79 protein-coding genes (2 of these 79 running past the window's edge) are annotated in these 57,671 nt (G+C 22.8%); 49 read left to right on the top strand and 30 right to left on the bottom strand.

Annotation, left to right across the window (positions count from 1 at the left end; translation table 4 throughout):
• The 11 genes from AACK81_RS01025 to AACK81_RS00975 form a co-directional block, all read right to left on the bottom strand.
• Positions 1-146, bottom strand: partial view of a hypothetical protein gene (locus AACK81_RS01025; protein ID WP_338961813.1) — the 5' portion only. It extends 40 nt beyond the left edge of the window; 146 of the gene's 186 nt are visible here — the first part of the coding sequence; the start codon lies at positions 144-146; the stop codon falls past the left edge of the window.
• A gap of 131 nt (positions 147-277) precedes the next feature.
• On the bottom strand, positions 278-514 hold the full coding sequence (locus AACK81_RS01020) for a hypothetical protein (protein ID WP_174480108.1): 237 nt from the start codon (positions 512-514) through the stop codon (positions 278-280).
• Positions 514-651, bottom strand: coding sequence for a hypothetical protein (locus tag AACK81_RS01015; RefSeq protein WP_338961811.1), 138 nt, complete (start codon positions 649-651; stop codon positions 514-516). Before AACK81_RS01015 ends, AACK81_RS01020 begins: the two co-directional genes overlap by 1 nt.
• On the bottom strand, positions 644-787 hold the full coding sequence (locus AACK81_RS01010) for a hypothetical protein (protein WP_338961243.1): 144 nt from the start codon (positions 785-787) through the stop codon (positions 644-646). The genes AACK81_RS01015 and AACK81_RS01010 overlap by 8 nt, the downstream gene beginning before the upstream one ends.
• Before the next feature lies 1 nt (position 788).
• Positions 789-947 (bottom strand): hypothetical protein, encoded by a 159-nt coding sequence (locus AACK81_RS01005; protein WP_338961242.1) that lies wholly within the window; start codon positions 945-947, stop codon positions 789-791.
• A 3-nt stretch (positions 948-950) separates the two neighbouring features.
• Entirely contained in the window at positions 951-1,244 is a 294-nt protein-coding gene (locus AACK81_RS01000) for a hypothetical protein (RefSeq protein ID WP_338961240.1), read from the bottom strand.
• Positions 1,234-1,602 carry a hypothetical protein gene (locus tag AACK81_RS00995; protein WP_338961810.1) on the bottom strand — a complete coding sequence of 123 codons (369 nt, stop codon included), beginning with the start codon at positions 1,600-1,602 and terminating at the stop codon, positions 1,234-1,236. The genes AACK81_RS01000 and AACK81_RS00995 overlap by 11 nt, the downstream gene beginning before the upstream one ends.
• A gap of 72 nt (positions 1,603-1,674) precedes the next feature.
• Entirely contained in the window at positions 1,675-1,830 is a 156-nt protein-coding gene (locus AACK81_RS00990; protein ID WP_338957292.1) for a hypothetical protein, read from the bottom strand.
• On the bottom strand, positions 1,823-1,993 hold the full coding sequence (locus AACK81_RS00985) for a hypothetical protein (protein ID WP_338961236.1): 171 nt from the start codon (positions 1,991-1,993) through the stop codon (positions 1,823-1,825). The genes AACK81_RS00990 and AACK81_RS00985 overlap by 8 nt, the downstream gene beginning before the upstream one ends.
• A gap of 316 nt (positions 1,994-2,309) precedes the next feature.
• Positions 2,310-2,483, bottom strand: coding sequence for a hypothetical protein (locus AACK81_RS00980; RefSeq protein WP_338961809.1), 174 nt, complete (start codon positions 2,481-2,483; stop codon positions 2,310-2,312).
• An 845-nt stretch (positions 2,484-3,328) separates the two neighbouring features.
• Positions 3,329-4,165 carry a hypothetical protein gene (locus tag AACK81_RS00975; RefSeq protein ID WP_338961807.1) on the bottom strand — a complete coding sequence of 279 codons (837 nt, stop codon included), beginning with the start codon at positions 4,163-4,165 and terminating at the stop codon, positions 3,329-3,331.
• Positions 4,166-4,811: 646 nt separating this feature from the next.
• On the opposite strand from AACK81_RS00975, the gene AACK81_RS00970 reads away from it, so the two are divergent.
• The 23 genes from AACK81_RS00970 (at position 4,812) to AACK81_RS00860 (ending at position 20,397) form a co-directional block, all read left to right on the top strand.
• A complete protein-coding gene (locus AACK81_RS00970) occupies positions 4,812-5,825 on the top strand; it encodes a fructose-bisphosphatase class II (protein ID WP_338961805.1) in 1,014 nt (337 codons plus the stop codon).
• A gap of 21 nt (positions 5,826-5,846) precedes the next feature.
• Positions 5,847-6,416 (top strand): GNAT family protein, encoded by a 570-nt coding sequence (locus tag AACK81_RS00965; RefSeq protein WP_338961803.1) that lies wholly within the window; start codon positions 5,847-5,849, stop codon positions 6,414-6,416.
• Positions 6,417-6,529: 113 nt separating this feature from the next.
• Positions 6,530-6,703 (top strand): DNA cytosine methyltransferase, encoded by a 174-nt coding sequence (locus AACK81_RS00960; RefSeq protein ID WP_338961801.1) that lies wholly within the window; start codon positions 6,530-6,532, stop codon positions 6,701-6,703.
• Positions 6,694-7,119, top strand: coding sequence for a DNA (cytosine-5-)-methyltransferase (dcm, locus tag AACK81_RS00955; RefSeq protein ID WP_338963005.1), 426 nt, complete (start codon positions 6,694-6,696; stop codon positions 7,117-7,119). The genes AACK81_RS00960 and dcm overlap by 10 nt, the downstream gene beginning before the upstream one ends.
• Positions 7,120-7,205: 86 nt before the next feature.
• Entirely contained in the window at positions 7,206-8,156 is a 951-nt protein-coding gene (locus tag AACK81_RS00950; protein WP_338960236.1) for an IS30 family transposase, read from the top strand.
• Between the two features lie 57 nt (positions 8,157-8,213).
• Positions 8,214-8,936: a DNA cytosine methyltransferase gene (locus tag AACK81_RS00945; protein ID WP_338961799.1), complete on the top strand. Its 723-nt coding sequence runs from the start codon at positions 8,214-8,216 to the stop codon at positions 8,934-8,936.
• A 27-nt stretch (positions 8,937-8,963) separates the two neighbouring features.
• Positions 8,964-9,341 carry an ATP-binding protein gene (locus tag AACK81_RS00940; protein WP_338961797.1) on the top strand — a complete coding sequence of 126 codons (378 nt, stop codon included), beginning with the start codon at positions 8,964-8,966 and terminating at the stop codon, positions 9,339-9,341.
• Between the two features lie 15 nt (positions 9,342-9,356).
• Positions 9,357-10,613 (top strand): hypothetical protein, encoded by a 1,257-nt coding sequence (locus tag AACK81_RS00935; protein ID WP_338961796.1) that lies wholly within the window; start codon positions 9,357-9,359, stop codon positions 10,611-10,613.
• Positions 10,614-10,647: 34 nt separating this feature from the next.
• Positions 10,648-11,496, top strand: coding sequence for a hypothetical protein (locus tag AACK81_RS00930; RefSeq protein WP_338961795.1), 849 nt, complete (start codon positions 10,648-10,650; stop codon positions 11,494-11,496).
• Between the two features lie 3 nt (positions 11,497-11,499).
• Positions 11,500-11,988 (top strand): Z1 domain-containing protein, encoded by a 489-nt coding sequence (locus tag AACK81_RS00925; RefSeq protein WP_338963003.1) that lies wholly within the window; start codon positions 11,500-11,502, stop codon positions 11,986-11,988.
• Complete coding sequence (locus AACK81_RS00920; RefSeq protein ID WP_338961793.1) at positions 11,960-12,781, top strand: Z1 domain-containing protein; 822 nt, start codon at positions 11,960-11,962, stop codon at positions 12,779-12,781. Before AACK81_RS00925 ends, AACK81_RS00920 begins: the two co-directional genes overlap by 29 nt.
• A 6-nt stretch (positions 12,782-12,787) precedes the next feature.
• The gene (locus AACK81_RS00915) at positions 12,788-13,027 is read left to right on the top strand and encodes a hypothetical protein (protein ID WP_338961792.1); all 240 of its coding nucleotides are present in this window, start codon (positions 12,788-12,790) and stop codon (positions 13,025-13,027) included.
• On the top strand, positions 13,005-13,736 hold the full coding sequence (locus AACK81_RS00910; RefSeq protein ID WP_338961790.1) for a PD-(D/E)XK motif protein: 732 nt from the start codon (positions 13,005-13,007) through the stop codon (positions 13,734-13,736). The genes AACK81_RS00915 and AACK81_RS00910 overlap by 23 nt, the downstream gene beginning before the upstream one ends.
• 51 nt (positions 13,737-13,787) lie before the next feature.
• Positions 13,788-14,135, top strand: a complete 348-nt coding sequence (locus AACK81_RS00905) for a hypothetical protein (protein WP_338961788.1) — start codon at positions 13,788-13,790, stop codon at positions 14,133-14,135.
• Positions 14,136-14,410: 275 nt separating this feature from the next.
• Positions 14,411-14,587 carry a hypothetical protein gene (locus tag AACK81_RS00900; protein ID WP_338961787.1) on the top strand — a complete coding sequence of 59 codons (177 nt, stop codon included), beginning with the start codon at positions 14,411-14,413 and terminating at the stop codon, positions 14,585-14,587.
• A 177-nt stretch (positions 14,588-14,764) separates the two neighbouring features.
• Positions 14,765-14,959, top strand: a complete 195-nt coding sequence (locus tag AACK81_RS00895; protein WP_338961785.1) for a hypothetical protein — start codon at positions 14,765-14,767, stop codon at positions 14,957-14,959.
• 119 nt (positions 14,960-15,078) lie between these two features.
• Positions 15,079-15,234 carry a hypothetical protein gene (locus AACK81_RS00890; protein ID WP_338961784.1) on the top strand — a complete coding sequence of 52 codons (156 nt, stop codon included), beginning with the start codon at positions 15,079-15,081 and terminating at the stop codon, positions 15,232-15,234.
• Positions 15,203-15,373: a hypothetical protein gene (locus tag AACK81_RS00885; RefSeq protein ID WP_338961782.1), complete on the top strand. Its 171-nt coding sequence runs from the start codon at positions 15,203-15,205 to the stop codon at positions 15,371-15,373. Before AACK81_RS00890 ends, AACK81_RS00885 begins: the two co-directional genes overlap by 32 nt.
• 18 nt (positions 15,374-15,391) lie before the next feature.
• On the top strand, positions 15,392-15,847 hold the full coding sequence (locus tag AACK81_RS00880) for a hypothetical protein (RefSeq protein ID WP_338961781.1): 456 nt from the start codon (positions 15,392-15,394) through the stop codon (positions 15,845-15,847).
• A 503-nt stretch (positions 15,848-16,350) separates the two neighbouring features.
• Positions 16,351-17,139 (top strand): exonuclease domain-containing protein, encoded by a 789-nt coding sequence (locus AACK81_RS00875; protein ID WP_338961779.1) that lies wholly within the window; start codon positions 16,351-16,353, stop codon positions 17,137-17,139.
• Positions 17,140-17,299: 160 nt separating this feature from the next.
• Positions 17,300-17,428 carry a hypothetical protein gene (locus AACK81_RS00870; RefSeq protein WP_255495891.1) on the top strand — a complete coding sequence of 43 codons (129 nt, stop codon included), beginning with the start codon at positions 17,300-17,302 and terminating at the stop codon, positions 17,426-17,428.
• Positions 17,429-17,712: 284 nt separating this feature from the next.
• On the top strand, positions 17,713-19,596 hold the full coding sequence (gene mnmG, locus AACK81_RS00865) for a tRNA uridine-5-carboxymethylaminomethyl(34) synthesis enzyme MnmG (protein WP_338961777.1): 1,884 nt from the start codon (positions 17,713-17,715) through the stop codon (positions 19,594-19,596).
• Positions 19,597-19,797: 201 nt separating this feature from the next.
• Positions 19,798-20,397, top strand: a complete 600-nt coding sequence (locus tag AACK81_RS00860; RefSeq protein ID WP_338961775.1) for a hypothetical protein — start codon at positions 19,798-19,800, stop codon at positions 20,395-20,397.
• A gap of 12 nt (positions 20,398-20,409) precedes the next feature.
• Here AACK81_RS00860 and AACK81_RS00855 read toward each other — a convergent pair whose 3' ends face one another.
• Both AACK81_RS00855 and AACK81_RS00850 read right to left on the bottom strand, forming a co-directional pair.
• Entirely contained in the window at positions 20,410-21,324 is a 915-nt protein-coding gene (locus tag AACK81_RS00855; protein ID WP_338961774.1) for an ABC transporter ATP-binding protein, read from the bottom strand.
• A gap of 19 nt (positions 21,325-21,343) precedes the next feature.
• Complete coding sequence (locus AACK81_RS00850; RefSeq protein ID WP_338961772.1) at positions 21,344-22,438, bottom strand: hypothetical protein; 1,095 nt, start codon at positions 22,436-22,438, stop codon at positions 21,344-21,346.
• A gap of 1,089 nt (positions 22,439-23,527) precedes the next feature.
• Between AACK81_RS00850 and AACK81_RS00845 the strand changes: the two genes are divergently transcribed.
• The 12 genes from AACK81_RS00845 to AACK81_RS00790 all read left to right on the top strand — a co-directional run bounded on the left by AACK81_RS00845 (position 23,528) and on the right by AACK81_RS00790 (position 30,644).
• The gene (locus tag AACK81_RS00845; RefSeq protein WP_338961771.1) at positions 23,528-25,132 is read left to right on the top strand and encodes a lipoprotein; all 1,605 of its coding nucleotides are present in this window, start codon (positions 23,528-23,530) and stop codon (positions 25,130-25,132) included.
• A 392-nt stretch (positions 25,133-25,524) separates the two neighbouring features.
• Positions 25,525-25,875 (top strand): hypothetical protein, encoded by a 351-nt coding sequence (locus tag AACK81_RS00840; RefSeq protein WP_338961770.1) that lies wholly within the window; start codon positions 25,525-25,527, stop codon positions 25,873-25,875.
• Positions 25,876-26,230: 355 nt separating this feature from the next.
• Positions 26,231-26,440 (top strand): hypothetical protein, encoded by a 210-nt coding sequence (locus AACK81_RS00835; RefSeq protein WP_338961769.1) that lies wholly within the window; start codon positions 26,231-26,233, stop codon positions 26,438-26,440.
• Between the two features lie 15 nt (positions 26,441-26,455).
• A complete protein-coding gene (locus AACK81_RS00830) occupies positions 26,456-26,632 on the top strand; it encodes a hypothetical protein (protein ID WP_338961767.1) in 177 nt (58 codons plus the stop codon).
• Between the two features lie 18 nt (positions 26,633-26,650).
• Entirely contained in the window at positions 26,651-26,773 is a 123-nt protein-coding gene (locus AACK81_RS00825; RefSeq protein WP_338961765.1) for a hypothetical protein, read from the top strand.
• Positions 26,766-27,422: a PD-(D/E)XK nuclease family protein gene (locus AACK81_RS00820; RefSeq protein ID WP_338961764.1), complete on the top strand. Its 657-nt coding sequence runs from the start codon at positions 26,766-26,768 to the stop codon at positions 27,420-27,422. The genes AACK81_RS00825 and AACK81_RS00820 overlap by 8 nt, the downstream gene beginning before the upstream one ends.
• Positions 27,409-27,585 (top strand): hypothetical protein, encoded by a 177-nt coding sequence (locus AACK81_RS00815; protein WP_338961762.1) that lies wholly within the window; start codon positions 27,409-27,411, stop codon positions 27,583-27,585. Before AACK81_RS00820 ends, AACK81_RS00815 begins: the two co-directional genes overlap by 14 nt.
• Positions 27,586-27,789: 204 nt before the next feature.
• Positions 27,790-28,755: a recombinase RecT gene (locus AACK81_RS00810; protein ID WP_338961761.1), complete on the top strand. Its 966-nt coding sequence runs from the start codon at positions 27,790-27,792 to the stop codon at positions 28,753-28,755.
• 17 nt (positions 28,756-28,772) lie between these two features.
• Positions 28,773-29,048 carry a hypothetical protein gene (locus AACK81_RS00805; RefSeq protein ID WP_338961759.1) on the top strand — a complete coding sequence of 92 codons (276 nt, stop codon included), beginning with the start codon at positions 28,773-28,775 and terminating at the stop codon, positions 29,046-29,048.
• The gene (locus AACK81_RS00800; protein WP_338961757.1) at positions 29,041-29,187 is read left to right on the top strand and encodes a hypothetical protein; all 147 of its coding nucleotides are present in this window, start codon (positions 29,041-29,043) and stop codon (positions 29,185-29,187) included. The genes AACK81_RS00805 and AACK81_RS00800 overlap by 8 nt, the downstream gene beginning before the upstream one ends.
• Positions 29,188-29,558: 371 nt before the next feature.
• Entirely contained in the window at positions 29,559-29,813 is a 255-nt protein-coding gene (locus tag AACK81_RS00795) for a hypothetical protein (protein WP_338961756.1), read from the top strand.
• A gap of 3 nt (positions 29,814-29,816) precedes the next feature.
• Positions 29,817-30,644, top strand: a complete 828-nt coding sequence (locus AACK81_RS00790; RefSeq protein WP_338961755.1) for a hypothetical protein — start codon at positions 29,817-29,819, stop codon at positions 30,642-30,644.
• Between the two features lie 36 nt (positions 30,645-30,680).
• On the opposite strand, the gene AACK81_RS00785 is transcribed toward AACK81_RS00790, so the two are convergent.
• From AACK81_RS00785 to AACK81_RS00745, 9 genes are all read right to left on the bottom strand, one after another.
• Positions 30,681-30,887: a hypothetical protein gene (locus AACK81_RS00785; protein ID WP_338961753.1), complete on the bottom strand. Its 207-nt coding sequence runs from the start codon at positions 30,885-30,887 to the stop codon at positions 30,681-30,683.
• A 143-nt stretch (positions 30,888-31,030) separates the two neighbouring features.
• Entirely contained in the window at positions 31,031-32,626 is a 1,596-nt protein-coding gene (locus AACK81_RS00780; RefSeq protein WP_338961751.1) for a hypothetical protein, read from the bottom strand.
• Complete coding sequence (locus tag AACK81_RS00775; protein ID WP_338961750.1) at positions 32,610-33,389, bottom strand: hypothetical protein; 780 nt, start codon at positions 33,387-33,389, stop codon at positions 32,610-32,612. The genes AACK81_RS00780 and AACK81_RS00775 overlap by 17 nt, the downstream gene beginning before the upstream one ends.
• 16 nt (positions 33,390-33,405) lie before the next feature.
• Complete coding sequence (locus AACK81_RS00770; RefSeq protein ID WP_338961749.1) at positions 33,406-34,596, bottom strand: hypothetical protein; 1,191 nt, start codon at positions 34,594-34,596, stop codon at positions 33,406-33,408.
• Between the two features lie 2 nt (positions 34,597-34,598).
• Positions 34,599-34,814, bottom strand: a complete 216-nt coding sequence (locus tag AACK81_RS00765) for a hypothetical protein (RefSeq protein ID WP_338961748.1) — start codon at positions 34,812-34,814, stop codon at positions 34,599-34,601.
• 4 nt (positions 34,815-34,818) lie between these two features.
• Complete coding sequence (locus tag AACK81_RS00760; protein WP_338961747.1) at positions 34,819-35,313, bottom strand: hypothetical protein; 495 nt, start codon at positions 35,311-35,313, stop codon at positions 34,819-34,821.
• 16 nt (positions 35,314-35,329) lie between these two features.
• Positions 35,330-38,200, bottom strand: coding sequence for a hypothetical protein (locus AACK81_RS00755; RefSeq protein WP_338961746.1), 2,871 nt, complete (start codon positions 38,198-38,200; stop codon positions 35,330-35,332).
• Complete coding sequence (locus tag AACK81_RS00750) at positions 38,163-39,476, bottom strand: hypothetical protein (protein ID WP_338961744.1); 1,314 nt, start codon at positions 39,474-39,476, stop codon at positions 38,163-38,165. Before AACK81_RS00750 ends, AACK81_RS00755 begins: the two co-directional genes overlap by 38 nt.
• A 3-nt stretch (positions 39,477-39,479) precedes the next feature.
• Positions 39,480-40,178, bottom strand: coding sequence for a terminase small subunit (locus tag AACK81_RS00745; RefSeq protein WP_338961743.1), 699 nt, complete (start codon positions 40,176-40,178; stop codon positions 39,480-39,482).
• A gap of 637 nt (positions 40,179-40,815) precedes the next feature.
• Between AACK81_RS00745 and AACK81_RS00740 the strand changes: the two genes are divergently transcribed.
• The 4 genes from AACK81_RS00740 to AACK81_RS00725 all read left to right on the top strand — a co-directional run bounded on the left by AACK81_RS00740 (position 40,816) and on the right by AACK81_RS00725 (position 43,058).
• Entirely contained in the window at positions 40,816-41,517 is a 702-nt protein-coding gene (locus AACK81_RS00740; protein WP_338961741.1) for a UPF0236 family transposase-like protein, read from the top strand.
• Complete coding sequence (locus tag AACK81_RS00735; RefSeq protein WP_338961740.1) at positions 41,472-41,963, top strand: hypothetical protein; 492 nt, start codon at positions 41,472-41,474, stop codon at positions 41,961-41,963. Before AACK81_RS00740 ends, AACK81_RS00735 begins: the two co-directional genes overlap by 46 nt.
• 190 nt (positions 41,964-42,153) lie before the next feature.
• Positions 42,154-42,351 (top strand): hypothetical protein, encoded by a 198-nt coding sequence (locus AACK81_RS00730; protein WP_338961738.1) that lies wholly within the window; start codon positions 42,154-42,156, stop codon positions 42,349-42,351.
• A 101-nt stretch (positions 42,352-42,452) separates the two neighbouring features.
• A complete protein-coding gene (locus tag AACK81_RS00725) occupies positions 42,453-43,058 on the top strand; it encodes a hypothetical protein (protein ID WP_338961737.1) in 606 nt (201 codons plus the stop codon).
• An 873-nt stretch (positions 43,059-43,931) separates the two neighbouring features.
• On the opposite strand, the gene AACK81_RS00720 is transcribed toward AACK81_RS00725, so the two are convergent.
• Positions 43,932-44,093, bottom strand: a complete 162-nt coding sequence (locus AACK81_RS00720; RefSeq protein WP_338961736.1) for a hypothetical protein — start codon at positions 44,091-44,093, stop codon at positions 43,932-43,934.
• Between the two features lie 533 nt (positions 44,094-44,626).
• On the opposite strand from AACK81_RS00720, the gene AACK81_RS00715 reads away from it, so the two are divergent.
• The 6 genes from AACK81_RS00715 to AACK81_RS00690 all read left to right on the top strand — a co-directional run bounded on the left by AACK81_RS00715 (position 44,627) and on the right by AACK81_RS00690 (position 50,980).
• The gene (locus tag AACK81_RS00715; protein WP_338960236.1) at positions 44,627-45,577 is read left to right on the top strand and encodes an IS30 family transposase; all 951 of its coding nucleotides are present in this window, start codon (positions 44,627-44,629) and stop codon (positions 45,575-45,577) included.
• Positions 45,578-45,696: 119 nt separating this feature from the next.
• Positions 45,697-46,815, top strand: a complete 1,119-nt coding sequence (locus tag AACK81_RS00710) for a hypothetical protein (RefSeq protein ID WP_338961734.1) — start codon at positions 45,697-45,699, stop codon at positions 46,813-46,815.
• Positions 46,816-46,817: 2 nt separating this feature from the next.
• Entirely contained in the window at positions 46,818-48,512 is a 1,695-nt protein-coding gene (locus AACK81_RS00705) for an ATP-binding cassette domain-containing protein (RefSeq protein WP_338961733.1), read from the top strand.
• A gap of 3 nt (positions 48,513-48,515) precedes the next feature.
• Positions 48,516-49,628, top strand: a complete 1,113-nt coding sequence (locus AACK81_RS00700) for an ABC transporter permease subunit (RefSeq protein WP_338961732.1) — start codon at positions 48,516-48,518, stop codon at positions 49,626-49,628.
• A 92-nt stretch (positions 49,629-49,720) separates the two neighbouring features.
• Complete coding sequence (locus tag AACK81_RS00695) at positions 49,721-50,635, top strand: ABC transporter permease subunit (protein WP_338961730.1); 915 nt, start codon at positions 49,721-49,723, stop codon at positions 50,633-50,635.
• Between the two features lie 141 nt (positions 50,636-50,776).
• Positions 50,777-50,980, top strand: coding sequence for a hypothetical protein (locus AACK81_RS00690; protein ID WP_338961729.1), 204 nt, complete (start codon positions 50,777-50,779; stop codon positions 50,978-50,980).
• An 82-nt stretch (positions 50,981-51,062) separates the two neighbouring features.
• Here the strand turns inward: AACK81_RS00690 and AACK81_RS00685 are convergent, their stop codons facing one another.
• The 4 genes from AACK81_RS00685 to AACK81_RS00670 all read right to left on the bottom strand — a co-directional run bounded on the left by AACK81_RS00685 (position 51,063) and on the right by AACK81_RS00670 (position 52,445).
• Complete coding sequence (locus AACK81_RS00685; RefSeq protein ID WP_338961728.1) at positions 51,063-51,449, bottom strand: hypothetical protein; 387 nt, start codon at positions 51,447-51,449, stop codon at positions 51,063-51,065.
• Between the two features lie 111 nt (positions 51,450-51,560).
• Positions 51,561-51,683 carry a hypothetical protein gene (locus AACK81_RS00680; RefSeq protein ID WP_338961726.1) on the bottom strand — a complete coding sequence of 41 codons (123 nt, stop codon included), beginning with the start codon at positions 51,681-51,683 and terminating at the stop codon, positions 51,561-51,563.
• A 90-nt stretch (positions 51,684-51,773) separates the two neighbouring features.
• Complete coding sequence (locus AACK81_RS00675) at positions 51,774-52,004, bottom strand: hypothetical protein (RefSeq protein ID WP_338961725.1); 231 nt, start codon at positions 52,002-52,004, stop codon at positions 51,774-51,776.
• 201 nt (positions 52,005-52,205) lie between these two features.
• Positions 52,206-52,445, bottom strand: a complete 240-nt coding sequence (locus AACK81_RS00670; RefSeq protein WP_338961724.1) for a hypothetical protein — start codon at positions 52,443-52,445, stop codon at positions 52,206-52,208.
• Positions 52,446-53,013: 568 nt separating this feature from the next.
• Here AACK81_RS00670 and rsmG point away from each other — a divergent pair.
• The 4 genes from rsmG (at position 53,014) to AACK81_RS00650 (ending at position 56,425) form a co-directional block, all read left to right on the top strand.
• On the top strand, positions 53,014-53,709 hold the full coding sequence (rsmG, locus tag AACK81_RS00665) for a 16S rRNA (guanine(527)-N(7))-methyltransferase RsmG (protein WP_338961722.1): 696 nt from the start codon (positions 53,014-53,016) through the stop codon (positions 53,707-53,709).
• Positions 53,710-53,787: 78 nt separating this feature from the next.
• Positions 53,788-54,552 (top strand): ParA family protein, encoded by a 765-nt coding sequence (locus AACK81_RS00660; protein WP_174480209.1) that lies wholly within the window; start codon positions 53,788-53,790, stop codon positions 54,550-54,552.
• A complete protein-coding gene (locus tag AACK81_RS00655) occupies positions 54,545-55,432 on the top strand; it encodes a ParB/RepB/Spo0J family partition protein (protein WP_338961720.1) in 888 nt (295 codons plus the stop codon). Before AACK81_RS00660 ends, AACK81_RS00655 begins: the two co-directional genes overlap by 8 nt.
• A 360-nt stretch (positions 55,433-55,792) precedes the next feature.
• The gene (locus AACK81_RS00650; protein WP_338961719.1) at positions 55,793-56,425 is read left to right on the top strand and encodes a hypothetical protein; all 633 of its coding nucleotides are present in this window, start codon (positions 55,793-55,795) and stop codon (positions 56,423-56,425) included.
• Between the two features lie 165 nt (positions 56,426-56,590).
• Here AACK81_RS00650 and AACK81_RS00645 read toward each other — a convergent pair whose 3' ends face one another.
• The 3 genes from AACK81_RS00645 to AACK81_RS00635 all read right to left on the bottom strand — a co-directional run.
• A complete protein-coding gene (locus tag AACK81_RS00645) occupies positions 56,591-56,995 on the bottom strand; it encodes a hypothetical protein (protein ID WP_338961717.1) in 405 nt (134 codons plus the stop codon).
• 98 nt (positions 56,996-57,093) lie between these two features.
• Entirely contained in the window at positions 57,094-57,447 is a 354-nt protein-coding gene (locus tag AACK81_RS00640; protein WP_338961715.1) for a major capsid protein, read from the bottom strand.
• Between the two features lie 179 nt (positions 57,448-57,626).
• Positions 57,627-57,671: the 3' portion of an Mbov_0401 family ICE element transposase-like protein gene (locus AACK81_RS00635; protein ID WP_338961714.1), read on the bottom strand. Its footprint extends 1,074 nt past the window's final position; 45 of the gene's 1,119 nt are visible here — the last part of the coding sequence; the start codon falls outside the window, past its right edge; it ends in the stop codon at positions 57,627-57,629.

Raw genomic sequence — 57,671 nt, 5'->3', positions numbered from 1 at the left:
ACATAATGATTTTTATCAAATTCTTTAATAAGTCATTTTTTTGTTTCTGACGGATTTTTAGTAACAAGAATTAATCTTTCTATCATATAAATTAATTCTTGTTTATCTGTTCTATCAAAAATTACTTTTAAAATTTCATCTAACATAATTTATTCTCCTTTGTTTGTTTTTATCAGTTCTCTTATAACTTCCAATAAGGAATCTACTACATAAGAATTTAATTCAAATTCATAATTTCTAATTTTAATTTTTTCCTTATGCATTTGTTTATGCTCCTTTAATTTTCTAATTTTTTAATTGTTACTTTAATTCAACCTTGATAAACATCATTATCACCAACTATTAATGCAACATTACTTTCTGGGTCCGAAACAATTATGTGTTTGGATTTAACATTTGGGTATTGTCTTAAAATAATTGCTCTAATATCATTACTTGTATGAATTGCTTTTGGAAATGGTGATAATATTTCAATTTCATCTTTATTTTCAAACAAAGTAGGTAATATTATCATTAGTCAAATTCACCTTTTTTTATTTTTTCAATTAATAAATTTAAAATATTTTTGTCAAAATCAGAGTTTGTATAATTAATTTTTTTAGTTCATTTAATTATATCTTTCATATATTTAAGTAATTTTTCTTTATTCATTATCAAAGTCTCCTAAATTTCCTCAACTTCTTCTATTTCATTTATTAACTGCTTCTAATCAACAACTATTACAGGTATTGGATAAAAAGTTTTCTTTTACTTTATTGCACATAGAACATTTATCTTCATATTTCATATTATTTCTCCTTATTTTCAATTTGATTAGCAATTTCATTTAATATTTTTAATACTTTATATTCATTTTTTAATTCTTTAATAATAAATATTAAAAATATTATTAGTGTTATACTTGTTATTAATATTGGTACTATTAATAAAAATTTTCATAATATCATTTTTTACTCTTTTCATTTTTTAAATCATTTAACATTTATTGAACAAAATGCACGATTTTTAGGAATGTTTAAAGTGTTAAAGATTTGACCAGTTACAATAATTTCATCATTTTTGTTTAATAAAATACAGCGTCTATAAAGTTTTGGGTTATTAAAAATTAAAGTAACGTAGTTTAATCCATTTCATTGACCACGAACACTATAATATAATTCTTTATTACCTTTTTCGTAATATTTTGCTTCAATAGTGTTACTCAGTTTTACTGTTAATTTGACATAATTTGCTTTATCTTTCATTTTTATAATTCCTTAAATAATATTGAATATGTTTATATGCAGCTTGTTCATGTTTTGTAAATTTTATATTTCCTTTATAATTTTCTATTTTAGTTTTATTTTTTGGTTCGCTTTCTTGAAAATCTCAATTCATAACGTCTTCTACTAATACCATTAATGTACCAATAATTTTAGGTGTTGCTAATGGATTAATTAATAATTGTTTTGAAGTTAAAAAGAAATTTTCTACAATAACTAATATTTTTTTATCAATAAATTTGTTTTTAGTTATTTGAAAATATATTTTATAAAAATCTTTACTTTCTAAAATAGTTATTGTTTTAAATGTTTTATTTAAAACAATAACTATTAGTTTCATTTGAATATATAACGATTCCATTATTACCAATTCCAGCAGGGTCAATTCCAATAATTAAGTCATATTGCATAATTAATCAAATTCACCATTTTGAATTTTTTCTTGTAATTTCATTATTAATTTAAGTTTTCAATTACTAATATTAATTTTAATTTCATCACTAATATCATCTTTAAGTAATTCCATAAATTCATTATCAAGATAATAAATTAATTTTTCTTTATCCATATTTATACCTCCTACTTAACCTAATATTTAAAATACAGTCATAACAAATCGCTTTACTATTTTTATCTCTTAAAAAATATTTTCTTGTTTTTATATCATTAGTATTAAAGAATAAATAATCTAATTTATTTTGTTTACATGTTCAACAAAAATACTTTTTCATTATGAGTTGAAATTTCCTTATAAGAAGTAACTAAATAATTAATTGGTAAATCATCATGTTTATATGGATTATTTATTTTAAAACCTTTTCTGTTTTCTTCTCACGTAATGTTATATTTAAAACAAGGATTAGTAATTTTAGTTTTGTTATCTGTTATTTCACCGATAAATCAACTATTATGCTGTTCATAAAATTTTAATGGTTCAAGTTTTATATCATTAAGATAATATTCTTTTGGAGCAGTTGGTTTATTAACAGTTATTTTTTGGTCTTTAATATATGGTTCTAATAATTTTATTAATTCATTACCACTTAATTATCTTTTAATATTTTCTAAATTAAAAACTCAATATGTGTAACTGTTATCAACAATAAAACAATTATTTTTAATCATTCATTTTGGAAGCGATAATTTATATTCAACATAATCAATAAGAATAGATTGTGGTTTATCTTTAACAATTTGTTCTTTTTTAAATTCTATTTGCATAATAATCCTTTCCTAATATGTTCTGTTGCTTCTAGCATAAAGAACATATATTTTGATTTTTAGATTATTAATAATACTACTATTCGTTTTATTAATTCCAGCAATTCTGGGCTCAAAAATAAATTATGAAATTTTAAAAAAAAATAAAAAATAAAACCAACACTTGCTCACTGGGGAGTGGCAAGGTTGGTTAAATAAAGAATAGAATTAATACAATAGGTCCCTACAACAGGTCTATATATACTAGTTTCCAATTCGCTCCCACCCCAAGAATTACCATTTAATGGTTAGTATATTTTATTAGGTATCACTCCACTTATTATTTATCCATGCAAGTCCACATGCTCTAGCTACTATTTTTAACAACTGTGTTGTAGTTCACTTTTTTAGTTCCCTAACACGTGTTGATAATAGCGTTAAAGAGGTTTATTAAAAATTTTAAAATTTTACAATTACAAAAAAAAGACAAGATTTTTATTCTCGTCTTTTGTCATTTATTTTTAATTTAAGGGTTTAAAAAAGAAAGGAGCTATTTTTAAAACTTTTTAGTTATCGACATCTTCGACACGCTCCCAATAATTTCTGATCATAATGGTGTAAATGATGAAATTTGCTTTTCGGTAAATCATGGAATTTGTTGTTCTGTAAATGATGAAATTTGCTTTTCGGTAAATCATGGAATTTGTTCTTTAGTAAAACATTGTATTTGTTCTTTTGTTAATGCTTTAATTTGTTGTTCTGTGAATGCTGATATTTGTCATTATGTAAATGTTTGGATTTGTTTTTGTGCAAAGTGTGAAATTTGTCATTCTGTAAATGACTCAATTTGTCATTCTATTAATGCTTTAATTTGTTTTTCTGTAAATCATGGAATTTGTTGTTGTGAATGCTGGTATTTGTCATTCTGTAAATCATGGAGTTTGTTGTTTGCTAATTTCTTTAATTTGTCATTTTCTAAATTCTGGTATTTGTGTTGTTGTATTGAATGCTTTGATTTGTTTTTTTCTAAAGTATGGAATTTGTATTTTTGTAAAAAATGGAATTTGCTTTATTGTAAATCAGGTAATCTGTGTTGAGGTAAATGTTTCAATTTGTTGTTTGCTAAAGTATGGAATTTGTATTGTTGCATTGAATGCTCGAATTTCTTTTTTAGTTAATTTTAAAATATTTAAAATATCATTTCCATTAATTGTGATTGGTGTAGGAACAAAATCTTTTGCTTTATCATTGTCTTTTCTTTCAAATATTATTGGTTTTCTTTTTTTTAAACTTTTTTCTTCAATATTTCTTTTGTCTGTTTCAGAAGTCCCTGACTCTTTATTTGAATCTTTACTATTTTTTCTTATAATTTTTCTAGAATTTTTCCTTGTTTTTTTTATCTTTCCTTTATTATCGTTTTTGGTAATCATTGTTTTATTTTTTAATTTAATATTTGTTTTTCCTTTTCCTCCTCTTTTTCCTTTTGCTCTCTTATTTCTATTGAGTAAAATTAATCCTTTTGTTCTTGTTTCTAGTTCTATTTGATTGTATATTAAATTTTTTATTGATGTTATGTCAAATGTATTGTTAGAATCTATTTCATTATCAATTGACATAGTATTAGTACATTGCACTTTATTGTTAAAAAATGGTCCGATTAATATTCATAATTTAAATCAATAATTTGGATTAAAATATTTCATAATTTTTGCTCTCCTTTGAAAGTAAATAATTTTTATTTACTTTCAAAATAAAACAATTTTTAAATTTTATTATTTTAAAATAAAAATATGATTGAATTAGTTCTCTTTTGTTATTAGATTATCAATTTAAGAAAACTTGAAATAGCGTTGTCAAGAAAGATGGACATTCAAAGTGAAATTTTATTAAGTTTTATAAATAATATTTGTAAATGTTAAATTGATAGCTATCAAGTTATTATTTAGTTTGCAATGAGTTTAATGTTGATTAATTTTTTAAAATATATTGCTGTTTATAATCATATTAGTACTTAATATACTAGTTAAAATTAGTATTACTAAATACTTAATTCTTTTTTATTTTCTTACTAGATTTAATCTATTTAATCTATTTAATCTGTCAAAATCTTTATTTTAAATTATAAAACTTTAAAATAATTTTTCATGAAATAACTTTTGGAAATTATTAAAGTTTTTCATATTTTTTAGGGAGTGTTTTTTAAATTCAAAATTTTATGCATAAATTTTTTGTAAAACTAAGTATCAATAACGTTAATATTTAAAAGTAATAAAAAAGAGATTTAATAATTAAGTTTTTTGTTAAAAATTATCATATAATTAACAATGAACATTTATTATGGAGAAAAATATGAATAAGGATATGTATTTAATTAGAGCAGTAGAAATGGCAACAATTGCTGCTTATAAATTTATTGGTCGTAAAGATAAGAACGCTGTTGACTTTGCTGCTGTTGAAGCAATGACAATTATGTTAGATAATGTCCCTATTAAATGTCGTATTATCGTTGGTGAAGGTGAGTTAGATCAAGCCCCAATGTTATTTGTTAATCAAGAACTAGGAAAAGGAAAAACTTTAACTTATGATTTAGCAGTTGATCCAGTAGAAGGTACTTATCCTGCTGCTTATAATATTGCTGGTAGTATTGCTTGTTTAGCAGCAGCAACACCCAATACTATTTTAAAGTTACCAGAAATGTATATGGAAAAATTATTTGTTGGACCCGATTTACAAGATGCTATTAACAATGAAGATGATTTTATTACTAATATTAAAACTATGCAAAAAATGAAAAAACATAATGACTTAATTGGTATTATTTTAGATAAACCAAGACATCAAAAAATAATTGAAGAGTTGCATGATTTAGGTATTATTGTTCGTTTAATTGGTGATGGTGATGTGCTTGCTGCTATTGATGTTATTAACAAGGAAGCAGATTTTCTTTATGGTATTGGTGGTGCTCCTGAAGGGGCATTAATGGCAGCATTAGCATTAAGTGCTGGTGGCAATATTAAAACTAAGTTAATTTCCTATCAAACAATATGATCTACTGATAAAGATACTAAGATTCGTGTTAATATTGAAGATATTGCTATTAAAAAATATAAATTATCATATAATAAATATTATTTTGCTAAAGATTTAGTAAAAGATGAAAATGTCCGTTTTGTTGCTACAGGCTTAACAGTTGGTGGAAGTTTAAAAGTAATTAAATATTATTATGGTACATATTATTTAAATACTTTTTTTGTATCACATGGTGTTGTTAGAAATATGGAAGTTACTTATAGTGTTAGTCAGGTTAATAAACTATTGCCAAGTGTTGAAAAAATTATGAAAATATATAATAAATATGTTTAAAAATATTTAAAGGAGAAAATTATGAATGATATTGATCGTTTACCTGCCATCCCAGTTTTAGAAAGTCAACGTTTAAAACTACGTCCTATTACTTTAAATGATGCACAAGAATTATTTAATTATGCGAAAAATAAAAATATGACAAAATATGTACCGTGAAAAGCTCATAAAAGTATTAATGATAGTATTGGTTTTATTAATTCTTTATTACAAGAATATAAACAATTAAGTTCTTTAATGTGAGCAGTGCAATTAAAAGATGATAAAACTAATACGATGATTGGTACTTGTGGCTTTATTAGATATTTTGCTCACACTAAATGTTTGGAAATAGGTTATGCTTTTAATCCAAAAGAATGGGGTAAAGGTTATGCCAAAGAGGCATTGTTAACTGCTATTAAGTACGGATTTGAAAATACTGATAGTATTAGAATTGAAGGCAGTTGTGTTAAAGAGAACATTGCTTCAGCGAAAACGATGGAAAGTGTTGGTATGAAGTTTGAAGGAATTTCCCGTAGTAATTTTATTAAAGATGGTAAAGTTAGTGATTGTAAAATATTTAGTATTATTCGTAGTCAGTATTTTAAATAATATTTTAATATTATTTAAAGAGTAACTTTATAGAGTTTTTTTGTTAAAATAATTACAATTATTAATTTGTTATATTATTTAAAACAATATAAAATTCTTAGTAGGTGGAAATTATGAAAACTATAAAATTTATAGATTTATTTTCTGGCATTGGTGCATTTCATATTTCTATAAAGGATTTGTTTAAAGATAGTCAATGTGTAGCAGCAGTTGATAATAATAAACATGCAGAAATTCATATAAACATAATTTTTTTAATAATTCAGAAAATGAATCAATTTTTTTAAATGATATTGAAAGTGAACAAGTAATAGAAAAACTTACAAATAAGGATATTAGTTATAATTTTTTATGTGCTGGTTTTCCATGTCAACCCTTTTCAAAAGCGGGCTCTCAAACAGGCCTTAAGCATAAAGAAGGAAAATTATTTAAAAAAATTATAGAAATAATTAAAAAATATAATCAAAATCATTATAATAATGAAATAAAAATAGTTCTTTTAGAAAATGTGGCATATTTAGCTAAACATAATAATAGTGATACATGAACTACTATGAAAAAATCCTTAAAGGATTTGGGATATATTTTTTTTGATGAAAAAGATAAAGAACTAATATTAAATCCATTAAATATAGGAATACCTCAAAATAGACAGAGATTATTTTTAATGGCATTTCATGATTCTGCTGAGTTATACTTGTAAGTGCAAGTAAATAAAATTGCAAAAAATTCTCATATAAAAATTTCATAATGCTAAATTTAGTTTAGAAAAAAGTAAGGAGTTTTTATATGAGTTATAAACATCTTGGCATAGATGAAAGGATTTATATTGAGAATCAATTGAAATTTAAATTTAAAATTAGTGAAATAGCTAAAAATCTTAATCGAAGTATTAGTACTATTATTCGAGAAATTAATAGAAATAAAGATAATAATCATTATTTTTCATTAATTGCACAAAATAAAGCTGAAAATCGAAAACAATCACATATTAGTTTTCATAAGTTTAAAAATAAGAATTTAGTAAAATATGTACAACAAAAATTACTATTAGGTTGATCACCTGAACAAATTTATGGCAGAATTAAAAATTTTCATAAAGAGTGAGTTATTAGTTTTAAAACAATTTATACTTGAATTTATTTTGGAATGCTTGATAAAGTTACTAGTAAAAATTTAAGAAGAAAAGGTAAAAAACGAAAATCTAAAGAAAATCGTGGCAAGTTTAATGGTAAATCAATTAAAGAACGAGATATAAATGTTAATGATCGTATAACACTTGGTCATTGAGAAGGAGATACTATAGTATCATCACGAGGTAAAAGCAAATCATGTTTAATAACTTTAGTTGAAAGAGTATCACGATTTACTTTAGCAATATTAGTTAAAAACAGAACTACTAAAGTTATTAATAAAAATGTTAGTTATTATTTATCAATTCTTCCTAAAAACATTGTTAAAACTATTACTTTTGATCGTGGCAAAGAATTTTCAAATTGACAACAACTTGAAAAAAATTTAGATATAAAAATTTATTTTGCCAATCCATATTCACCTTGACAAAGAGGTACTAATGAAAATACTAATGGTTTAATTAGAGAAAAATTTCCTAAAAAATTTATTTTTTCAAAAACTAATAAAAATGAAGTTCATAAATTTATATTGTCTTTAAACCAAAGACCAAGAAAAATACTAAATTATCTTTCACCAATCGAATATTTGGATAGAAAAATAATTTAGTTGCACTTACCTTTACAATTTAGCTCTTATAAAACTTCTAATGAAAATTTTAAAAAATTGTTAAATAATTTATCATTTGATTTATTAAAATTAAAACATAGCAAGTTTTTTGGGGATAATGCATTAAACTATATAGAAAATGTTAATTTAGATTTAAAAGAAAGAACTATGAATATAATTTCTGAATTAGATACAAAAATATTAGATATTTGGCAAGAATTTTGTAATTTAACTAAGATAAAGTTTAAAACGTTGAGATTTCCTATATGATTAGATTTTTTTGAAATTGAAACTAAAATTTCAAATTCAGAAATTAATTCATTTTCAAAGTGAAAATATGAATTTTATGTTAAAAATCAAAAATTTTATTTTGAACATAAAAACAATATTGATTTATGATGACATAAGAATAAGGATATATTAAAAATAAAGAAAATTTATCAAAAGTTTGAGTGGAATATTGGAGGCAGTGGTCTTGATATTAAAGAATGTATTATTCAATTTAGGCATTCAGGCATTAGAATAAAGAAACCAAATTTTTTTCCTGCGCTTGTTAAAACGAATTGTAAACCAATAATTTGAGATAAAAAAATTAATAATTATAGATTTATAAGTATAAAAGAAGCTTTGCTTTTACAAAGTTTTGATTATAATAATTTTATATTTCCTGAAAATTTTTCAGAAAATGAACCTTTTAAAAGAATAGGAAATTCAATAAATGTAGATATTATAAAAGAAATCATTAATAAGTATAGAATATTAATTGAAAAAGTTATATAAAATTATAAAGGAGTTATTTAAGTAATTATGTTTAAATTTAATGATAAATTACCAGTTGATATAAGACCAACAACTAGTATTTACTCTACCTATTCAAGATTATCTTATACACTCTGGCATGCAATTGCTGAATTTGTTGATAATTCGACAGCAAGTTATTTTGAAAAAGAAAATATTTTAAAACAAGTTGAAAAAGATTATAAGTTAAAAGTCATAATTTTGTATCATAAAGATAATAAAAATAAAGAAAATCATTATTTAAAAATTATTGATAATGCTTATGGTATGGATTTGGAAAATTTTAAAAGAGCATTGCAAATAAATAAACCACCACAAAATAGAAATGGTAGAAATGAATTCGGTATGGGTTTAAAAACAGCTGCATGTTGATTTGGTAAAGAATAAGAATTAGTAAGTACAATGTATAGTAATAAGAGTGAATATTCTGCAATTTTAAATGTGGAAAAATTAGTAAATGAAAATTATGCAGAAATTATTAAAAAACATGTTGATAAAAGCACTCATTATACTATGTTGACTATTAGAAAGTTAAATAAATTTATTGTTACAACAAGACAAGAAAATAAAATAAAGGAACAAATTTCAAGTATATACAGAAGAGATTTAAATTATAAAAATATTGAAATCAAATTTGTAACGTCATACTATGATAAGGATAATGTTTTGATTTATACTGATGGTAAAAATAATTTTAAAAACTTTGAAGATATAGAATCATTAACATATGAATTACCAAAAGTTTTAGTAATTAAGAATAATGTGACGGATTTAGAAGAACGGTTTTATAAAGAATTTAATGAGGAAATTAATTTTAATAACATAAAATATAATCTTTCTGGTTTTATTGCTATTAGTGATAAATTTAGTAGACAAGAATCTGGTTTCTCTTTAATTAGAAGAGGAAGAGTTATTATTGGCGGTCGAGATACTAGTTATAGACCAAAAGATATTTTTGGTGATACTGGCAGTTTTACTTATAGAAGGTTATTTGATGAAATTAATTTAGATAATTGGCCGGTTAGTGAAACAAAAGATGCATTTGATTGAAATGATGGTTTAGAAGATGCCTTTATAAATAAAATAAAAAAAATATCAAGTCACTATAGAAAAACCGCTAAAGAGTATCGTGTGAAAGAAAAATCCTTTAATAATGTTAGTATGCAAAATTTAAATGTTCAAAAAGTAACCAGAACAGATAAACAAATTTTTAATATGTTAAATATTTCTAATAATAAAGTAGAATTTGAAAATTTTAAGAATATTAATTCTTTAAATGAAAATGATATCTTAACTAAGGTTGATATAAAAACAAACTATGAAGATAAAAATAGAATTTTAGATAATTTAATTACTTTAAAGAGTGAAAATGGTAAGAGTATTAATATTAATTTTAAACATGATATATCTATTAATCAAACAGAAAATTGAATAGATATTGTTCAAAATGAAAAAAATAATATTTATAATATTAAAATATATTTAGAACATCCATTTTTTAAACCTTATGTTGGAGAAGAAGATTTTTTATTATTGTTAAAACGGTTTATTATTGCATTAGCTGCTTCAATAATACAGTCAAAGTATATAAATCATTATAAACAAATAGACCCAGTTCAAATTTTTGAAATAATGAATTTATACTTAAAAAATGTATAAATCAATAACTTAATTAATTAAAGGAAATAGGATAATGGAAAATAATTTAGGAACATTTGATTTTATTAATGAAGATATTAAAGAAATTAATATTTCTGGTGAATATGTAAAAAAATTTAAAGAAATATATTATTCCAAAATAAAAGATATGGATGGCATAAATTCTATTTTAAATAATTCAATCAATATACTTTCAAAATGCATTGATAATTTAGGAATTCCAAATTCAAAAACAGGAGTAGTAGTAGGAAAGGTTCAATCTGGAAAAACTTCTAATTTTTTAGGACTATTATCACTTGCATTTGATAATAATTATAATTTGGGAGTTGTTATTGGGGGTAAAGATAAAGATTTATTACTTCAAAATGAAGATAGAATAAAAGAAGTTTTTGAGAGTGATGTAAGTAATAAAAATAAATGTAGAGTTATAACCTCTATAACTTATCCTTCAAATCAGTTGGAAGAATGAATGAAAAATAATACAAATAAAAAATTAATAATAACATGTTTAAAAAATAAAACTCATTTAGAAAAATTATATAAAATTTTTAATAAAAGTAGTTATTTACAAAATCAAAAGATAATGATTATAGATGATGAAGGTGATCAATATAGTTTAAATTCTAATTATAATACTAAAAAAATTGAACCTACAACTTTGTATAAGCAAATAATTAAATTAAAAGAACTATTAATATATCATTCTTATATTTCCATAACAGCAACTCCATATGCTAATTTATTAATTAGTAAATTTAATGACTTATCTCCTTCTTTTATAGTTACAATAAATCCAGGGAAAGGTTATACCGGTTTAGATTTATTTCATGGTGAAGAAAGTAGTAGTAAGTATATAAGAAAGTTACATGAACATGAAACTTAAAAGTTAGATGAAAAAGATGTTGATTCTACAGAAACAGAATCATTTGAAAAGGCATTATCAACTTTTTTTGTAGCTTCTGCTTTAAAACAGATATTATTTGATGATGAAGAAGATATTTCTGAAATGCTCGTTCATTCAGAAAGACAAAATAATCAGCAAAATAGAATTTTTGAAAATATTAATAAAAAATTAAAAATATATAAAGAAAATTTAAAATTAAAGTCAGAAAATAAAAATTTTTTAAATTTTCGCTATAAATCTTATTTAGAATTTATTAATTTAGGTTTTAAAGAATATTTTGATAGAGAATTAGATATTAATAATGTAAAGGATAATGAAATATTAGAGGTTATAAATTCAAGAGTTAATCAAACAGAAACTCAAATTAAAAATTCAACAAACAAAACTAATCGTAATACCTCTTCAAAACCATTAAATCCTAATATTATATATAGGAGCTGATTTGGTAGAAAGAGGAATAACGTTTCCTAATCTTTTAGTAACTTTTATAACTAGAAGAGCAAAAAATACTACAAATGCAGATACAGCTTTGCAAAGCGCAAGATGGTTTGGATATAGAGAAAAATTTTTACAATATATAAGGATATTTTGTAAAAATTCAATTGATGAAGATTTTAAAAAAATTTTAATTGCAGAAGAAGCATTATGATTTGAATTAAAAGAATGAGAAAAGAGTGATGATTGTTTAAAAGAATGAAAAATTAGAGCAATTAAATTGGATAAGGATATTAGACCTACGAGAAAAGGAGCAGCAAAAATAGAACAAACTTCTTTGGTTGCATGATGTGCGCAAAATGCCATTATTAAAAATAATGAATCTGAAGAAAAATTATATTTTGAATTATTAAATAAAGCAATTCCACAAAAATATGGATTAAATATAATTCATAAAGAAATTACTTTTAATAGTATAAAAGAATTTGAACTAGATTTTGAAAATATTTCAACTAAAATATTAGATAAATGTAAAATTAAGTATGAAGATTGAGAAGAATTAAAAGATAAGAATAGTTATCCTTTAAAAGTGATATTTATGAGACCAAATGATATAAATAATTTTAAAAGAAAACAATATGAAAATGGATATGTAAGTATTTTTGCTGGTAAAAGTGGAAATTATAAAGGTGATAGATATTTAACTAAATATCCAAATAACGAAAAACATATTTTATTAGAAATACATATGTTTGATATAATGAAGAATAATACTATTCTTGAAAAAAATGCTATTTTTTATGCTTTATACATACCGGAAGAGGAGTAATGCATTATGTTAACACCGAATAAAATTACTGAATTTAAAAAAATTACTGAAAAACTTAATAATAATTTAAAAAAAGTTATTAAGATTAAAGAAAATATATTTTTGGGTACAAATAACGGAAAAATTATGGTTATTTTTAATATTAATGAAAAAAATATTACTACTAAAATTCTAGTTAATAAAAATATAAAAATTTATTTTAATAAAAAAGTTGAAGTAAATTTTGAAGAAAAAAACTATTTTTAATTCACTTATAATAGAGTTACTTTCCGAAGATAAAGAGTTATTAAATACTTTTCAATTATTTATTTTAAATTTAATTAATTATTATTCTGATATAAAAGAAAATATTGTTGATGAAGTAAATAAAATATGACAATTATTTGAACACACTAATATTTTTTATGATGAAAAAAAAGCAAATGGAATATTTGGTGAATTATTAACTATGTATTTTTTTAAAATTAAATTTAATATATCAATTATTGAATTTTGACATTCAAATTTTAATAATTTATTTGATTTTGAATTTAGATATAATTTAATTTTAGAGGTTAAATCAACTACAAATAGTTCTAGAATTCATAGTTTTAATCATGAACAAATATTTTCTACGCAAGAAACTAAAAAAGTTATATCATCAGTAATTTTAAGTAAAAGAGATAAAGGACTATCTTTATATGATTTTTCATTACAATTAAAAGAGATATTTAATGATTATGAATTTGCTTGTAAAGTAGATACTTTATTTTTTAAATTTGGAATAAGTGAGTTTAAAAAAGGCCCTTGTATTGATTTAGAAAAAACTATGTTAAATATAAAAATATACGACTCCCATTTTATACCGCAATTTCAAGAAATTCCAAGTGGTATAAAAAATTTAAAATATGATGTTAATTTAGAAAAAATACAATATTTAACAGAAAATACTGTTTTTAGTATTTTTAATAATTAAAAACTGATATATTTAAATTTAATTAATTATACAAGACAAAATTGACTTAAGATGTGAATATTAGGATTTGATACTAATAAAGATAATAAAAACATTAAGTTAGATGATAGACATGATTTAGAAACGTATAAAATTTTTATGAAAGAGTATTTATTACAAATTTCAAAAATATGTAATAAAGATACTTCAGTTATTTTAGTAGTTGGTGATGCAAATAATAGAAAAGTATGTAATTATTTTGATATTATGTGGGATAGTATTAAAATTGAAATTCCATTAAGATTAGAAGAAACTTATGAAGATTCAATAATTCAAAAGAAAAAAGTTACTAATTCTCTTGGAAGCAAAGCTGGTAAAGCAACAAGAATTGATAAAATATATGTTTTTAAATTAAAATAAATAAAAATTAATTAACAGTAACTTTGTGTTACTGTTTTTTTATAAAAGAAATTATTTTCACACATTATTAATGATTATTAACTATTATTTTCATCATTTAATAGTCATATATGTATGATTCTGACATTCATAAAAAAATATGTTATATTGTTATTAATTTAATAAATGTTCATTACTAATATAGATTTTCTGATTTATTTATATTAGTTTTTTTATTAAATTATTTAGTTAAATAAACATATTTTATTTTATAGATTAGAAAGAGAGAAATAAAAATGCCTAATAACAAAAAAGAAAAAAAATCTAATTTACCTTTACCTGAGTTAGAAATTAATAATAATGAACTAGAAAATAATATGAAAGCAGAATTTCCCAAGAAAGATAAAGATGTTACAAAAAATGTTGGTAAAACAGTTAAAAAAATCAAAAAAGAGAAGAACAAGAAAATCTAAATAATCGTTCTAATAGACAACCATTATCTGAATTAAATCCAAACATTAATAATTTTAATAATGATATGCTATCAGTTGCTAATAATTTAGAAACTAATGCAACACCCCTTTTACGTACTGAATCAGTAACAAGACTTTAAAAAAATATTTTATAGATTAGAAAGAGAGAAATAAAAAATGCCTGATTTTAAAAGATTGAATTCAAATGTGTCTTCATCATCTGAATTAGAAATTAATGATAATGAAAAAGTAAAGAAGTCTAGTGGAATACCATCACCAAAGAAAATTGCAAATAATGTTAAAAAACAATTTAAAAAAAATATGCCTATTATAGGACCTGTTGCAGTTGGTGGAGGATTACTATTAACATAGGAGCACTAGCAGCAACAGCATCAACTGCTGTTGTCGCTTCTATTGCTGATAGAAAACTAGAAACTAATAAAGCAAAAAAAGAAAGTAAACAAAAAAATGAAATATTTAAAGAAGAACAAATGGAATGTTTCAAATCAAAATTAGCAAGTCAAAAAGCACAATACGATTATGAAAGAAAAACATTTGAAGTGGGACTGGTTGAAAAAGAAGTAGAAAACAAAAAAATTAAAAATTGAATTAAAAATGTTAGATGATCATTTAGAAAAACTAAATAATAAATGTAATAGAGAACCATTGTCTGAATTAAATCCCAATATTAATCAGTTTAATAATAAAATAGTATTAGGTGCTAATAGTTTAGAAACAAATATAAATAATAGTGATAAAACAACATTAAGACCAAGTTTAGGTTAAAGGAAAGGTAGAAAAATTATGTTTGGATGATTAGATGATATTGCTAAAGGTATAGAAGATATTGGAAATGATATTGGTAAAGGTGTAGAAGATATTGGAAGAGGTATAGAAGATATTGGAAATGATATTGGTAAAGGATTAGAAGAAATTGGTAAAGGTGTAGATGATATTGGCTCAGATATTAGTGGCATTTGAAAAGATATTTCAAAAGGATTTGAGGATTTTACAAAAGACGTAGGAAATTTTTTTGAAAAAGGTTGACAAGGGATAGAATCATTTTTTAGTGATTTATTTGAAGGATTAGACTTTTTACTTTATGCTGTACCAATAGTTATTGGAGGAGCAATTGCTGCTGCAATAAGTATCAAAATTTATAAGTTAATAACTAAACTGCAAAAAGATAAACTAGTACGAATGAATCTTAAAGATGCACAACGTCAAAGAAAAATTAATAAAAAAATAGTCCTTTATTAGGAACACTTAGTGATAAAATTGTAAAAAGTAAAAATAAAATTAAAAAAAGAGAAGATAAACTGCAAGACACAGAAAATAAATTAAAAAATTTAAAAGCAAAAAATCAAAAATTAGAAGAAAAAGAACTTAATAAACAAGTTAAAATAGCTAAAAAGTTAAAAAAATTAATAATTTTCAAAATGAAGTAAATGATAGTGAACCATTAATTACTAGATATAATTCTTCACCTTCGTGTTCATTATAATATTTTTCTTATTTAAAAAAAGATTGCAACCGCAATCTTTTTTATTGTCAACAATATAATATTTTATTCATAATATTATTTTTATAAATTATATTAAGTTATTTGTTAAAGAATGATAATTAATTAATGAATTTTGCAAAAAATGAAGTTTTATAAGTAAAAATATAGTTACTCTAACTTATCAATGTTATAATTTATCAAAGGAATAACTAATATTAATTTATGAAAATTTAGATAGAAAGGTGCTATTGCCATTAATATGTTTTTTAAAAGTGTAAAATTCAAGAAGACAAATGATGATTTTGAAACAGATGATAATTCTGAATCAAAAGGTAATATAGAAGGAAAACAAGAAATAATTACACCTTTTAAACAGTATAAAAGTAAAGATAGTAAAAATCTTTTTGCTAAAAAAATGTTATTAAAAAGAAAACAATCAAAATTAAATAGTAAGAAAAAATTTAGTGTTCATGATTGAGGGATTGATAATACTAATTATGTTTTTATTGATTTTGAAATTGCAAATTCGAATAAAACAAGTGCTTGTCAATTAATTATGATAAAAGTAACACAAGGTAAAATTGTCAAAACTTATAGTTCATTAATTAAACCACATCCCGAAGAATTTACTTTTTCTCATGTTCATGGAATTACAAGTGAAAGCGTATCTTTAATGTCAAACTTTAAAGAATTATGAGTAGACATCGTTACTTTTTTTACTGAAAATACTGTTGTTATTGCTCATCACGCTAACTTTAACATTAATATCTTAAGATCATTAATTAATCATTATGATTTAAAATGTCCTAATTTTTTTTATATTTGTTCAGTTAAGTTATTTAGAAGAACATATGATTATCCTAATAACCGTTTAAGTGCTCTTACTCATAGTAATCAAATTAAATTTGATCATCATGATCCATTGGCAGATGTTACCACTTTACATAAATTAATTAATATACATTTCAGTGAACATTACCATTTAAAAACTTTATATAATAATCTTAATATTAAAATGGGAAAATTATTTGGTGATTCTTTATCTTAATTAATATAAGATGTATTTTTATATATAAAAATACTTTTTAAGTTTAAAGGTATAGTAAATAAAAATTTGCAAATTTAAAAATTAACATTATAATTATACTTATGTAGGGATATTAAGATAAATTATTTAAGTCAAATTGTATACAAAAGAGGTTACAGTTATGGAAAAAGAAATAGATGTTGCATATGTTTTATCACCATTGGATACAGTCACCAATGTTAATGACAAAAGTGTCTTTTCAATAAAAACACATCTTGTGCTAATAAATAAAATACTTAAAAGTAAGTAATTACTGGCTTTTAATTAGTATTAATGATTATTAATCAAAACAGTTGCTATTTTTAGGTGCAGCACTAATTCTTTAAATAATATTTATATCTTGTATAAAAGATAATGAATTATAATTGAGAAGATTATTAACTAAAATTCAATTTTATTTAATAAAAGTCTAAAAAGTACATGAATATTTTGCTTGTTTATGATAACATTACTAAAGAAATTAAAAATAAAATTTCTTATTTTTGATGTTATTAATTTTGATATGTAATATTTTATGAAATGGAGGTGAAATCAATGAAATATGAGTATGAAATTATTGTAATTGGTGCTGGTCATGCTGGTGTTGAAGCGGCATTATCTTCTGCACGAGCAGGTCATAAAACCGCTATTATTACTCTTGATAAAACTAAAATTGCATTAATGCCATGTAATCCTTCTATTGGTGGACCCGCCAAAGGAGTTGTGGTTCGTGAAATTGATGCACTTGGTGGCGAAATGGCTAAAGCAGCAGATGCTACTGCTTTGCAAATGAAACTATTAAATCATTCACGTGGTCCAGCAGTTTGAGCTATTCGTGCTCAATCTGATAAAATTGCTTATTCACAATATATGCAAAATGCAATAAATAAACAAGAAAATTTAACAATTTTAGAAGTTATGGTACAATCATTAATAATTGAAGAAAACACTGCTAAGGGTGTTATTTTAGAGAATGGCGAAAAAATTACTAGTGAAATTGTGATTTTAACTACTGGCACTTATATGACAGCTTTAACTTTACAAGGTCATAATAAGAAATCAGAAGGACCAGATGGTCAAAGAACAAGTAATGGTATTTCTGAACAATTAAAAATTGTAGGCTTTAATATGATACGTTTAAAAACAGGAACACCACCTCGTATTAAAAAAAATAGTATTGATTTTGACAAAACTAATATTGAACTAGGTAGTCATTTACCTTTAGCATTTTCATATGAAACTAAAAATTTTTTACCATTAGCAAAACAGTTACCTTGTTATTTACTTTATACAAATGATAAAACTCATACTATTATTAATAATAATTTAGATAAATCACCAATGTATAATGGTGAAGCACAAGGTACTGGACCACGTTATTGTCCAAGTATTGAGGATAAAGTAGTACGTTTTGCTGATAAGCCTCGTCATCAAATTTTCTTAGAGCCAGAATCACTTGCTTTGGATTCAATTTATGTCCAAGGTTTTTCAACATCGATGCCAATTGATGTGCAAGATAAAATGTTGAGAACATTACCTGGTTTAGAAAATTGTGAAGTATTAAAATGAGCATATGCTATTGAATATGATGCTTTTGAACCAACACAATTATGACCAACATTGGAAACTAAATTAATTAAAAACTTATTTAGTGCTGGTCAAATTAATGGTACTAGTGGTTATGAAGAAGCAGCGTGTCAAGGTTTAATGGCCGGAATTAACGCACATTTAAAAATAAAAAAAGAAAAACCATTAATTTTAAAGCGTGATGAAGCATATATCGGAGTTTTAATTGATGATTTAGTAACAAAAGGAACAGTTGAACCTTATCGTTTATTAACTTCTTTAGCTGAACATCGTTTATTATTACGAAATGATAATGCTCAAACAAGATTAATTAAATATGGTTATCAAGTTGGCTTAGTTAGTGAACAACGTTGATCACAATTTAATATTCAACAAAAATTAATGTCTAATATTGTTGAAAAATTAAAAACTATTAAAGTTAGTCCCAATTCAGAAGTTGCTAAGTATATTAATAATAATAATTTAGGTCCAATTCCCGATAATCATATTATTGCTTATGAATTATTAAAACGTCCAGGTGTCAAATTATCAATGTTTACTTCACAGTTACCTTTAATAAATGATTTACAATATCATCAATTAATGGAATTAGAAATTACAATTAAATATTCAGGATATATTAATCAACAACTAAAAATGGCGCAACAAACTAATAGTTTAGAAAAAAAACAAATTCCTGGTGATATTGATTATGATTTAGTAGAAAGTATTACTGGTGAAGCTAGAGAAAAATTAAAGCGTGTTAGACCATTAACAATTGGTCATGCTACAAGAATTTCTGGTGTTAGTCCTGCTGATATTCAAGTTTTATTATTTTTTTTAAAACGCAAATATCCAAATTTAAATATTTAATAAATTAGCGATTTTTTAATTAAGTTCGCTAATTTTATATATTAAATATTTTACTTGCATTTTAAAGTTTAAAGAAGATTTTAATTTGTGATGACCAAAAAAAATTAAACAGTAATAAAAATTGTAAATCTGAAACAATGACACAGATTTAAGGGGTGATAAATTTATGAATAATGAAAAACAAAAAGAGTATAAGAAAAAGTGAAAGCAAAAAAGAGAAAATATGATCAAGAAAAATATCAAAAAAATCAAGAAAAAATAAATCAATATAATCAAAGACCTGAAGTGAAAGCAAAAAATCAAGAATATGCTCAAAGACCCGAAGTGAAAGCAAGAAGGAAAAAATATTGGCAAAGACCCGAAGTGAAAGCAAGAAAGCAAAAATATGATCAAGCTTGATATCAAAAAAATAAAGATAAAAAACGAAAATATGAGCAAAGACCTGAAGTGAAAGCAAAAAAGAAAGAATATGCTCAAAGACCCGAAGTGAAAGCAAGAAGGAAAAAATATTGGCAAAGACCCGAAGTGAAAGCAAGAAAGCAAAAATATGATCAAGCTTGATATCAAAAAAATAAAGATAAAAAACGAAAATATGAGCAAAGACCTGAAGTGAAAGCAAAAAAGAAAATATATAATCAAAAATTATATCAAAAAAGGAAAAAAACAAAACAAGAATTACAATTTAATAATAATTATCAAAAAGAAGTAATGGTAAATGCAATCAACAAATTAGCTGATGAATATCCTCCTGCTGCACATGTTTTAAGTGAAAATCAAAAAATTTGAAAATCTTATTTATAAAATAAAAATAAATTAAAAAAATGAATTGATAAAAAATAAATCTAATTCTTTTTCATGTAAATCATATATAACAATTTTCTTTTCACTCAAAATAAAATTAAGTTGTGATATATAATTTTTATCAATTAATTTAATTAAAATACTATCAGTATCTTTATTATATTTAAATTGAAAATTATATAAACTTAAAAGTGATGATGCTACAAGATTATTGCTTGTTTTTAAAACAAAAATTTTACCAACTCCAAATTTATCAATTGGCCCAGTATAAATTAATTTACCATATTCAATAATAGTACAATTATCAATAATATCTTTTGTTTCATCAATCATATGAGTTGTTAATAAAATAGTTTTTCCTTCTTTTTTTAAATCTTGTAAAACAGAAGTAAAAAATTTTCTTGATTCTGAATCTAAATTAGCTCCTGGTTCATCTAAAATAACTAGGTTTGGATCATGTGCTAGGGCAACAATCAACATAATTCTATTTTTCATTCCTGAAGAAAATGAATTTAAAGATTTATTACGTGATTCTCATAAACCAAAATTTTTTAATAATCTTTCTAAATTTACTAGTAATTTACTTTCTGAAATTATTGTTGTTTTACCTAAAAATTTCAAAAAATTATAAGCACTTAATCCCTGAGGAAAATTTTCTATATTCAAAGAATAGCCTAAACTATTTTTTGAAAAAGTTGTTCCCGCTTTATAGCCATTAATGGTAATTAATCCTTCGTAATTACTTATTGGAATAGCACCAATAATTGATTTCAACAGTACTGATTTACCACTTCCTGAACGGCCAACTAAAGCATGAATAGTTCCTTCAAATACAGTAAAGCTAATATTATTTATGTGAAATTTCTTAAATTTTTTACTATAGTTTTGAACATTAATTAAAATTTTATTTTTATCATTTGTTGACATAAATACTCTCCTAACTAACTTATCCAATATTCTTTTTTAAGAAAAAACAAAATGATAAGAAAAATAAAACAATACACAACACACCGTAAAATAAACTAACAATCAAATTATTTTGTATGCTTGTAGTATTATTAACATCAATTTTATATTCGCTATTTAAATGAAAAGTAAAATCAGGATAACTAAATAAAGTATTTTTTTGAACATTAAAATCAATACTTGATAAAGCTAATGGTTTAAATCAAAAATTACCATAACATCCCATATAATTTGTTCACATTTGGTTTCAATGCTCAATAAAATTAAAATAGTTAATCAAAGTATATAAATTCATATTATTTTTAAATGCAATAAAATTTTCATCATTTAAAACTTTTTCTGATTTAACTTGATAATAAATTCATATTTGATTATAAATGTAATCTTCCACAGTTCTTAATAAAATATAAATTGGATTAAAAAAAAGATTATCATATTTGTTACGTAATGGACTGCTAAATTTAACATAATATCCACCATCTTTAAAAGCTCTTGTTCAATCATCACTAGTTAATGTTTTTTTATTACTACCTTCCTCAACATAAGATTTAGCAAGATCATATTCTAACAAATCAGGTATTTTTGATTTTTGTAAATAACAAAAATTATTAATTTCAAATTCATTATTATAATCTTCATATAATTGAAATAAATCTTTTTGAGTATCGTTATTAGATTCTTCAATTTTTTGTTTTAATTCTTTTAAATTAATAAAGTATTTATTAAAAACTAAAACTATTTTAACTGTTTTGCCATTAAAATCATTATGTCCATTTCAAACATCAATTTTACCTTCCATTTCACCACTATTAAATGAACTATTTAAAAGAAATCCTTCTTTTTTATAAAAATCTTGTCTTTTACTAATAACTTCCTTTTTATTAATATTTTGTAATTCATCAATTGTTAAACTATTATAAAAATCAGCAATATCTTTAGTTAAATTAGGATAACGAATTAATCCCATTTTATAATATTTATTAAATAACATTGCTTCTTTAATTTGTTTAACCAAATAAGGTCCAACACCTTCTTTAAAAGAAATTGGTAAATTTTCTGTTTTATTTAATATCAAAGAAGAAGGCAAACCACCCAAAAGGAATAAACTACAAAAAATAACAAATATTAAAAAAACCTTTTCTGATGAAAAAAACGCTAACATAGCTACCGATCCATTAGTTACTAAAATTGAGAAAAAAAGTAAAAAAAGAAATAATTTTAAAATAATTAAAATATAAAATTTAATATATATTATTTTTAGAATTACTCCTATGATGCCTCCAAAAACTAATAAAGTAATAATATTAGATACGATAAAAAATAATGAAGATAAAAATAACACGAAATATTGTGAAAGGATAATTACTTTTCTTGAATATGGCCTTGTTAGTATTAGAAGAAAAGAATTATCTTCAAATTGTGTACCAAATAACTTAATAGAATTCATTAAAGCAAAAATAAAAAGAAAAATGCTATACAAAATCATAATATAATATTGAAAAATAATGAAAAAAGTATTTGAACTTAATTTCAAAGTAAAAAAAACAATAGATATTGTTAAAGATATAAATATTGATAAAATAAATAAAAAAACTGTAATAAAAGAATAATAAACCTTAATAAAAATAAACTCTAATAATTTACCTAAATTTGCTTTTTCAACCATACCTCTCTTAAATAACCTCTCAATGTATTAGTTTATAATATTTTTATTTAAAAAAACAATTTTATTAATTTAGAAACAACAATATATACTAGCAATTATATAATCAATATTAAGCATAATATGAAAAATTTCTTAGTAGAATTTTACTATGTTTTATATAATAAATCTTGTTTTAATAGTATTAAATACAGTAAATGTTAAATTTTAAAACTAGTTATTATTTTAAAAAATAAAATAAGTAAAAACATAAAAAAACTTATAAAAAATCACTAAATATGATATTATTAGTGTTTATTATAAAACTTTAAAACATAATATAAAAAACAATTTTAGAATAATATAAAATGAAGTAAATATATTCAACAATTTAAATATGTCTTTAATTTGTTAAATTAAAAACATATTTTATCCAAGTTTGATTTTTATTACTAATGTCAATAATAGTTGTATTGAATATATTTAATTATATAAAAAGATTTATTTATGGGGGTATAAATTATGAAAAAATTATTAAGTATTTTGGGGGCAATAATTTTAAGTACTACTGCTACTACAAATATTATTGCTTGTGGTGGAAATAATGATGAACCAATACCAGAAGAGCATGGTAAAGAACAGAGTGATACTGATTTATTAAAAATAGCAGAAGAAAAAGTTAATAGTTTATTTGGGGATCTAATAAAAGAGAAAAAAAATATTTTAAGACCAGATAACTTTGCTAGTTCTGGACAAGAACTATTAAATCAAATTAATAATATTCCTGATAATCAAGAAATTACTAATCAAGATTTAACTAAACATTTTTATGACGTAATTAAAGAAAACATTAGTAATTTTGGTTCTGAACTAGGTAATGATTCTAATTTAAAATCATTATTTTCTGGTATTAATATTAATGAAATTTTAAAATTAAATACTGATAAATCAAAAATTACTAAAGTCGAATTTAATGAATGAAAAAATAATAATGCTTTTGGGATGGATGATTATAATAAAGAAAAGTATCAAATTGAATCTTGAAATCTTCTAAAATCAAGCCTAAAATTTGATTTAAAATGAAAAGATTTTGATGGTAATACATTAGATCGTGAATTAAGTATAGATTTTTTTGATATAAACTTTATTAATCAAAATGCTAATACTGAAGGCGTAATTGAAAAAGTAGCAAGTAAAATTGAAGATAATTTAAAAGATTATACTGTCGAAACTACCTTAGATTTAAAATGAAATATTTCAAAATGATGAAACAGTAATGAGTTAAAAGAAGACATTTTAGAAAAAATAAAAACAAAATTGGGAGCTAAGTTTATTGTTCGTGATCAAACGAAATTTCATAATTATCAATTGCCAAATAATAATAATAATTGAAGTGTCACTAAAGAAACACAAAATGATTTTCAAAGTATGGCACAAAAAGTATTTTTAAATCAATCAGGTTCTGATGTTAAATCAATTTTTACTAATAAAGCTAATTCATATGCACAAACCTTTGAAAATAAATTTGAAAATTGAAAATATAGAAACAAAATTATTTCAGATCTAGATAAAGTAAGTTTGTTTGGAGAATTTGAAATTAATAGTTGAACATATTATAATTTAACATTAGACCCTATTAAAATTCCTGTTGTCATCCGCGATACTATGTCAACACAAGATCGAATTAATAATACTGCTGATAAATTAGCCAAATTTTGTTCTAAAGATGGTATTTGAAACAATCGTCTTACTATCAGTAAGTTTGAAGGTGACTTTACAATGAAAATGAATAAAAATGATTTTAAAGCTTACGAAAATAATAATTTTAGTGATACTTTAAAATATTTAAAAGATAAAACTACTGATTTAGCAAAAAAGAATCGTTTTTTTCAAAATAATGATTCACTAGAATTAATTAATTGTCATGAATTAGGGCAAAAAGGTCTTAGATGACAAAACACGCAATTAAATTCTAAATTAAAAAATAATAAATATATTATAGATAATTTGTCTTTAGGTACTGTTGATATTTGAATGTATTTTAATGGTTATGTTTTATCTTTAGCATATTCTTTTGCTCCAACTTATGCGGTAATAGAGGGTGATAATAATAATGTTTGAAGTTAATATAATAATTTAAAAAAAATTATTAAACCTTAAAGATAGATAATACAAAAATTAGTAGTTTTTTAATTGAAAAATTACTAATTTTATATATTAAATATTTTTTTAAAATGAAATCTTTTTTGATTTTAATTTTTAAAATTTAGCATAGATTGCATTTATGATGAACAAAAATAAAAATTGTAAATATGTTCAAATTTAAGAGATGATAAGTTATCAATAATGAAAATCAAAAAATTGAAAATCTTATTTATAAAATAAAAAATTATATAAAAAGTATTAATTATATTAACTATAATTAATATGTTGATAACACAACATATTCATTAATTTTTTAAATTTAAAAACAATTAATTATTAAATAAAATTGATTAAGTAAAGGAGTAGTGAGATTTATGAATAATTCAACAGAACAATCAAGAAATGAAACAACACGTTTATTAGGAGCAAATATGACAAATACAAGTACAAATACAAGTTGTTTACAAAAAGATTTTGGTTGTTGTTGTATCACAATGTTATCATCAACATTACTTTCAACAATGGGCTTGGGTGTTGGTGCAATATATGGTTTAATAAAAAACAATGATGCTAGTAATCTCAATAGTGTCGGTGTAGGACTTTTTTTATTAGGTGCTATAACAGGTCTTAGATGTGGAGTTACAATTAGGAACTGGTTAATAAATAGAAATAATAATGAGCAACAAAATAATTTAAACATTGGTTATGATAATGGGGCGCATTAATTTAATAGATAGATTTAGAAATAACAAAGAACGATATAACTATCGTTCTTTTTTTGTTAAAAGATTAAAACTTCATAAAACTGTCGTAGAAGTCAAATAGTGAGTACGAAATGTAAATACTTCTATATCAGTATAAAAGAGCATTTAATGTTAAGCAAGTTAAAATGTTACACTGTATCGCTTAATGTAATTATAGATTAATTTGAATAGCCTTATTATGGCTCAGTAAATAACCCATTAATCTATATTAATAATTACATTTGTATTATTTAAAAAAATAGGGGGTTTATATATAAATACATACCTCATTAACAATATCATAACACAATAAATAAAATAAAGGAGAAAAATAAATATGAAATATATTTACTTATTAAAATATGAAGTTAATTATACAGGTCAAATAAAATATAAGGCTTTTTCAACTGTAGAAAATGCTACTAACTTTCATAGAAATTATAAACATCATTTATTCAAAGATGCTTATATTGAAAAATATGAAATATTAGTAATGGAATTAGACATAAATTTAAATAATAAGGAATTAAATAAAAAACTTAATTAATGAAAGGAATTAAAAATGGAAGAAGAAAAAGAAAATGAAGAATTACAAAATAAATTATTAAAAGAACAAATTGAATTAATTGAAGAACAAAAAGAATTTTATAAAAAATCATGAAAAAGTAGAATTATATTTTTAACAATTGGAATTATTATTATGATTTTAACATTAATAATTATTGCTTCTAAACATTAATTGAAAGGAAAAATATTTATGGAATATAGAGAATATAGAATGGTTGGTTCTTGTGATAAATATAGAAAACAATCTTCTTTTGGTAATAGATTATGTAATAAATGTTTTTGATTATTAATAGGTAGAAATAAATATGAGTAAATTAATTTTTAAAAAAGAAACACATCAATATTTTTTAGAAGATAAAGAATTAATATCAGTTTCTAGAATTATTGATAATTATTTAGGTTTTGGATATAGTCATATAGCCCGAGAAGTATTAAAAAATGCTTCAGTTCGTGGTAAATGAGTTCATAAACTTAATGAATTATATTTACAAAATATTAATGAAGAAAATATTATTAATAATTTATTAAAAAAATTAAAACCTTTAACAAATAATATAAATTATTCTTATTGTAAAAAATCACTTATATTTTTAAAAGAAAAATTTAAAGATAAAAATAATTATGAATTTATTATTGAAAAACCTATTACTGATAATTTAATTGCTGGAACTCCAGACTTAGTTTATTTAGATAAAAAAGAAAATAAATATTATTTAGTTGATTATAAAACATATGCTTGTATTGATGAAGATAAATTAAAAAGAATTAAATTACAATTAACTGCTTATTATTGTATGTTACTTGAGAATGGTATAACTCCATCTTATAAAACTTATGTTTATTTAACTAATAAAAATAGTCAACAAGAAATAAAAATAGAAATAACAAATGAATTAATAATTGAATGAATGAATGCAAAAACAAAATATTTTAAAGGAGAAGATAAAAATGAAAACATTTAATGAAATAAAAAACGAATTAACAATCAAACAAATTAAAGAAAATATTAAATATTTAAATGAATTATTAGAATATTCGCATGATGAAGTAATTGAATTTGAAATTAGAAAACAAATTAAATATGAATTAAGTTTATTAAAAACAAGGATAAATAAGTATGAATAAATGTAAATATTGTAATAAAAGAATTTGATTAAGTAAAAATTGATGTATGAAATGTTTAGAAAAAATAGTTGATGAAATAACAAGTAATAAGAAGGATGACAATCATGGATAAATCAATTTTAATTTTATTAAAACATATAGGCAAAATTAATAAAAAATTAGATGAAATTTTAGAAATATTAAATAAAAAAGGAGAATCAACTAATGAGTAATAATAAAAATGAATTAAAAATTCCTAATTTTATTAAAAGTAATAAAGAAGAATATGTAAAATTTAGAAATTATTATGAAATGATTATAAATTCTAGTAAAGATTTAAAAACTATGAATACACAAAGTTTAATTAATGCATTAATTAATTTATATAAGTTAAATCTTTCTATTAATCCAATTAAAAAAGAATTAGCATTAATACCTTATGGTGATGAATTACAAGTACAAATTCAAGAAGATGGTTGATTAACATTATTACAAAGAACTGGATTAGTAATTGATTTTCAAAGAGAAAAAATAACAACTGCACATAAATTTAATAAAGAAAATAATAAATGAGAAATTAATCCAGCATTAATTTTTGAAAGAAAAAGTATTAATACAATTGGTTATTATTGTTATATTTCTCTTTTAGATAAAAATGGTAAAATTAATAATTTTTATAAAGGAATGACTGTTGAAGAAATTAATCCAGCATTAATTTTTGAAAGAAAAAGTATTAATACAATTGGTTATTATTGTTATATTTCTCTTTTAGATAAAAATGGTAAAATTAATAATTTTTATAAAGGAATGACTGTTGAAGAAATTAATCAACATAAAGATAAATATGGCAAAACTTATAATAAAAAAAGTCAAGAATGAAAATTAAATCATATATGAACTTCTGCTTTTGACCAAATGGCTTTAAAAACTGTTGTAAAAGCACTTATTCGAGAAATTAATAAAACACCAATTATTGTATTAAATAATCAAGATGATATTAATTTAGCACTTCAATTAGACCAAGGTGTAGTAATTGATGAAGAAACTATTGCTTATAAAGATAATAATGGTGATGAAGTTAAAATTATTAATTCAAATAATAATATTGATAATACTGATTTAAATTCTACCTTATCTAAATTAAAAGAATTAGAAAAAGAAGAAGAAATTATAGAAAATTTTGAAGTTTAATGAAAGGTAAATTTATCATGACATGTATGTGAACTGAATCATTAGAAACTTTAATAGAAAATAAAGTAGATAATATACAAATACAATGTGAAAATAAATCAGAAGAAAAACCAGATAAATATGGCAGAGTATACTGTTCTATTCATAGAAAAATAGTTGATGAAATTAATAAATCAAGACATAAAAATTGTATTAATAAAGAAAAATTAATTGAATATTTAATTGAACATGACACATTAGATATGGAATTAATAATTGAATATTTAGAAAGAGGTGTATTTGATAATGAATAAAGAAAAATTAATTATTTGATTAAATAAACAAATTAGTATTTGTTTATGTGATTCTTTAAAAGAAGCAGGTAAACTTACTGCTTATTATAAAGTACTTGAATTTATAGAAAATGGAGAATTTGATAATGATAATTTATAAATGTAATTATTGTAAAAAATTCATAATGGATGGTAATTGAATAAGAAATTATAGAAAAATTTTTTGATTCAAAAAAATAAAATGATATATGCATGAAATCTGCTTTATAGAATACGAAAATAAAGAACTAAATAAAGATAAGGAAAGTAAACAATAATTAATATTTAGGCATTTGACATATATCCTTTCTAACTCCTATTCCCTATTTTTTATTCTTGCTTAAAATATGTCAATGTAAGTCCTAACTATAACAGAGATTTTATCTCTATACAGAACGAAACTATAGAATTATTAAAATTTGGATAACATTATAATTCTATAGTCCACCGTTTATTTACGGTGCTGATGAGTTCATAAAAGGATGTGAAATAATGAGAAATATTAGAACTGAATGATTTTATAATGAAAAAAGTCCAAAAGAAATAAAATGTCCAACAGTTGGATTATTAAAAAATAAAGAAGATGCTTTATGTTATTTATTAGCATTAAATTTATATCCAAAATTATATCCACAATATATTTATTATTCATGAATATTAGAAAATAATACTGGATATTTAATTATTTGTGGTAATAATCGAGATACAGTAGGAAATATGCAATTTAAATTTATAAAAGGAGAATAAAAAATGCCAAATACAGAAAATTCACAATCAAATTATACTTTATTAAAATTAATAAGAACTGGAATAAGTCCAATTTGTGCAATGATTGGTACAAGTGCTTATTATGGTCAACTTATAGGTAATCCAATATTAGGTAGTATTAATTCATTATTATTTAGCAAAAAATTAGGTATTGATATATGAAATTTAAATCAAATGCCAAGTTTAAAAAGTAAACTATTAAATTCAAGTAAAAAAATAGCATTAGGATTAGGAACAATTGGAATAGTTAATTATGCTAAATTTACTAACTCTTCAATTAATCCTAATCCAACAGAAAGTCCAATAACTACTACTGTTGACCCTTTTCCACCAGATTTATTATTAAGTACTACTAATAATAATGATAATCATTTAATGGATTGAGATACATTTATTAGTCTTAACTCATATGGTATTGCAAATTTAGTTGCTGGAATTACTGAATTAATACCAAGTAAATTTGAAACTATACGTAAAATAGCAAATATGGCTACTGGTGGTTGTTTGATTAGTAGTGGTGTTGCTATGGGTATTAATAATGATTTTAATAATGCTTATGCAGTTCCTACAATAGTTGCTGGTGCAAGTGAAATTATTCATAATTTATTACCAATTGATACAAATCATAATAATACAGAAATGCAAGAAACACCATTTAATAATGAAACTACAAGATTAATTAATGATAATAGATTTACTATTAATAGTGAAACTGCAAGTCAATATTATGGTAGTGATAATATGAGTGAAGTACCATTAAATTATGATAATGCTTCATTAAATTGAGATTATAATCATATGAGTTTATAAATAAATAAAAATGCCTTTAATAGGCATTTTTTACTATTAATAAATACTTTTTATTTCTGGTTGTTTATTAATAGAATTTAATTTACTTTGTAATTTATTAATTTTATTTTGTTTTTTAAGTGCTTTTTTATTAGGGTCTGTTAAAGATTTACCAAATGCAACTAATGCTTTTCCTAATTTAATTAAAACATAACCTCCATTAATACATAAATTAGCAACTATAATAATTGCTGTAGTATCCATATTAATCACCACCTTTCTAAAATATTTAATTAATTTTTAATACAATTTTTACTATAATAAATATAATTAAACCAGCAACAGCCGAAGATAATAACACTCCAATTAAACCTAAAATAATTTTTATAATTTTAAAAATCATAATCTTATTCCTGTAATTCTTCTAATTTTTTAAAAATATAATCTCTACCCATACCCCACATTATTCTATTGTTATAAACATTAATTTCAGTTTGTTGGTTATTATTATTATTATTTGCTATTCATAAACTACTTTTTACAACGCTTGTATCTAATTGATAATAAAAATTAATTATTTGTCAACTATAATTTTTATTATTTTCTTGACGTGTATAATCCCCATAACTTATATATATTCTATAATGTGTTTTATCTTTAAATATATATTTTATATAATTTTGATTATTATTATTTTTATCTGTTATAATTTCTCCTACTTCTTTTCAATTTGAACCACTTGGAGTTGGTTGTGGTTGTTTTTCTAATATTTCATTAATTGCTTGTAATAATTTTTTATTTTGAGTTTTTAATATTTGATATTCATTATTTTCTAATAAATCCTTACAAAGTAATGAATTTTCTTCATCATTTAATGAAACTTCATTTGTTTCAGTATTATATTTAAAATAATCATTTGAAAATTTTTTATCTTTTATTTTTTCTTTTAACTCATTAATACCACCAACAATAGTTTTATTAGTAGTTTCTAAATTAGGATTTTCAGTACTAAGAGCATTAATAGTAAAAGCATATGAAAATTTATCTATATCCACTTTATCTTCTAATTTTTTATCATTTTCTGATTTATTATAATAATTAGTTAAATTTGCACTAATGGTATTAGTTTCATCAATATTAATATTTGAACCAACAGTTAATTTATCTTGTTTTTTATCTAATAATTGATTAGTTTCTTGTTTATTATAATAGTTAGTTAAATCTGGAATTTTACTATCAACATATTCTTTAGTTGTAGCATCACTTAAAAATGTAGGGGTACCAACATCAATAATTCTTTTTCCATTAACATCAATACCTTTATAATCTTTTGACTTTATAAAATTAGGATTATCTTTATCAACTTCTCATAATGAATCAATATTACTATCAACATTAAATTTTAATTTAGGTATAGTATCACTAACATCTTGAATAGTAATACCAGTACCTTCAATTAATCCCATTTTTTGTAAAAATGTTTTATTACCAGAATCTCAAGTAATAACTCTTGTATCACTTTCATCAAATATACTAGGTGTATTAAAATTATCTGTATTACATGAAATAGGATTATTAATTGCTTTTCTTGGAGTATGTAAATTTGCTTGTTGTAATAAATTATATACTTCCATTAATACATAATCTGGTTCACTTGGTGGACTAATACTACTTGATAAACCATTACCACTAATAGATACTGAACTTCTTATAAATGCCATTCCATCAGTTAAATAATATATAGTCATTCTTGCTGTTGCTCTTTTAACTAATTGTTGTTGAGTTTCATTAAGATTTTTAAATCCTATTACTTCAATTTGATTACCAGTAATAGTATTAATTCTTTCACTTGAAATAGCAATTGCCATAATAGTAAAATCAGTTTTAGTATTATCAGTAGTAGTTTGGTCTGCATCTGGTATAAAACCATATATAGTTTTTAAATCATCTTTTGTAATATAATTTAAATTTACATTTCAATCAATATTATTTTTGTTTTCCATAATCTTTATACCTTCCATATCCTTGTACTGCTTGTGATTTATTAACCGTACTAATAACTGATTTATTAGGTTTAGTTACTGCTCTATTTAATTGACTAACATTTTTTCTAACAGTAGAATTCATTTCTTTTCTAGTTTTATTAACTCCACCTAAATACTCTCTAATAAAAACACTATTAGCACCCGTACCATAAGCACCCATAGATTTACACATATCAATTCAAGTTTCTCTTGAAACATTAAAATAATCATATGATTTACTTAAATTTGTTCTATATGTTAATGTAGCAATACCATACGTACCAGATTGTGCTTGTACTACGGGAGTTCATATACCACCTGCTAATGCACTACTAGAAAGATTTACATAAACTCCAATCATACTGTCATAATCTTCTTGTGTTAAAGAATTCATTATTATTTCTTTACCTTTATCCATTAATGACTTACCATTTAAATATTGTTTTTGAATATGTTGTAATTTAGCAATATTATTATTAGTAATATGTGTCATTATTTTTTTATGAATTACTGGTAAATTTGTTAATTTTTGTAAAACTTGTTGAAATTCAGCTAATTCTTTTTGAGATTTACCTTGTCCTAATACTTTTGACATTAATTGATTTTTTAATATTCCTGCTGGATTTTTTAAAAAACTATTAAATAATGAATTACTTTTTTTAAATTTTTCTATTAATTCAGCAGTTTGTATATCACTAACAGCAGTTTCTAATATCATTCTTAATAATAATATAATAGGCATTTAAATTACTTCTTTATTACTTCTTTGTAAAAGTTACTTGTAAAGAACCATCATATAAAGTTTTACCTTCAACATTTGCACTTGTTGCTGTTAAATTTAAAAAATTAGCATTACCTTTTTGATAATTAGGATTTTTAGTAATAACTGCTTTTTCTACTTCATCTGCAGTTGGAGTATCACCAGCCATAGTTATTTTTCCTAAATTAGTAAATTCAATTGCTGTGGCAATATCTATACTTGAAGTAACTGTAAATCCTTTAACTAAATCTGGACGTAATGCTTTACCTTCTGAAACTAAAAACTTATGAAAATTCTTAACATTACCATTTGTTTGTAAAACAAAAGTATTATCTTGACCACGATTAAATGGAAATGCTATTGATTCTTTATGAACTAATACAGCATCACATCCTAAAAAATTAAATGATTCTTGTTTATCAATAACTCCAGCAGGATAATTTCTTCCTAATCAAGGACATTCTATAATTTTAATACCACCAATTTCTACAATTTTACCATCTTTTAATGCTTGTGAAGCACTATCACTACCTAATGTAGTTGTTGATAATAATACTAATGGTTTAAAAAAACTAGATACTCATAATACATAATCTTCTTCATCTGTACCAATATATTCATCAGTAATTCTTGCTTTTAATGTTGCTAATGTATTTGATATTTTTAATCATAAAAGCATTCTATAATCATCTATTTTTGGATTACTTGGTAATGCAATATTAATAATTCCATTATCTTTGGCTGTTTTAACTGCTAATGCTAATAATTTTGCTACTAAATATATTTCTACTGATTTTGCTTTTGCATCAATTCAACTTGATGCTAAACTATCTGATACAAGAACATTACCATCCTCATATCTTGCACCTAATAACTTTAAATCTAATGTTTCTTCTTCAAAATTAATTTCTTTCTTTTTATTTAAAAGAATTTGAACTGTATTCACTGCTGTTAGAATATTGGCACCAGCACCTGCTGTATAATCTTCAGTAGGATTTCTTTTCGTAATATTATAAATAGCAGTACCAGCATCTAATTGTTCTCTATTTTCTACTGTTGCATTAATTAATGCTACTCTTTTTGATAATAAAACTTTTAAATTTTTAATATATTTTACTGATAAATCTAATTTACCAGTTGGATTACTTGGGTCATTAATTGTTGTTGATTGTGTTGTAATAATTGCCATTTTTATTCTCCTTTAATTTGTTTTAAATCATTTAATATTTCTTTTTGAAAATTAATTAATTTTTCTAAATCAATATTACTGGCTTTATATTCATTAATAATTTTTTCAATATTATAATCTTCTGGTAATTCCACTTTAGTAGTTCTAGTAATATTAAAAATATCAAAATAATCACTTTGAAGATTTTCATATTTTTCATTAAATTCAATTTTTGTCATATTTTTAACCTACCATTCCTATTTTTCTAGTATCTACTTCATCTTCTTTATTTTCTTTAAATTTATCTTTTACATCTAAAGAATTACTAATATTTGTATCTTTATTTTTATTAAATAAATGTGGAAAATCTTTATTTAATAATGATAATTCTTTATCAATATCTTCTTTATCTCCAAGATATCTTTTTAATAAATTAATATTTTCTTGTGATAAATCATATTTTTTATAACTTTCTGAATGTCTAATTTCTCTATCTTTATCAGTTTTTTCTTTATATAAAGCATTATATTTTTCTTCTAATTCTTTATATTTATCTTCTAAAGTTGGTTCTTTAGATTCTTCAGCTTCTTTCTCTTTTGATTCACTTTCTACTTGTTTTGATTCATTATCTTCGGGTTTTGATTCACTTTTTGGTTCTTTTGATTCATTTTCTTGTTCTTCATCTTTTTCTTTTTCTTCCATATTATTACCTTCCTTTTCTATATTTTCATTTAACATAATTACCACCACCTTTCTAAGTTGAACTTTTTGGATTAATTACTAATGATGTAGTCTGTAAGTTTCAATTAGCGTTAGTTTTTTCATATGAAGGTGGTCTTTGTGGAGGTATTGCTGAAAACGTAGTTATAAATTGATATTCAATAACAATTAAATTATCTTCTTGACTTTCATATGCTTTTGTTTTAAAAGTCATTATTTTAAATCATGTTGATGAAGATATTGTGTGACCACTACTTGGATTATCATTTGTTCATAATAAATCATTAATATATATATTATTTAATCTTTCTGCATTTGTTAAAGAAGCAATTTGACTATAATCTTCTTTATTATTAACATTAAATGTTCAATTATTATTACTATCATTATGATTTCCAGAATTATTATTATAAATAATATCCTTATCTTGGAAAAGAGCAGTATCATTTTGGTCATCTGGTAAATTACCAATATCATTTAAATTTATTTTAATAGGTGTAAATCAATTTTTAGAATTAGTTCAACTTTTTGTAGTTTCACCATCATAAGTTTCATATAACGCATTCATATTAAAATTAAATGTTATACTTTCATAATCTTCTTTAAATTTATCAACATTATCATAACCATATTGATTTACATAAATACCAATACTATTATGAAATTTACCTTTAACATCTTCTAAAATATGCGGTCTCATTTGATATCTACTTTGATGAATATCTGTTTGAGTAGTACTAATAATACTATTTGTAATCCCATATTGACTTTGATTACTTAAATCAATAAATATAGGATGCGCTCTTTCTATTAATGGTGGTGGTTGTATTGCTTGTGGATAATTAAATGGTTGGTCAAATTTAAAAGTATTATTTGCTAAAATAAATGTATTTTGAATTAATCTACTATTATTACTTGCTTTACCAACGGTTTGATAAGTACCACTTCAAATACTAAAATTATCATTAACAGCACCACTTCTATTATCTGGCATACTATAAAATGTGATTTTAAAATTACTTTTACCTACAACTTTAATATCAATCATATCAATTGCTCATTTTAATATATTTTTATTAGTAAAATCTGATTCTTTTAATAAAGGATTAATATCATTATCTGGTGGTAATAAATATATTTGTGTTTTATCAGTTTTATCTAATTGAACTAAATTATCAGTTGTAAGATTATAACCAGTAGAACTAGTATTATCATTAATATTAAATTTTGACATTGATAAACTATCAGTTAAATTAAATGTAAATGATGTCATATGACTTGCTGTTCCAGCAACAGATTGAATAGCATCTGGAGTATCATTTCTAAATACATCGAATGGAATTAATGCTGGATTAGTACTTTGTGAACTATATAATAATGTTGTATAAAAATTATATAATTCAGCAGATATTAAACCATTTATATAAGGAAATTGAGGTATTAATAAATTACTTGATAATTTAGCACCAATATCTAAACCACCAACAAAAGCATTCATAAATGAACCAAATACTGGAATAGTATTAAGATTAATTTTAATAGTTTCTCTAACTGTTAATGGTATTTCACTAATAGGATTATAAATAAAATAATGTAATGCATTTATAGTATTTAATTGCTTAAATTTATTATTATTCATATTATAATGAGTATTACCAATAAATTTTTTATTATTTTTATTATAATATTGAAAATATGGATTACCAGCAGTTGCATAATTATAATCTTCTATTTCAGCACCATTTAAAAAATTATTATCTCAATAATTTACTAATCTATTAGAAACATCTAATTTATTAGTATTTTTAGTTTTTTCAACATTAGTTCTTAAATGACCTTCATAATGTTTTGTTGCACCATCATCATAATTTGGAGCAATTACTTTTTGTCAATCTTGATAACTATCTAAAACTGATTGTCCTTGAACAGTTAATACATAATTTGTTTCTGGTAATGCTTGAAAACTTACTGGGTCATATGTACTACATTGATATTCTCATGGAAATAATAATTTACTTGTATATTGTCTATATTTATGTTGTTTAGTATTTTCAGGATTATTATCAATCTCTCTACCTCATAATGCTATTGAAATAGGTTCTACTGAACCATAAAAAGATATTTGACAATGAGTAACTGGTAATAGAATTAAATAATTTGAATCTAAAATAATATTATTATTTTCATCTAATGCTGGTAATGCTACTGGGTCAGCAGGTGCGCCTAATTGTACATATTGATTAATTGCTAATCCACTATGTGCTAATTTATCATTTAATGAACTAAAAGTACATTGAATATAAGCCAATTCTTTATTTTCATTATTATATGTTTTACTAGCAACTTCAAGAATATATCATTGTCTATCAACTTTAATTGATTTATCATTATTTATAACTTTATTAATTTCTGGAATCATATATAACTTATATAAATTTGAAACAATATTATTAATAAAATCAAAATTCTTTGGTTCATTTGGAATATTAATAACTACATTTTTAATTGCTTGTTCTTGAATAAAAGCATTATTTGGTGGTGTTGGTGAATAAGTAATACCTAATTGGTCTGATAATATATTCCCATAAAATACATCACCAACTTGTAATTGTTTATATGCTTCATCTGGATTATCTTTATTTTGAATAGGATAATAAGAATGGTCTCATACTGCTTGTATTGCTTCTCTTCCAGTAAAGATTTTACTAAATGAAGTATAATCATTAGGAATACTAGTTGGTGGTTTATAACCAGTTTCTGTTGAATTTATAGCACCTAAAATAATAGTAAAAGGACATACACGAAATTGTAAATCTTTATTTTGTGTAAAATCTTTTTCAATTTCACCAGTTGATTTTCAAACTGTTTTAATTAATTGATGATTTATTTTCGGTATCATTCCCATTTTTAATTTCTCCATCAATATCTTTTACTAATTTATTATCAAAATCAATTTCTTCTTTTCTCATTCTTCTATTTTCTTCAAGAATGTTCATTGCTTCTTCTTCACTAACACCTTCTTCTTGCACAAGAATACGTTTTCTATTAGTTAAATCTAATGCTAATTTTCTCTCATTAATTTCTAATGATTTTAATCTATCTATAATAGTATTTTCTTTAATTTCAAATGTTCATTTAGATTTATCACCATCTAAGCCCATTAATATAAAACATCTTTGAAATATTTCATTTCAATCACTTTGATTTAAAGTTCTTTTAATTCTTGTAGTTTCCATATCTCTACTATTAGTAATTAATACTTCTGCTTCAGTTTTTTGACTTGTAGTATCATTTACTGGGCTATATCCACTACCCTCAAATGCTTTATCAATAATAAATTGTATAAATGAAGAGTATTTATCTAATACTGGATTTCCTTGTATTATTGCAATTGGTGGTGTTCCACTAGTACTTCCCGGACTTCTTAAATTTGCTTGTAATACAAAATCACCAAATAATTCATTCATATCAATTGCAGTTGTAGTTTGATTTATTTCTTGTTGAGTAATATCAGCAAACACTCTTGTACGATTATATTTAAGTTCTTTTCAAATAATTTGAAACGTATGATTTAATAATTTTTGTAATCCTTTACAAGCAGTCATATCTGGATAATAATCACCAATAACTCCACCAAAGAAATTCTTTTTAGGTAAATTTTGCATAAATTTAACTGGAATAATACCTAAATTATGATTTTCTATTAAAGGTAATTGTAAATCTTTACTTATTTTTTCTTGTAATCCATCTAAAGTAACATAATCACTAGTAAAATATCTAATAATTTGATTTGGAGTATATGTTGTTTTAACATAAATACTTTGGTCATCATATTGTACTCTTGACCATGTTGATGCACTATATTCAGTTTCTAGTACTCTTGCCACTCTTGATTGAGCATATGGTTGAGCAAAATTTAATGATATTCTACCAGTTTTACTTTTATCAATTTGAACAATACTATAACCATAACCAGATTTAATATGACAATCTTGATAAAATAAACTATCAAAATTATTTCATTCTTTTAATTTTTCAATTGCTCTTTTATAATTATCATCTTCACTTGTTAAAGTATAACCATTACCCCATAATAATTTACTTGCATGATTTGCTATAATTTCTTGAAGATTTATCATACATCAATTAGGAGTTAATATTTCAGTATTATGATTATTCATATGTTATTTCCTTTCAAAATAAGGATTTATATTTGCACTTAAATTTCTAATATATGGTTCTATAGCATAATCAAAAGCATCTCTTAAATGGTCATTACCCGCTAATGGTATTTGTTTAATACTTTTAGGGTCTCATACAGCCAATCTAAATTCATCTAATAATGCTTGTGCATTCATACTAATATTTAAGCGTTCTGATGCCATTAAAGCCACATTCTTACCTATTCTAAACTCAAGTCTTAATTTCACACAATCTTTAAAATATAGTCATGAGTTAACTTGATATTTAATTGCTGTATCATTTAACATTTCAATAAATGTATAATTACTAAAATCACAATATACAGTTAAACCATATTCATATAACAAATTATTTTCTTTTGCTAATTTAATATAAAATTCAACTACTAATATTGCTAATTGTTTATTATCATAACGAATTAATTTATTTTCTATTTTTAAACAATCATTAATATGGCGTATTTGTAAATATGCTCAATTAATTTGTTGTAAAAAAGTATTTCTCTTTTTTTGTTTTCAACTATAAAGAGTATTTTCTGTAATATCTAAATAAACTAACATACCAATTTTAGTAGGTACTTCTTCAGTTTGTTTACAATGTTTAAAGTATTCTTCTAATGCTACCCTTAAAACTTTAGCATCATTAAAAATTGTTCTTATTTTTATTTTTTCTTCTTGCACATAAAAATCTCCTTTCATATGCTTTAAAAACACAAAAATTTATGATATAATTAATATAATCTTTAAGTTAAACTACCAAAAATAACTTATTAACTTTATTAATTATTCATATATTTATTTTTTTAATTTTTATAATATAATTATAACAAAAAATAGCATTATACTGCTATTTTTTTATTTTTTCTTCTAAATTTATTTTTTACAGTTAATCAGAATTTAAAATTAGGATGGTCTTTTTTATATATTTTATATGCTCAAAATAAACCAAAAAAATTCAAAGATATAAACATAAAAAATATACCCATTTTTTTTCTCTATGGCATAAATCATGTCCTTTACATGTAATTAACACCAAAAATACTATTCCAAACATTACTGAAAGTACTATTACATCTGCTAATCATTGCTCAATCATTTTTATTTTCCTTTTCTATTTATATTTTTCTTTATTGTACATTATTTTATTAAAAAAGAAAAGATAACTAATAAAAGTTATCTTTAAACGTTGCAATAGATTTGCTAGTTATTTCAATCGTTCTTTAAATATTATACTCTAAAACCAAACATTTTTCAACAATATTTTAACAAATTTGTTAAAATAGTTAGGATAAAAAAATAAATAGAAAGGTGTTAAAAAATGTTTAATTATAAAAATAATCTTGAATATGAAATTAATAGAATTATAACAAATCATGTTAATAAAATCCATGCTTTTGATGAATATTTTTTTCAAAATAGAGATAAAGATAGATATAAAGTTGCTAAAAAATGTAATCGTAGTATTATTTTTGAATTTGGTAAAATGATTTTTAATCAAAGAGTTTATTGAGATAAATTAAAGAAAAAATATTATTATCCAGTTTATGAAGAGTTTAATATTGAAAAAAGAGCAAAAATTATTAGTTGATTAAAAGAAGAAATAATATCATATATTGGAAGAAAGAAACATTATCAAGATATACAAGATATTTTAAAATACACTTATGTTTCAAAAGTAACAATTAGTAAAATTCATAAAAATGCAAAAGTGCAAGAAAAATTACCAGAACAAAAATTTAAAGTTAAAAATAGTGAATTTATTTATATTAATGCTGATGATTGTTATGTTCCTGTTTGAAATAAAAATCATAAAAGAGAAATGCAAAAAATTCGTAGTATTAGTTACAATACTGGTAAAAAACAAATAGATAAAAATAGAAATAAGTTATCAAATAAAATTTATACTTTTATGGGTGATTATAAATATAGTCCTAAAGAAGATTATTTACAAGCAAATCCAACAGTTGATTTTACTTGAAATGGATTAAAAAATATTATGAATTTGAAAATGCTAAATTAGTAGTTTCTGGAGATGGTGCTGGATGAATATATAATTTAGCAAAATATTTAGGTGCTTATTATGTATTAGATAAATATCATGCTTTTTATTATTTATGAACTGCATATAAACCTGATAAAAGAAAAAATAAAGTTAATCCAGAAAATTTAAAAAACTTTTTAAAGTCTTGAAAATATTTTTGTAATGGTCAATATGATGAATTAATAGCATTTTTAATTGAAACAAAAGTAAATAAAGAAACTTTAAGGATTTTTGAAAATAATAAAGAAGGTATTATTAATCAACCTGCTGATTGAAATATTGGCTGTAGTGCTGAAAGTGATATTCAATATTTAGTTAAATCTCAAACAAAAGGTGCAAAAATATATGCTTATCCAACGTTAATTAATATGTTAATGGCTAGAGCCAATTATTTAAATAGTAGAAATTATATTAATAGTGCTTAAAATAATACAATTTAATATTTTTTAATTCTAATTTTAAGATTAGTATTTTTGTGTTATTTAAGTTAGAAAATCATAATTATATTTTTTAACATTTTTAAAATTTATGATATAATTTAATTAACAAATATTTAGATTTGCTAGTTTTATTGTTTGAAGTTAGAAAATCTATCCGTTATATTTATTCGTCCCATTGTTAGATAACTATCTTGGTGTTAAAAAATATAGTAAACTTGCACCAAATGTTATTAAACAAATTTTAAAATATTTTGCTGATGATAAAAAGTATCGTGATGTTTGTGATACTTTTATTGAAGGTTTAATAAGTAATAGTACAGTTTGCAGAACATATAAAAATTTGAATTACCAAAAGCTAATATTCCTAAAATAGTATTACAACCAAATCAAACATTATATATAAATATTGATGATGGACATCGAAAATTTAAGTTTAATGAAAAACACAATACTAAAAATTGTAAAAAATGTTCTATGAGATTAATAGTATTTTGTACTGGTAAAAAGAAAAATAGAAAATTAATTAATAAAAGAGCAGCATGTCAAATAAGAGTATCAAAAACAGAAATTGGTTCTGAAAAAACTGCAAAATTAATTGAAAAATATGGTAATTTATTTTTTGAAAATTTTGACCAAGCAAATTTAGTAGTTTGTGGAGATAGCACAAAATGAATTAGAAAAACTGCTGAAATTTTAAATGCTAAATTTATTTTAGATAAATTTCATGCTTTTCATGTTTTATTTCTTGGCATAATGGCTGGAAGAAGAAAAAATCAAATTGCTAAATTACACTATCAAAATGCAATAACTTTATTTGAAAAAGGTCAATATTATGAATTAATTGATTTTTTACAATCATTAAATTTGCAATATAAAAAATTAAAAGTTGGTTATTTTATTAATTCAAAAGATGGTGTATTAAACCAAGCACTAATTGAAAATATTGGTTGTTTTACTGAAACTAATATTAAACAAATTTTAAAAAAAATGATTGGTGATAGAACGTATAACATTGATATGTATACAAAAATGGTTAATTTTAAATGCTATCAAATAAATACAGCCATACAATTATTATAAATTAAAATCTAAATTCAAAAATAACTAAAAATATAATAAAACTTATTAAAGTTTACTTTAATAAGAATTTTTCAGTTATAAAGGTAAGTATTATTGTTGACTAATATTTAGTAAGTGTTAAGATTAACATACAATTGCATATTGAAGTCAAAATTATTCTCGTTTAACTTTATAATTTTAAGACAAATTTGAATATTATTGACAACATCGGTACGCTCCCTTTTATTTTCAATATCTTTATTTAATCCGACTGTCTCAGAAACGGGCAATCCTTGGTTTAATCACATTGATGGTAATTGGTGTTCTAATTGTTTTTCTTTTTTGTATATTTCTTCTTCTCAAATACTTTGTCTTCTAATTTGTTCTCTTGTAATATTTTTATTTTCTTTTAGACTATTATTTTTTAGTTTTTCATTTTCTTCAATTAGTTTTCTTTTTTTTAAAATTTCTTTTTTTATATTTTCTTGTTGTTGTTCAAGTTCTTGTTTTTCTTTTTTTTGATCTTGAAGCTGATTTTTTCAAAATAAAATATCTTTATATTCATCTAAAATTGTTACAGCATTATATTTAAAATTGTCGAAGTTAATATTGTTTTCTTTTTCTTGTTTTAATGACTCGATTTTACTTTTAAGTTGCTGATTTTCTTTTGTTAGTTTTTGAATTATTGATTGTGTTTGTGATATTTCTTCTGTATTTGAAATTGAAGTTGATGCTGGTGATACATAATTTTTGAATTTTGTTCATACTGTTCATATATCATTATTTGTTTCTTGTATATTTTCACTATCTGTTGAAATAATAGAAACTGTCTCTGAATTTTCTATATGACTTTTTGATGGGTTATCATTAATTATTACATCTGTTAATTGATTATTAGTATCATTTTTTACTGAATTTAAATGTTAAGCCACCATGTCTTTCTTTTTTTCTTCCTTTTTTATTTTTAAATGTAGAATTTGATTGGTTTAAAATATCTTTAATGTCTTGCTGTGCTATTATTTTTTGAAATATTTCTGATTTATTTTTGTCTGCCATTTTAATGCCTCCTTTTAACAAAAAATCCATTTACTTTCCTATAAAAGTAATTGGTTAAAATTTATATATACTATATAACAATTATATATTATCAAATTTTATGTATTTTACAATTAATTAAGTTTTTATTAAAAATAAATTTAAAGTATGTAAAATTTATATAAATAAGTTAAAGTTAATAGTAAATGATTTATTTTTTTGTTTTTTAAAATCATTGAAAAATTAGAGTTTCAAATAAATGATCTAGCAAAAGATATAAATAAGAACGTAAATGGGACTAAAAATAAAATTAAAATTCCTCATCATTACATTTTAGAAATAACAAAAGAAAATAACTTTGAAAATAATAACAAACCAAATATTACTATTAATAAAATTAATTGTCATAAATCCTTTTTATTTATATTCTTTATTATTTTTTTAATAAACGCTGAGTTATACTTGTAAGTGCAAGTAAATAAAATTGCAAAAAATTCTCATATAAAAATTTCATAATGCTAAATTTAGTTTAGAAAAAAGTAAGGAGTTTTTATATGAGTTATAAACATCTTGGCATAGATGAAAGGATTTATATTGAGAATCAATTGAAATTTAAATTTAAAATTAGTGAAATAGCTAAAAATCTTAATCGAAGTATTAGTACTATTATTCGAGAAATTAATAGAAATAAAGATAATAATCATTATTTTTCATTAATTGCACAAAATAAAGCTGAAAATCGAAAACAATCACATATTAGTTTTCATAAGTTTAAAAATAAGAATTTAGTAAAATATGTACAACAAAAATTACTATTAGGTTGATCACCTGAACAAATTTATGGCAGAATTAAAAATTTTCATAAAGAGTGAGTTATTAGTTTTAAAACAATTTATACTTGAATTTATTTTGGAATGCTTGATAAAGTTACTAGTAAAAATTTAAGAAGAAAAGGTAAAAAACGAAAATCTAAAGAAAATCGTGGCAAGTTTAATGGTAAATCAATTAAAGAACGAGATATAAATGTTAATGATCGTATAACACTTGGTCATTGAGAAGGAGATACTATAGTATCATCACGAGGTAAAAGCAAATCATGTTTAATAACTTTAGTTGAAAGAGTATCACGATTTACTTTAGCAATATTAGTTAAAAACAGAACTACTAAAGTTATTAATAAAAATGTTAGTTATTATTTATCAATTCTTCCTAAAAACATTGTTAAAACTATTACTTTTGATCGTGGCAAAGAATTTTCAAATTGACAACAACTTGAAAAAAATTTAGATATAAAAATTTATTTTGCCAATCCATATTCACCTTGACAAAGAGGTACTAATGAAAATACTAATGGTTTAATTAGAGAAAAATTTCCTAAAAAATTTATTTTTTCAAAAACTAATAAAAATGAAGTTCATAAATTTATATTGTCTTTAAACCAAAGACCAAGAAAAATACTAAATTATCTTTCACCAATCGAATATTTGGATAGAAAAATAATTTAGTTGCACTTACCTTTACAATTTAGCAAACTGTTTAATTAATTTGCAATAAATTGATTGTTTGATATTAAACTAAGATTTCTTGTATAATTATAAATAAGTATTATTAGTAGGTGGTTTTTATGTTTCGACGTTTTCTATTATTCACTATAATTTTGCCAACAATAACTACTATTAGTAGTAGTATTTATGCTTGTACTTGAAATTTACAACCAACAGTTTTATTAATAACAAGTTATCAACAAGCACAAAATCAAAACATTTATGACCGACTTGTTTATCAAAAGTTACAAACTTTTTATGGTAAAGATCATGTAGTAACATTGTTTAGTTCTCAAGATGATAATTATTATGCATTAATGTTGAGAAACTTTTTATCTACATATAATATCAAAAAAGTTTATATTTTAAATCCTAGTTTTCAAAAGTATATTCCACATCATAGTGAAACTAGTAGTTATTCTACTAAAAACTTAATTAGAGTATTACAACAATTTCAGAATGTTAAATTTTATTTTTTTAATAATATTATTGCTGATACGGTTAAAGTCACTAATAATATTTATGATATTAGATATAATATTGATAACGTAACTAGTAGCCATTTAAATTATGGCAGTAAAATTGCTGAATATTTTGTTGAAAATGTTCAGGATGGAATAATAAATAAAAAATATAACTTTGATGTTGATGACAACGGTAAATTGATAGTTAGAATTGGTATTATTAATAATATTGGCATTGATTATGATCAAACTATTTTGAATCAATTTGCTGAGATAATTAATGGTATTGATAATCCCAAAATTACATATAAAATTATTTATGCTAATCATCATGATAGTTTTGTAACAAGTAATATTTATAGTGCTGATAGTGTTGCCGGTGTTGGTCAGATTGCCCAATCATTATATGAGACACATGGTGTTAATTTTATTATTAATACTAATTATTGATATAACAGTATTATTGCCTATACTGCTAGGTTAATATCTTCACGTCCAACCTATAGTAAAACTATTAGTTTTGTTGGATCGAATATTATTAATAATAATGACTATGTTTATGATAATATTAATTATTTAGCTTTTGGTTTTATGCCTGATTTGGAAATTATTGATGAAACATTTAAAGAAGAGATTAATCCTAATTTTAAAATTATACCTAGTGCTTCAGAAAGTAAAATCCAAACTTATGGTGTTAATAACATTGATTTTACTAATCAGTATGGAGATATATAATTATGGAAAAAACAATATTGAAGTTACAAAAAATTAGTAAATATTATGATACTCGTGTTATATTTGAAAATGTTAATTTAGAAATAACACAAGAAATTCATGCCATTGTTGGTAATAATAGCGTTGGTAAATCAACATTAATTAGAATGCTTGCTGGTTTTGAACAACCTTCTAAAGGAAAAATTGTTATTAATAGTTTAAGAAAAGGATATTATTTTCCTCGTGATCCTAGTGAAATGCTTTATTTTAGAATGGCTTATGCTGGTCAAGATGATTTTTTCTTAGACAATCTTACTGTTAAACAAAATATTATACTTGGTAATGAACCAACTATTGCTAAAATTTTTCCTAATTGAAAAGAAGCTGAATTTAAAATTAATAATTTAATGGAAAAATATAAAATTAAGCTTAATTTAAATAAGAGAGTATCAACACTTGCGATTGAAGAATTAAAAAAATTATCTTTACTTCGTGCTTTATTCAAAGAACCTAAAATATTGTTGTTAGATGAACCAACTGTTGGTTTATCTGATAGTCAAAAAGTAGAGTTTTGAATGATTTTTAAAACATTTCGTAATGAAGAAATAACGGTCCTTTTCACAACTAGAGATGAAGAATTTGCTAAAATGGTTGCTAACCGAGTATCTTGAATTGAAAACTTAAATATTGGTAAAACAAAAGTAATGAAATTAGAAGAAAATACTAAATTGTTTACAACTAATTATTGAGGTAAGATTTTTAATTATAAAAAACCAAAATCGATAAATTCAGTACCAATGCTTTATATTGATAATCTTTCTTTGAATAAACCCAATATTTCAAATTTTCATAAAATTGAATTTGCAATTCGCCCTGGTGAAATATATGGTATTTATGATTATGAAAACCTTTATAGCGAGGTTTTACTTGAAAGTATAGTACGTATGATTAAAACGCAAACAGGACGCATTTTTTTTCAAGAACAAGAAGTAACTTATTTTAAACCACAAGAAATTAGTAATTTAGGAATTGATTGAATATCTGGACATTATAGTAATACTGCTATAATTCCTGATGCCACTTTATTTGAAAATTTTACCTTTTGAAATTATAATAAAGAAAAATATGTAACTAAATCCGGAGTTGTCAAAACAGCCGTTGTTAATAAAAAGGTACGAGAAATTATTAAAAAATATCAAATATTTAACGATAATAATATTTTTATTAAAATTAATAAATTATCAAAAGGAGAAATGCAGAAATTTGTATTAGCAAGAAGTATTGAAGAGCAACCACAATTATTAATTTTATCTAATCCATTTTCTGATTTAGATGAAAATTCTTCGTTATTAATTATTAAAAAGATAATAGAGTTACCCGAAAGTGGTTCAAGTATTTTAATTATTGATACTGATCCGTACTTATTACAATTATTGTGTCAACGAGTAGCAGTTATTTATCACAAACAATTTGTTTGTAAATTGGAAAATAAAAATGTTAAAGTTGAAATAATGAACAATCCAGCACTATGGAATGATTATCCTATTACAAATGAAATAATTGTTAAAACTGATAAAATGTATCAATTGCCACAAACAAAGTGAAGTTTGAAAAAGAAAAAAATAATTAGAACAATTAATTATTTGAAAAGACCATTTGTCAAAATTACTAGTTGAATTAATAAAAAAATGGAAAATATTAGGTCAAGGTTGGGTTAAAAGATGTTGGAAAATATTAAAAAATGAAATTTTTGATTAGTGGGTGCATTATTATTACTAATAACTCTATTTTTTGTTAGTTTATTAATGTTATGTTTACAAGTTAATCCATTATCATTTTGGAAAACTATTTTTATTAATCCTTTAACTAATTTAGTAAGTTTTAGTAATTTAATTGAAACATATAGTGTATTAATATTAACAGGATTAGCAGTAGCTATTACTTTTAAGTATCGTATTTATAACTTTGGAGTTAGTGGTCAAATGTTATTTAGTGCTATGATAACATATGTATTGGCAGTAGCTATTTTTAAAAGTGGTGGTTATAGTCAATGAATTACTCCTTTTCTTTTATTAATTGCAGTTTTAATTGGTGCTTTAGCTGGTTTAATTATTGCAATTTTAAAAACTTATTTTAAAATTCATGAAATTATTAGCACTATTTTATTTAATTTTATTGCTTGAGAAGGATATAAAGGTTTAATAGCCAGTAATGTTTATCATAACTTAAAAATTCCAACACAAATTACTAATCTTAGATTTTCATTAATTAGTGGACCTTTTAGCATTAGTAATTTATTTTCTGCTGGTATTATTATTGCTATTATTGCCTTATTAATCGCAATTATTATTTTTAATAATCGCACTCTTGGTTTTAAATTAAATGCAATTGCTAAAAACCCCGTTGCTGCAAAATATGCCAGATTAAATCCCCAATATCAGGGTTTAATAATTTTACCAATTTCAGGAGCGATAGCAGGAATTGCTGGTTATCTTTATTTTTTAGGAGTTAATAATAATTTACCTTCGCTTTCTGCTCCAATTCAAGAAGGATTTTATGGGATAGTAGTAGCTGCTTTAGCAGGATATACGCCAGGAGTTATTTTATTTTCATCATTTTTTATGAGTTTATTTATTAGTCCTATTGAAAATAATGCTTTTATGTATTTGAAAAATCTAGAAATTGCAATAATAGTATTATCAATAACCATTTACATTATTGGTATTTATTCTTTTATTTGGCATTACTTAACTCATTCTATTGCTATTAAAGAATATTTAATAAGACTAAAAAAGAAGTTAATATGAAAAAAAGAATTAATTAAGGATGAATAACAAAATGTTAAAATTGTTAATGTTGAATCAAAATCTTCAAAAATTTTTAAAAAAAATAAAATATTTAAAAGGAAAAGGATAAAAAAATAATTATGTTACTCTCATTTTCAACAATTTTAGTTAATACATTATTATTTGCTTGTCCATTATTGTTGTTATGTACAGGTGGAATTTTAAATACTAGAGCAGGAATTGTTAATTTTGGTTTTGATGGTATTATGTGTACTGGTGCTGCCACATATTGTATAATTGTTTCACAATTAAAAAATAATTTGGGTGTTGGAGTTGCAATTTTGGCATTTTTTATCACTATTATCATTGGAATTGTATTTGGCTTAATTCATAGTTTAGCAACCTTATTGTTTAGAACTAATCAATTTTTAGTATCAATGGTTATTAATTACTTTGGTTATGGATTAGCAGTAATTTTACCATTAACATTTACTGGAGAAATAAATTATTCATTAGCAAGTATTTATATTTATCAATTTTCTTGAATTGCAATTTTGGTAACCTTTTTAGCAATTTATATTTTTGCAGCTATTTTATTTTTGACTAAGCTTGGATTATACATTAGAGGAATTAGTGAGAATCCAACCGCAGTAGCTTTAAATTATATTCATGTTCGTCGTTCTCGATTTTATATTTCGCTATTTTCTAGTTCTTTAGCTTGTTTTTCAGGTGCTTTATTTGTTTATGTACTTCCAAGTACTTTTATTTATAGTAATAATTTTGCTGGTATTGGTTTTTTGGCAATTGCTTTATGAATGATGGCACACAGTAGATTTTTTTTAACTTCTATTATTTGTTTTATTTTTTCTTTTTTATATCAGTATATAAATGCTTCACAAACATTTATAGTTATTAGTAATAATATTCCAAGTTGATTATGAGGTATGTTTCCATATTTAATAGCATTAGTATCATTAATGATTTTTCGTCCTAATACAGAATTGGTAAAAAGTTGAGCGCAACCTTATGTTAAAGCAGGTAGAAAATGACAATAAAATTATATGCTAGCAATATTTTAAAACCTTTATCAAGTTTAATAAATATAAATGTTTTAAATGTTTTTTAATAAATTAAGTTTTTATTTTTATTGTGTATAATAAATTTATTAAACAATGAAAAAAGGGGAAATTTAAATTATGGTAAAAAACTTAAATGACAGTTTTGAGAAATTGGCTGAACAGAACAATGAGAGTTTAGAAAAAAATATTAAAAAAATAAAAACATTTAAAAATAATGAGAAGAAAATAATTAATAAAATTTCTAATATTAACTATCAAAAAATTAATGATGATGAAGAAATAAGTTTTAAATCTAAAAAAAATAAGTGTATAGTAATGTAAATTAGATTAAAACATTTATTTTTTAAGAAAATATTTTTTATAATTTGTATAATAATTTTTAAAAAAGAAAGATTGTTAAATACTAGTATTTATTAATAAATTGATTAGTTGTTATATTAAGATCTTGGTTTTCATATTTTGTTATTTCTTCATGCAAAGATTTTGATCATTTAATGTGTGAATTTAATGGTTTTATATTTTCTAATAATATAGATTCTTTATATTCTTGATTTGTACTGCTAATACTTTCTTTTTTTTCTGCTTCTTGTTGGTAAATTTTTTTTGTTAAATCTTTTTTAGATTTGCTTTTTTGTTCTTGATTTTGGTATTTATTAATTAATAATTTTAATATTTTTCTTTTTTCTAGACTTAATGCTCCCATTTTTCTTGGACTTAATGCGGGTATTTGTTCTTTTGTGAGTGCTTCTATTTGTTGATTTGTAAGTCAACTAATTTGTTCTCTTGTCAATCCTTCTATTTGTTCTGATGTTAGTGCTTGTATTTGTTCAATTGTGAGTGCTTGTATTTGTTCAATTGTAAGTGCATATATTTTTTTTGAAATAATTAGTGCTGAGATTTGTTATGTTGTGAAATATGGTATTTGTTCAATTGTAAATGCTGGTATTTGTTCTTTGGTAAAGGATTGAATTTGTTTTTCTGTAAAAACTTGTATTTGTTTTTTGGTAAATGATTGTATTTGCATTTTTGTGAAGTGTGGTATTTGTTGAATTGTTAGTGCTTCTATTTGTTCAATGGTGAATCAAGTAATTTGTTCGATTGTGAATGTTGCTATTTATTCAGATAAAAATGCTGCTATTTGTTCGCTTGTAAATTTTTCTATTTGTTCTGGTTCAAATTTTGGTATTTGTTCTGGTGCAAATGATTGTATTTGTTCTTGTGTTAGTGCTTGTATTTGTTCTATTGTGAATGCCGGTATTCCTAAATTTGGAAACGCTGCTATTTGTTCTGCTGTAAATCAGGGTATTTGTTTTTTTGTAAATAAACTAATTTGTCATTCAGTCATTGCTTTAATTTGATGTGTTGTGAATGCGGGTATTTGTTCTTTTGTGAGTGCTTGTATTTGTTCTATTGTAAATTTTGATATTTGTTCTTTTGTGAGTGCTTGTATTTGTTCTATTGTAAATTTTGATATTTGTTCTATTGTAAATGATTGAATTTGTTCTTTTGTAAAAACTTGGATTTGTTCATAGTAAAATCATTTAATTTATTGTGATGTTAATACTGGTATTTGTTTTATTGTGAGTGCTTGGATTTGATCATCATGAAATCATGAAATTTGAATTGGTGGTATTGCTGCTATTTGCATTTTTGTGAAGTGTGGTATTTGCTCTGCTGTAAATGGTTGTTTTCATGTAAAATTTTTTATTTGTTTTGTTGTAAAACTTGGTATTTGTTCTTTTGTGAAGTGTGGTATTTGTTCGCTTGTGAGTGCTTGTATTTGCATTTTTGTGAAGTGTGGTTTATATGTATTTATTGATTTATTAAATAAAACCTTTGATAATTCTTGTGATTTTAGAAAATTTTGATATATTTCTTCAAATTTGTTTTTATGTTCTTGGATAGGATTTGTTCAATTATTAATTTCTATAATAGTGTTTAATTAACTATTATTAATAGATTTTGTTAGTTCCTTTGAAAAATTAAGTAAAATTTTCATTTTTTTATTTTTCCTTTCAATGGTATCAATTAAAACATAAAAACTTATTTACTTTAAATTAAGCAATGAGTTAAAAAACTTTTATAATTTGTTTAATAATTCTTATTATATGTGTTAATTATATTTGAGTTTAAAGAAAATATAACGAAAATGATATTTTAAGCATTTTAAATTATTTAATTAATAATTAATTAAAAATAACATTAAATTTTGAAGGATAGTAGTTATGTGATAAAATTTCAAGTATATACTAAAAAAATATTATAATTAAATTATATTTAATTATTTAAAGCATTATATTTAAAGTAGACTATAAATAAAGTATTTTATTAAAAGATTGATTTAGGAGTAAGCAATGAATAAAGATTGAACTATAGGTTTAACTAATTTAACTTTAACACCAATAATGGAACAACAATTAAGTCGGTATTATAAAATTTTAATTGCTGAAAATAAAAAATATAACTTAACAACAATTATTGAAGAAGTAGAAGTTTATTATAAACATTTCTATGATGCTCTTTTAATTAGTAATAACATCACTTTGGATGATCAAAATATTTGTGATGTTGGTAGTGGTGCTGGTATACCAGGAATAATTTTAAAAATTTGTTTTCCCAAATTACAATTAACCATTATTGAATCAAATACAAAGAAATGTCAATTTCTAAAAACAGTAATTACTGAATTAAACTTAGAAAACGTTTATATAATTAATCAAAGAGCAGAAGCATTTGCTCATCAATATCGTGAAACATTTGATATTGTAACAGCAAGAGCATTAGCACCGCTAAATATTTTAAGTGAATTATGTTTAGGATTAGTAAAAGTTGAAGGATTATTTATTGCTTATAAGGGTCTTAAAGTTGAAGAAGAACTTGCGTTGGCACAAAATAGTATTAACACAATGGGTGCAAAGTTAATTAATCAATTTACTATTCAATTGCCAAACAACTATGGTCAAAGAACAATCCTTCATTTTCAAAAATATAAATTATGTGCTTTAAAATATCCAAGACCTTATCAACAAATTAAAAGTAAACCTTTGTAAATAATATTAATTAAAATTAGTGTTAAACTTAATTAGTAGGATAAAATATTAGTCTATTAATTTAGAAAGGTAATTATTATGGGCAAAATTATTGCAATTGCTAATCAAAAAGGTGGAGTTGGAAAAACAACTACTGCTACTAATCTTGCTGCAGGTTTAGGTATAAAAAATAAAAAAGTGTTACTTATTGATTTGGATCCACAAGGTAGTGCTACTATTTCAATGGGTTTTGCTGCTGATAAAGTTGAACAAGATATATATGATGTTTTAGTACATGATGTTCCATTGGAAAAAGTCATTAAAACTGAAGTTTGTCAAGGAGTAGATTTATTACCATCAACCATTTCTTTGGCGGGAGCCGAAATATTTTTATTAGAGCAATCTCGTAATAAAAGAAATATTTTATTAGAAAAATTAGAACCCGTAAAGGAAGTATATGATTTTATTATTATTGACTGTCCGCCTAGTTTAGGATTAGTTAATCGTAATGCTTTAGCTTCAGCTAATTCAGTTATTATTCCGTTACAAGCTGAGTTTTATGCATTAGGTGGTTTGGTACAATTATTATCTACTATTCGTTTAGTACAACAATTATTTAATCCCAATTTAGAAATTGAAGGCATTTTATTAACTATGGTTAATATTAGAACAACTTCTTCTGTTGAAGTTATCAAAGAAATTCAAAAAAATTTTAGAGAAAAAGTTTATAAAAATTATATTCCAAGAAATGTAACCCTAAGTGAAGCACCAAGTCATGGTAAAAATATTTTTAGTTATCGGCCACGTTGCAGTGGTGCTATTGCTTATCAAAGTTTAGTGAACGAGGTGTTAAATAATGTCTAATGATAAAAAAAATCGTATTTCTGCTAAAGGTTTAGCATCAATTTTTGGTGAAGGTTTAAATGATTTGATAACTAACATTGAAAGTTCACCAGAAATTGCTAAAACTTTTTCACAAACTATTTCTCTTGCTAAAATTATTCCTAATCCATATCAACCACGTGTAGTATTTAATGAACAAGAAATTAAAGAACTAAGTGATTCAATTAAAATTCATGGTTTAATTCAACCAATTATTGTTAAAAAAACGATAACAGATGGTGTTTTTCAATTAGTTGCTGGTGAACGTAGAACTAAAGCTGCAAAATTAGCAGGTTTAACAGAGATCTCTGCAGTAACTATTGAAGTAACAGATCAACAATTAATGGAATTTGCTTTGATTGAAAATATTCAACGTGTTGATTTGAATGCTTTTGAAGAAGCACAGGCATATCAAACTTTAATTAGTAAAATGAAATGAACTCAAGAACAACTCTCACAAAAAGTTAATAAATCACGTAGTCACATTGCTAATACTTTACGAATTTTGCAATTGCCAGTAGAGATTTTACAAATGCTTCAACGCAATGAATTAACAATGGGTCATGTTAAACCATTATTAAGTTTAGGTACTAATCTTAATTTAATGGTAACTATTGCTAAAAGGGCATATAGTGAACAATGAAGTGTTCGTAAGGTTGAAGATGTTATTAATATGCAACAATTAAGTTTAAATCAAAAACAAAATGTTAATAAAAAGTCAGATCTTCATTTAGTAGCATTAGAAAATACTTTATCAAGAACTTTAGATACTAAAGTAAAAATCAATAAAAAACAACTAATCATCAATTATAGTAATCACAAAGAATTAAATCGAATTTTAGAATTTTTAAAATTAATATAAATTTAAAATGAGTATAAATGTTTTAAAGCATTTATACTCATTTTTTATTTTGTAAATTTATTTTATGTTATTTCTCTAAAAGGAAATATTAATCCTGAATTAGTATAGATAATTAAGTTTGTAATAAAAACAAATAAGATAGACAAACCAATTGCAATTTTACTTATACCTAGTATGATTAATAATTTTTTTTGATATATCATGAGGATAAGTTAAAAATTTCTTTTCCATATTTTCCTCCTAAAAGTTATATTTATTTTTAAGCCTTACTTATTTATAATTATATACTATTGTAAAAGTTTTTATCATTATATTTGATGTTATAATGTTATTTAAAAAACATTGAAAGGAAAATTAAATATGCCAGAAAAAGATAAGAATACGTTATTTAAACGTATTATTTTTAGAAAATATAAAGATGAAATTAATTGAGTAAAAATGATTAATTATTTGTTTAAAGAAAGAAAAATTTTTGAAGAAGATGTAGCAATTTTAACCAAGTTATTTAATGAAAAAAATAATGATTGATTAAAAAAGTTTAATATTTCTGAGGAAGATGCAGTAATTTTAACTAAATTATTTAATCAAAAAATTAATAATTGATTAGAAAAAGAACAAATTTCTGAAGACAATGTATTGGATTTAACTGATTTGTTTAATGAAAAAATGAATATAAATGATGAAACTACTAAAGTTATTGAAATTGCTAAGTTACTTAAAAAGGCAGAAGATTTAAATAGGATACATGAAATATTAGATGAACTTCCTCCACGTTATTTTTCTGTTGCTAACTGAGAAGATACTGATGAAGAAGATATTGAAAATGAAAGTAAAATAATGATTGCAGAAAATAGCAGTTTAAATAAAGAAGAAACTGTATCTATTTCTAATAGTCAAAAAGCATTTTCTAAACAAGATATTATCGATAGTGGTATATGCTTAGATGATAGTTTATCTACTTCTGAATTAGTGAGATCATTTACTGTTATTTAATTGTAATAGTATTAATATAAATAAATTAAAAAAATTAATTATACTAAAATTAGTAATTAAATTAAATATTAAAGATATTGAAATAGTTTTTAATTGTATTTTTTTAAATAAATATAATATGCCCCATCGACGACAAGATTTGTTTTTTAACCTTGAATTTCAAGGTTATTTTTTTTTGGTATTTTTTTTGTTTTTTAAGCTAGCGCTTTTGCTGCGTTTGCTATGATACTTTTTAACGCTTTTTTTTCCATAGTTTTGTTCTATTTTGCGAGCTGCGTTTCCGTATGGATGTGAGAAGTATTTTCCTAGTATTTTTGCTGTGCGTCCTATTGTATTTCCTGCTTGGTGAATGAATGCGCCGGCTCCTTGGCCTCCAGCGCCAGCGTTGCCCGCAGGCGTACTCGCGCCGTCGCCTGCGGCGAGTATAGGATTTATTCCGGCGGCTTTCATGTCGGCCATACAGCGACGCATGGCCGTATTAGACATACGTTCTTCAAAGTCTCTGTTCATTTGATTTTGTACTCGCGCTGAACTGTTACCCGTTCCTAATATATCGTTTAATCAATCCATTATTTTTTACCTCCGAGTTTTATTATGATTATTATTAGTAGAATTATTATTGTTATTACTGTTATTATTATTAATCCTTTTGACATTGTTTTTTTCCTTTAGATTTTGTTTAAACCAGGTATACTGTATGTAGGCATTGGTCTTTCAATTTCGTTTTTAAAGAAAAAGTCGCATTGATATTGTGGTTCAGCATTTTCTCCTGTTGATTTGATTGCTAATGTTCTGTCTATATTACTTTGGTCTTCTTGAATTCATTCTGCACTTAATTTAGGTAATTTTTTATAGAAATCTCCATAGTGTCAGATGTCTAGTGGGTCTTTCGCTTTGCTTCTGAATTTTCCACTAACTCTGTTTGGTTTATATCTATATTCTGCTCATGGTTCTTGATAGGGACGATAACAAAAACGGAGGATATAATTACTTTTTAAACATTTCTTTCAAATTATAGACAAGAAATAACTATAATTATATGCAATTGTAAATATATCTTACTACTAAATTAAATTAATTTCAATTAAAATACAAATATTGAAAAAATCAATAAAAAAATTAATATTTATACACAACAAAAATTCTTATTAACTTTTAATTTAATAAGTTTTTAAAATTTTAATAAAAAAAATTAATTAAGTTATGTTTTTAAATTTATTTGATTACATTTAAAAATAACCATTTT

This window comes from Spiroplasma endosymbiont of Lasioglossum villosulum, from assembly GCF_964020195.1.
In the GTDB taxonomy this organism is placed as follows: domain Bacteria; phylum Bacillota_I; class Bacilli_A; order Mycoplasmatales; family VBWQ01; genus Spiroplasma_E; species Spiroplasma_E ixodetis_A.
Note: the sequence above shows the minus strand (reverse complement) of the source record. Positions and strands in the feature narration are given on the sequence as shown.